At 69.5% G+C, this 57,671-nt stretch carries 43 protein-coding genes (2 of these 43 only partly in view); 23 read left to right on the top strand and 20 right to left on the bottom strand.

Translation table 11 applies throughout. The features are described 5' to 3' along the window. The 3 genes from POL67_RS36765 to POL67_RS36755 form a co-directional block, all read right to left on the bottom strand. Positions 1-323: the start of an alkaline phosphatase D family protein gene (locus POL67_RS36765; RefSeq protein ID WP_271925305.1), read on the bottom strand. It extends 1,858 nt beyond the left edge of the window; 323 of the gene's 2,181 nt are visible here — the first part of the coding sequence; it begins with the start codon at positions 321-323; its stop codon lies beyond the left edge, outside the window. A gap of 70 nt (positions 324-393) precedes the next feature. Further along, on the bottom strand, positions 394-2,229 hold the full coding sequence (locus POL67_RS36760) for a HAMP domain-containing sensor histidine kinase (protein ID WP_271925304.1): 1,836 nt from the start codon (positions 2,227-2,229) through the stop codon (positions 394-396). After that, positions 2,226-2,939, bottom strand: coding sequence for a response regulator (locus tag POL67_RS36755; protein ID WP_271925303.1), 714 nt, complete (start codon positions 2,937-2,939; stop codon positions 2,226-2,228). The genes POL67_RS36760 and POL67_RS36755 overlap by 4 nt, the downstream gene beginning before the upstream one ends. Positions 2,940-3,107: 168 nt before the next feature. Here POL67_RS36755 and ndk point away from each other — a divergent pair, with 168 nt between their 5' ends. From ndk to dapE, 4 genes are read left to right on the top strand one after another with little or no spacing between them, the layout of a single operon-like run. Then, the gene (gene ndk / locus POL67_RS36750; protein WP_271925302.1) at positions 3,108-3,536 is read left to right on the top strand and encodes a nucleoside-diphosphate kinase; all 429 of its coding nucleotides are present in this window, start codon (positions 3,108-3,110) and stop codon (positions 3,534-3,536) included. Continuing rightward, complete coding sequence (locus POL67_RS36745) at positions 3,533-4,372, top strand: hypothetical protein (RefSeq protein ID WP_271925301.1); 840 nt, start codon at positions 3,533-3,535, stop codon at positions 4,370-4,372. The genes ndk and POL67_RS36745 overlap by 4 nt, the downstream gene beginning before the upstream one ends. Positions 4,373-4,394: 22 nt before the next feature. Next, positions 4,395-5,222, top strand: a complete 828-nt coding sequence (locus tag POL67_RS36740) for a 2,3,4,5-tetrahydropyridine-2,6-dicarboxylate N-succinyltransferase (protein WP_271925300.1) — start codon at positions 4,395-4,397, stop codon at positions 5,220-5,222. Continuing rightward, complete coding sequence (gene dapE / locus POL67_RS36735) at positions 5,219-6,301, top strand: succinyl-diaminopimelate desuccinylase (protein ID WP_271925299.1); 1,083 nt, start codon at positions 5,219-5,221, stop codon at positions 6,299-6,301. The genes POL67_RS36740 and dapE overlap by 4 nt, the downstream gene beginning before the upstream one ends. Before the next feature lie 138 nt (positions 6,302-6,439). Here dapE and POL67_RS36730 read toward each other — a convergent pair whose 3' ends face one another. From POL67_RS36730 to POL67_RS36705, 6 genes are all read right to left on the bottom strand, one after another. Then, entirely contained in the window at positions 6,440-7,018 is a 579-nt protein-coding gene (locus POL67_RS36730; RefSeq protein WP_271925298.1) for an adenine phosphoribosyltransferase, read from the bottom strand. Positions 7,019-7,029: 11 nt separating this feature from the next. Continuing rightward, positions 7,030-7,818 carry a 5'/3'-nucleotidase SurE gene (gene surE / locus POL67_RS36725; protein WP_271925297.1) on the bottom strand — a complete coding sequence of 263 codons (789 nt, stop codon included), beginning with the start codon at positions 7,816-7,818 and terminating at the stop codon, positions 7,030-7,032. A 2-nt stretch (positions 7,819-7,820) separates the two neighbouring features. Next, positions 7,821-9,470, bottom strand: a complete 1,650-nt coding sequence (locus POL67_RS36720; RefSeq protein WP_271925296.1) for an aldehyde dehydrogenase family protein — start codon at positions 9,468-9,470, stop codon at positions 7,821-7,823. 119 nt (positions 9,471-9,589) lie between these two features. After that, entirely contained in the window at positions 9,590-11,488 is a 1,899-nt protein-coding gene (locus POL67_RS36715) for a hypothetical protein (RefSeq protein ID WP_271925295.1), read from the bottom strand. 508 nt (positions 11,489-11,996) lie between these two features. Beyond that, positions 11,997-13,799, bottom strand: a complete 1,803-nt coding sequence (locus POL67_RS36710) for a c-type cytochrome (protein ID WP_271925294.1) — start codon at positions 13,797-13,799, stop codon at positions 11,997-11,999. Positions 13,800-14,027: 228 nt separating this feature from the next. Then, positions 14,028-14,483, bottom strand: a complete 456-nt coding sequence (locus tag POL67_RS36705) for a hypothetical protein (RefSeq protein ID WP_271925293.1) — start codon at positions 14,481-14,483, stop codon at positions 14,028-14,030. An 838-nt stretch (positions 14,484-15,321) separates the two neighbouring features. Here POL67_RS36705 and POL67_RS36700 point away from each other — a divergent pair. The 4 genes from POL67_RS36700 to POL67_RS36685 all read left to right on the top strand — a co-directional run bounded on the left by POL67_RS36700 (position 15,322) and on the right by POL67_RS36685 (position 24,964). Then, on the top strand, positions 15,322-16,974 hold the full coding sequence (locus POL67_RS36700; protein ID WP_271925292.1) for a hypothetical protein: 1,653 nt from the start codon (positions 15,322-15,324) through the stop codon (positions 16,972-16,974). A 123-nt stretch (positions 16,975-17,097) separates the two neighbouring features. After that, positions 17,098-18,750, top strand: coding sequence for a TolC family protein (locus tag POL67_RS36695; RefSeq protein WP_271925291.1), 1,653 nt, complete (start codon positions 17,098-17,100; stop codon positions 18,748-18,750). A gap of 487 nt (positions 18,751-19,237) precedes the next feature. Further along, the gene (locus tag POL67_RS36690) at positions 19,238-21,529 is read left to right on the top strand and encodes a sodium/proton-translocating pyrophosphatase (RefSeq protein ID WP_271925290.1); all 2,292 of its coding nucleotides are present in this window, start codon (positions 19,238-19,240) and stop codon (positions 21,527-21,529) included. A 105-nt stretch (positions 21,530-21,634) separates the two neighbouring features. Beyond that, positions 21,635-24,964 (top strand): DEAD/DEAH box helicase, encoded by a 3,330-nt coding sequence (locus tag POL67_RS36685; RefSeq protein WP_271925289.1) that lies wholly within the window; start codon positions 21,635-21,637, stop codon positions 24,962-24,964. 73 nt (positions 24,965-25,037) lie between these two features. On the opposite strand, the gene POL67_RS36680 is transcribed toward POL67_RS36685, so the two are convergent. The 3 genes from POL67_RS36680 to POL67_RS36670 are packed head-to-tail and all read right to left on the bottom strand — an operon-like array spanning position 25,038 to position 26,906. Beyond that, positions 25,038-25,709, bottom strand: a complete 672-nt coding sequence (locus POL67_RS36680) for an ExbD/TolR family protein (protein ID WP_271925288.1) — start codon at positions 25,707-25,709, stop codon at positions 25,038-25,040. Beyond that, positions 25,706-26,269, bottom strand: a complete 564-nt coding sequence (locus POL67_RS36675) for a biopolymer transporter ExbD (protein WP_136928458.1) — start codon at positions 26,267-26,269, stop codon at positions 25,706-25,708. Before POL67_RS36675 ends, POL67_RS36680 begins: the two co-directional genes overlap by 4 nt. Before the next feature lie 10 nt (positions 26,270-26,279). After that, positions 26,280-26,906 (bottom strand): MotA/TolQ/ExbB proton channel family protein, encoded by a 627-nt coding sequence (locus tag POL67_RS36670; protein WP_271925287.1) that lies wholly within the window; start codon positions 26,904-26,906, stop codon positions 26,280-26,282. Positions 26,907-27,759: 853 nt separating this feature from the next. Between POL67_RS36670 and POL67_RS36665 the strand changes: the two genes are divergently transcribed. From POL67_RS36665 to POL67_RS36650, 4 genes are all read left to right on the top strand, one after another. Further along, complete coding sequence (locus POL67_RS36665; protein ID WP_271925286.1) at positions 27,760-28,380, top strand: MotA/TolQ/ExbB proton channel family protein; 621 nt, start codon at positions 27,760-27,762, stop codon at positions 28,378-28,380. A gap of 193 nt (positions 28,381-28,573) precedes the next feature. Continuing rightward, the gene (locus POL67_RS36660) at positions 28,574-29,131 is read left to right on the top strand and encodes a biopolymer transporter ExbD (protein ID WP_271925285.1); all 558 of its coding nucleotides are present in this window, start codon (positions 28,574-28,576) and stop codon (positions 29,129-29,131) included. 16 nt (positions 29,132-29,147) lie between these two features. After that, positions 29,148-29,735: an ExbD/TolR family protein gene (locus tag POL67_RS36655; RefSeq protein ID WP_271925284.1), complete on the top strand. Its 588-nt coding sequence runs from the start codon at positions 29,148-29,150 to the stop codon at positions 29,733-29,735. A gap of 11 nt (positions 29,736-29,746) precedes the next feature. Continuing rightward, entirely contained in the window at positions 29,747-30,778 is a 1,032-nt protein-coding gene (locus POL67_RS36650; protein ID WP_271925283.1) for a hypothetical protein, read from the top strand. Positions 30,779-30,789: 11 nt separating this feature from the next. On the opposite strand, the gene POL67_RS36645 is transcribed toward POL67_RS36650, so the two are convergent. From POL67_RS36645 to POL67_RS36635, 3 genes are read right to left on the bottom strand one after another with little or no spacing between them, the layout of a single operon-like run. Continuing rightward, complete coding sequence (locus POL67_RS36645) at positions 30,790-32,049, bottom strand: DUF4147 domain-containing protein (protein WP_271925282.1); 1,260 nt, start codon at positions 32,047-32,049, stop codon at positions 30,790-30,792. After that, positions 32,046-32,705 (bottom strand): hypothetical protein, encoded by a 660-nt coding sequence (locus POL67_RS36640; RefSeq protein ID WP_271925281.1) that lies wholly within the window; start codon positions 32,703-32,705, stop codon positions 32,046-32,048. The genes POL67_RS36645 and POL67_RS36640 overlap by 4 nt, the downstream gene beginning before the upstream one ends. Continuing rightward, positions 32,702-34,039 carry an HD domain-containing protein gene (locus tag POL67_RS36635; RefSeq protein ID WP_271925279.1) on the bottom strand — a complete coding sequence of 446 codons (1,338 nt, stop codon included), beginning with the start codon at positions 34,037-34,039 and terminating at the stop codon, positions 32,702-32,704. The genes POL67_RS36640 and POL67_RS36635 overlap by 4 nt, the downstream gene beginning before the upstream one ends. Positions 34,040-34,450: 411 nt before the next feature. Between POL67_RS36635 and POL67_RS36630 the strand changes: the two genes are divergently transcribed. From POL67_RS36630 to POL67_RS36605, 6 genes are all read left to right on the top strand, one after another. Then, positions 34,451-36,574, top strand: coding sequence for a hypothetical protein (locus POL67_RS36630; RefSeq protein ID WP_271925278.1), 2,124 nt, complete (start codon positions 34,451-34,453; stop codon positions 36,572-36,574). A 149-nt stretch (positions 36,575-36,723) separates the two neighbouring features. Then, positions 36,724-38,052 (top strand): cation:proton antiporter, encoded by a 1,329-nt coding sequence (locus POL67_RS36625; RefSeq protein WP_271925277.1) that lies wholly within the window; start codon positions 36,724-36,726, stop codon positions 38,050-38,052. Beyond that, entirely contained in the window at positions 38,049-39,416 is a 1,368-nt protein-coding gene (locus POL67_RS36620) for a cation:proton antiporter (protein ID WP_271925276.1), read from the top strand. Before POL67_RS36625 ends, POL67_RS36620 begins: the two co-directional genes overlap by 4 nt. A gap of 66 nt (positions 39,417-39,482) precedes the next feature. Next, positions 39,483-40,658 carry a TFIIB-type zinc ribbon-containing protein gene (locus POL67_RS36615; RefSeq protein ID WP_271925275.1) on the top strand — a complete coding sequence of 392 codons (1,176 nt, stop codon included), beginning with the start codon at positions 39,483-39,485 and terminating at the stop codon, positions 40,656-40,658. A 71-nt stretch (positions 40,659-40,729) separates the two neighbouring features. After that, a complete protein-coding gene (locus POL67_RS36610; RefSeq protein WP_271925274.1) occupies positions 40,730-42,142 on the top strand; it encodes a M16 family metallopeptidase in 1,413 nt (470 codons plus the stop codon). Next, positions 42,139-43,755: a M16 family metallopeptidase gene (locus POL67_RS36605; protein ID WP_271925273.1), complete on the top strand. Its 1,617-nt coding sequence runs from the start codon at positions 42,139-42,141 to the stop codon at positions 43,753-43,755. The genes POL67_RS36610 and POL67_RS36605 overlap by 4 nt, the downstream gene beginning before the upstream one ends. Before the next feature lie 62 nt (positions 43,756-43,817). On the opposite strand, the gene POL67_RS36600 is transcribed toward POL67_RS36605, so the two are convergent. Together POL67_RS36600 and POL67_RS36595 are read right to left on the bottom strand one after the other, a co-directional pair. Continuing rightward, positions 43,818-44,432: a hypothetical protein gene (locus tag POL67_RS36600; RefSeq protein WP_271925272.1), complete on the bottom strand. Its 615-nt coding sequence runs from the start codon at positions 44,430-44,432 to the stop codon at positions 43,818-43,820. Positions 44,433-44,484: 52 nt separating this feature from the next. After that, complete coding sequence (locus tag POL67_RS36595) at positions 44,485-45,906, bottom strand: DUF6600 domain-containing protein (RefSeq protein WP_271925271.1); 1,422 nt, start codon at positions 45,904-45,906, stop codon at positions 44,485-44,487. Positions 45,907-46,143: 237 nt separating this feature from the next. Here POL67_RS36595 and POL67_RS53870 point away from each other — a divergent pair, with 237 nt between their 5' ends. Then, complete coding sequence (locus POL67_RS53870; protein ID WP_271925270.1) at positions 46,144-47,715, top strand: thrombospondin type 3 repeat-containing protein; 1,572 nt, start codon at positions 46,144-46,146, stop codon at positions 47,713-47,715. Positions 47,716-47,717: 2 nt separating this feature from the next. Further along, entirely contained in the window at positions 47,718-49,424 is a 1,707-nt protein-coding gene (locus POL67_RS36585; RefSeq protein WP_271925269.1) for a tetratricopeptide repeat protein, read from the top strand. A gap of 4 nt (positions 49,425-49,428) precedes the next feature. Here POL67_RS36585 and POL67_RS36580 read toward each other — a convergent pair whose 3' ends face one another. Both POL67_RS36580 and POL67_RS36575 read right to left on the bottom strand, forming a co-directional pair. Next, positions 49,429-52,905, bottom strand: a complete 3,477-nt coding sequence (locus POL67_RS36580) for an Npt1/Npt2 family nucleotide transporter (protein ID WP_271925268.1) — start codon at positions 52,903-52,905, stop codon at positions 49,429-49,431. Between the two features lie 172 nt (positions 52,906-53,077). After that, positions 53,078-53,977, bottom strand: a complete 900-nt coding sequence (locus POL67_RS36575) for a 1,4-dihydroxy-2-naphthoyl-CoA synthase (RefSeq protein ID WP_271925266.1) — start codon at positions 53,975-53,977, stop codon at positions 53,078-53,080. A 249-nt stretch (positions 53,978-54,226) separates the two neighbouring features. On the opposite strand from POL67_RS36575, the gene POL67_RS36570 reads away from it, so the two are divergent. Together POL67_RS36570 and POL67_RS36565 are read left to right on the top strand one after the other, a co-directional pair. Next, positions 54,227-55,369, top strand: coding sequence for a hypothetical protein (locus tag POL67_RS36570; protein WP_271925265.1), 1,143 nt, complete (start codon positions 54,227-54,229; stop codon positions 55,367-55,369). Beyond that, complete coding sequence (locus tag POL67_RS36565; RefSeq protein WP_271930958.1) at positions 55,369-56,178, top strand: MXAN_2562 family outer membrane beta-barrel protein; 810 nt, start codon at positions 55,369-55,371, stop codon at positions 56,176-56,178. The genes POL67_RS36570 and POL67_RS36565 overlap by 1 nt, the downstream gene beginning before the upstream one ends. Positions 56,179-56,184: 6 nt before the next feature. Here POL67_RS36565 and POL67_RS36560 read toward each other — a convergent pair whose 3' ends face one another. After that, the gene (locus tag POL67_RS36560) at positions 56,185-57,003 is read right to left on the bottom strand and encodes a hypothetical protein (protein WP_271925264.1); all 819 of its coding nucleotides are present in this window, start codon (positions 57,001-57,003) and stop codon (positions 56,185-56,187) included. Between the two features lie 75 nt (positions 57,004-57,078). On the opposite strand from POL67_RS36560, the gene POL67_RS53865 reads away from it, so the two are divergent. Then, a protein-coding gene (locus POL67_RS53865) for a pentapeptide repeat-containing protein (protein ID WP_271925263.1) crosses the window boundary here: on the top strand, positions 57,079-57,671 show its 5' portion. It continues 1,846 nt past the right edge of the window; only the first 593 of its 2,439 coding nucleotides appear in the window; the start codon lies at positions 57,079-57,081; its stop codon lies off the right edge, out of view.

Genomic DNA, 57,671 nt, shown 5'->3' with positions numbered 1-57,671 from the left:
CGCGCCTTGACGCAGTTGTCGTAGGCGGCGAGGGCCTGGAGCTTGATGGGCTCGGAGACGGGCTTCGTGAATGCGGAGTCGAGCGCGACCTCGAGCTCGATGTCGAGGTCCCAGCCCGCCTTTTCGCTGTCGACGACGCGCGTCCAGACGACGACGCTCTTCGGGCGTGGATCCCCCGAGGCGACGGATTGCGGGAAATATCCCGTCCCGTCCACGAGCTCGCGATTGCCCGCAGTGCTCGAGGTATCGTCGCCGCATCCAGGAACAAAAGCGGCGCCGAGGGTGACGACGGTTGCGCGAAGGAAGCTTCTACGGCTCAGCATGACGGAAATGTGCCAGAGCCGGGGGCCGCAGCAAAAGCCCGAACGGATTCTTTTTGTCTCGCGGTGAAAGCTACATCCGGTCGCGCGACGCCCGTTCACCCGTGGGCGGAAGTCGCACCGTGAACGTCGAGCCTTTTCCGAGCTCGCTCTCCACGTCGATCGTGCCGTTCATGAGCTCCACGAGGTGCTTGACGATACTGAGGCCGAGGCCCGTGCCTCCGAGGTCACGCGAGCGGCCCGCGTCGACGCGATAGAAGCGCTCGAAAATGCGGCCGAGGTGCGCCGGCGGGATGCCAGGGCCGTCGTCCTTCACGCTGAGCTCCACGCCGCCGCCGGCCTTCGGGCGCGCCGTGACGACGACATGCGCGCCCTCGCCGGCGTATTTCGTGGCGTTGTCGCACAGGTTCATGAGGACCTGCTCCATGGCGCGGCGATCGATGCGCGCCGGCAGCGGGCTCTCGGGGCGCTCGACGCGGACCTCGACCTTGCGGCGCCGCGCGGCCTCGTCGAGCAGACGCGCGACATGCGTGACGGCGGGAATCACGTCCTGCTCGACGAGCTTCAAGCGGTAGTTCTTGCTCTCGATCTTCGAGAGATCGAGCAGGTCGTCGACGAGCTGGCGCAGGCGTTTGGCGTGACGATCGATGACGTCGACGAACTCGGCGGCCTCTTCGGGCTCGGCGAGCGCGCCGGCGAGGAGCGTCTCGGCCGCGGTGCTGATGGCCGTGACCGGCGTGCGGAGCTCGTGCGAGACGTTCGCCACGAAGTCGGTGCGGATCGTCTCCAGGCGCCGGAGGTCCGTGACGTCGTGGAAGACGGCGATGAGGCCGCGATCGTTGGTGGTCTGACGATCACGATCCTTGCGCGTCGGGAGCTTGGAGACCCGCACGAGGAGCTTGCGCGGGAGCAGGCCCGAGAGCTCGACCTCACGCACGACGGCCTCGCTCCCCGCAGCGGCGCGATCGAGCGCTTCTTGGAGCGAGGCGTTGCGGATGACCTCGATCACGCTCTTGCCGATCGTGCCTTCCCCGACGAGCGTCATGCCGCGCAGCGCGCGGTTCGCGAGGACGATCCGCGCGTCGCCGTCGGTGACGAGCACGCCCTCGTTCATGCCGTCGAGGATCGAGGCGAGGAGATCCCGCTCGTCGCGGAGCTCTTCGATCGCGGCGAGCAGCTCACTCGACAGGCGGTTCAAGGCACGACCGAGCTGCGCGGTCTCGTCGGTGCCCTGCGCGGGCGCGTGGATCGCGAGGTTGCCGCCGGCCATCGCCAGCGCAGCCTCGGTCAGGCTACGGACGGGGCGCGTGAGCAGGTACGTGCCGAATGCGCTCATCGCCACGGCCGCGGCGATCGCGACGGCGATGCCGACGAGCAAGAAGATGCGCGCGCTCCCGATGGCCGCGTCGACGCCGGTGAGCGGCACGGCGATGCGCACGACGGAGACGCCGTGCTCGGGCTTGGGGTAGCGGCGCGCGGCGTAGATCATGCGCTGGCCGAGGGTGCCGCTGTAGCGGAGCGCGCTGCCGGTGCCGGTCGCGAGCGCGGAAGCGATCTCCTCCCGCGCGGCGTGGTTCTCCGTCCGCAAGACTTCGTCGTGCGTGAGCTCGGAGTCGCCGAGCACGGCGCCGCCCGGGGCGATGAGCGTGATGCGTCCCCCGGCGAGCGTGCCGAGCTCGTCGGACAGCGCGTCGAGCGTGGCGCCCTCGGCGCACGGAGAGTGCTCGCAGCGGCGCCGGACGATGTCCTCGCAGAGGCGGAGCTCGCCGGTGAGCTGCACCATCGTGCGCTCGATCATGAGCGCTTCGAGCGAGCGGGAGCCGAAGCGCTCGATCGCGAGGCCCGCGAGGAGCATGAGCACGACCGACGCGAGGATGAGCTTCGCGCGGATGCCGAGGCGGCCGATCATTCGTCGGCGGGCGGGGAGAGCTCGCCGGGCTCGGCGCGGAAGCGGTATCCGACGCCGCGCACGGTCTCGACGTAGTCACCGGCGAGGCCGAGTTTTTCGCGTACGCGCTTGACGTGCGTGTCGACGTTGCGGGCCGTGACGTCGACGTGCGAGCCCCAGACCTCGTCGAGCAAGACGTCGCGGGTCATGACGCGCCCGCGGCGATCAAAGAGCACGACGAGCAGCTTGAACTCGAGCGCGGTGAAGGCGATCTCCTCGCCGTTCACCCACGCGCGGTGCGCGGCGCGATCGACACGAAGGACGCCGAAATCGATCTTCGCGCCGTCGGGCTGCGGGCCCTCGGCGCGGCGCAAGATCGCACGCGCCCTCAAGATGAGTTCGCGCACGGAAAAGGGTTTGACGACGTAGTCGTCGGCGCCGAGTTCGAAGCCGACCACGCGATCCACCTCTTCCCCCTTGGCCGTGACCATGATGACGGGGATGCTGGCCGTCTCCGGGGACTGCTTGAGGCGCTTGCACACCTCGGTGCCCGGCATGTCGGGGAGCATGAGATCGAGGATCACGAGGTCGAACGGCTCTTCTTTGACCGCGCGGAGCGCAGTCTCGCCGTTCATCGCGGAGACGACGTCGAACCCCGCCTGCTTGAAGTTGTAGGACAGGACGCGCTGAAGGTCGCGCTCGTCCTCGACGATGAGAACGTTCGTCGGCATGCGTGGGCCCCACCTCTAGCAGCCTTGTGTGACAGGCGCGTGGCGTGCGGTCCAGCATGGGGGCGAGCCGAGCCATGGCGGGCGTCTCCCTTCCAATTCGGCAAGAACGACGCGCCGGCGCGAGCTTTTCTTGCGCGCACGCCCTCTTTCTTCTAGTAGGGGCGCGTCATGGCACTGGAGCGCACTCTTTCCATCGTCAAGCCCGATGCGGTCGAGAAGAACCACACGGGTGCGATCATCGCCCGCCTCGAACAGGAGGGCTTCATCGTTCGCGCGATGAAGCGCGTCCACCTCACCCGCGCGGAGGCCGAAGGCTTCTACGCGGAGCACCGTGGACGCGGCTTCTTCGACGAACTTTGCGCGTTCATGTCGCGCAGCCCGATCGTCATCATGGCGCTCGAGCGCGAGGACGCGATCGCGAAGTACCGCGAGGTCATCGGCGCGACGAACCCCGCGAACGCCGCCGAAGGTACGATCCGCAAGCTGTACGCCGCGAGCGTCGGCGAGAACGCGGTGCACGGCTCGGACAAGCCCGAGTCCGCTGCGCGCGAGATCGCCTACTTCTTCGCCGGCTACGAGGTTTCTCCCCGCGCGTGACCGGATCGGCGCGCGCAGAAAGCCCGCTCGCCATCGCCCGCGGCGCGGTCCGTGAGGGCCTCGCCGCGCTCGAAGGCTTCGGCGACCTGCTCGGCTCACGCCGCATCGGGCCACGCGCCCTCGCGGTCGCGTTGAGCGAGATGGTCCCGGCCTGCGAGGCGCTGCGCGCGTCGTTCGTCGCGCTCGAGCTCGCGTTCGTCGCGACGCTCGCCTCCGATCTGGAAGCGCAAGATCAAGCCCGCACCCTCGGCACGCACGCAGGCGCGTGTGTCGCCGCCCTCTCGTCCGCCTTCTCCGATGGCGGATCGCTCTCCGATGCGCGGCGGCGCCTCGCCCTCGAAGCCTCCGTGCGCAAGCACGGGGCCGAGCTTCGGGACACGTTCGCGATCGCGGAGCTCTTCGCCGCGTCCGTCACGCCCGCGCCCACGGAGCTCGATCTCGTCGACGTGCTGGAGCAACGGTTCGGCGCGAATCGCGCGGCCGAGGAGGGGATGATTCGAATCGCCGTGGAGGCGCCGCGGCCCTCGTGGCTCGTGGCGGATCGGCACGTGCTCGGCGGGCTCGTCGAGCTCGCGGCGCCGATCGCCTCGCGCCGCGGGACGGTGACGGCGCGGCTCGGCGTCGCGCGTCCGTCCAGCGGGGGTCTCGTCATTCGCTTGAGCCCGGCGCCGCGGAACGCGCCGGCGACGCGGCTCGTGCTGTCCGTGACGGCGCGGGGCGAGGTGCCGAGCTCGCTTGGGATCGCTCACGTGGCCGCGCGTCGCGCGAAGCTCGGGCTCACGATCGACGCAGCCGCGGGGATCGTCTCGATCGAGAGCGAGCGCGAGGCGACGTGAAATCCGTGCTATCCCGGCCGGGATGAACCTCGCCGACTCCCTCGCGCCGCTCGTCTCGGCCGCCTTCGCCGATCGTTCCCTCCTGAAGGATCCCGCGTACGAGCGCGCCGTCCTGCAGACGATCGACGCGCTCGATGGTGGCGTTCTCCGCGTCGCCGAGCCCGTCTCCGAGGGCCATTGGGTGACGCATGCGTGGGTGAAGCAGGCCATCCTGCTCTACTTCGCCGTGCAGAAGATGTCGGTGATGGAGGCGGGGCCGCTCGAGTTCCACGACAAGATCCCGCTGAAGCGTGGCCTCGACGCCGCGGGCGTGCGTGTCGTGCCGCCGGGCGCGGTGCGGTACGGCGCGTTCCTCGAAGCCGGCGCGATCGTCATGCCGGGCTACGTGAACATCGGCGCGCGCGTGGGCGCAGGGACGATGGTCGACACGTGGGCGACCGTGGGCTCGTGCGCGCAGATCGGCCGCGACGTTCACCTCGCAGGCGGCGTCGGGATCGGCGGCGTGCTCGAACCGCCGGGCGCGCAGCCCGTCATCATCGAGGACGGCGTCTTCGTCGGCTCACGCGTGATCGTGGTTGAAGGCGTGATCGTGGAGCGCGAGGCCGTGCTCGGCGCAGGCGTCGTGCTCACGGCGTCGACCGCGATCCTCGACGTGACCGGCGCGGAGGTCGTCGAGCACCGCGGGCGCGTCCCCGCGCGCAGCGTCGTCATCCCCGGGATGCGGCCGAAGCGTTTCCCAGCGGGCGAGTTCGGCGTGCCGTGCGCGCTCATCATCGGAAAGCGGACCGAATCGACCGATCGCAAGGTCTCGCTCAACGCCGCGCTCCGGGACTTCGCGGTGGCGGTATGAGCGAGGTCGAAGCGCGGCTCGTCGAGACCCTTCTTTGGCTCTGCAACATTCCCTCGCCGACAGGCGAGGAGCGGCGGATCGCCGACGCCGTCCAGGAGCGCGTCTCCCGCGCGCCCCTCGCCGCGCCGCCGCGCCGTCACGGCGAATCGATCGTCGTGCCTGTCACGCGAGGCACAGGCGGCCCGCGCATCGCGCTCGCGGGGCACCTCGACGTCGTGCGCACGTCCCACGATGGTCCACCGCGCGTCGAAGGCGACAAGCTCTACGGTCCCGGCGCCTCGGATATGAAGTCGGGTCTCGCGCTCATGCTCGACCTCTTGGAGCACGGCGCGCGCGAGATCACAGGCACCGATCTCACCTTGATCTTCTACGCCCGTGAGGAGGGGCCGTACGTCGACAACGAGCTCGGCCGCGTGCTCGCAGACGATCCCGAGGCCACGGCCGTGGATCTCGCCGTCTGCATGGAGCCCTCGGACAACAAGCTGAGCCTCGGCGCATCAGGCTCGATCCACGCGCGCGTGACGTTCGAGGGCCGCACCGCGCACAGCGCACGGCCGTGGCAAGGCGAGAACGCGATCCACAAGGCCGGCCCGTTCCTGACGGAGCTGGGCGCACGCGAGCCGCGCACGGTGATCCTCGACGGGCTCACGTACCGCACGGTCACGTCCGCGACCCTGGCGGAGGGCGGTCGTGGTCGGAACGTGGTGCCCGACGCCTTCACGCTCAACCTGAACCACCGCTTCTCCCCCGACACGTCGATCCCCGGAGCCCAACGCGACATCGAAGCGCTCGTCGCAGGCCGCGCAAACATCGAGTGGACCGACCTCTCCCCCTCTGCGCCACCCCACGCGTCCCACCCGCTCGTGCTCGCCCTGAAGGACGCAGGCGTCGCCGGCGTCGAGGCGAAGCAGGCATGGACCGACGTCGCGCGCTTCGCGGCCCTCTCCGTGCCCGCCGTGAACTGGGGACCCGGCGTGAACGCACAAGCGCACCAGCGAAACGAGTGGACGTCGATCCCACTGCTAGCGGAAGGTCGCGCGATCCTCCGCCGGTTCTTCGAGGCGATCGGGCGGCGGTAGGATAGCCACAGCCCCGTTGGAAGAACTGCGCATCGCGCAGTTCTTCCACCCTCGGTCCAGGCCGTGCCTGGTCCGGGTCCAGGGGCGGACAGCCCCTGGTCGGGTCCGGGGTGAAACCCCGGCGCAACGGCCTGCGCCTCAGCCGCCGACGTGCACGAGCGAGTACACGGCTTGCCGCGCGTTCTCGCTGTCGAGCTTCGATCGCCCCGCCAGGAAGTCGAGCTCCACGACGAAGGCGAAGGCTGCGACGACGCCGCCTTGCCTGCGTGTGAGCTCGGCGGCTGCGCTTGCTGTGCCGCCTGTGGCGAGCACGTCGTCGATCACGAGCACGCGTGCGCCTTTCGGGATCGAGTCCACGTGCATCTCGAGCTCGGCCTCGCCGTATTCGAGCGCGTAGGTCAGCCGATCCGTCTTCCAGGGCAACTTGCCTAGCTTCCGCACGGGGACGAAGCCTGCGTTGAGCCGCGTCGCCACGGCGCCGCCGAAGATGAACCCGCGTGACTCGATCCCCACCACCAGGTCGATGCGCTCGCCGATGAACCGCTCCGCGAGCAGATCGATCGTGATGTGCAGGGCCCGCGGATCGGCGAGCAGCGGCGTGATGTCCTTGAACAGGATGCCGGGCTTCGGGAAGTCGGGCACGTCCCGCAGCTTGGATTGCAGGTACGCGAGCGCATGCGCCCCGGGCAGCTTGTCGGGATCGAACGTCGTCGTCATCGCGGACGAGCCTAGCCTTCGCGTTTGCTGAGGGAAACGGCCGCGCACGTTGCCACGCAGAGGTCGCGGTGATCGGACGACGTGAGATCCTGCGTCAGGGGTGTCACGCCGACGGCGCCCTCGTCGAAGGCCTCGGTGTCCGAGCCGTGCACGTGATCGTGACGCACGCCGCCGCCGCCGATCCACAGGTACTCCTGCCCGCGCGGATCCTCCCGGAAGATCACGCTCTCCGTGTAGAGCCGCGCGCCGAGCTTCGTGGCACGAACGGGCCACGCGTTGCCTGGCGGCACGTTCACGTTGAAGAGCGGCGCGCGTGCGGACGGCGTGCGCCGGAAGGCGGCGAGCGCCTCCATCGCGATCCGCGCGCCGAGCGCGGCGGCTGCGGCGCGATCGGCCTTCGCGTCGGCGGACACCGCGACGGCGGGCACCCCGCGCATCGCGGCCTCGCGCGCGGCTGCGACCGTGCCCGAGTAGAACACGTCCACGCCCAGGTTCAGCCCGTGGTTCATCCCTGACACGACGAGATCAGGCTTGCGCGGCAGCACCCGGCTGTTCGAGTGCATCGCCACGTAGACGCAGTCGGCCGGCGTCCCGTCGATGGCGAACACGTCCTCCGACACGTTCCGGAGCCGTAGGGGCCGGTGCAGGCTGAGCGAGTGGCTCGTGGCGCTCTGGTTCACCTCGGGCGCGCACACGATCACCCGACCGTAGTGGGTGAGCGCTTGATGCAGCGCGCGCAGGTTCTCTGCGGCGTAGCCATCGTCGTTCGAGAGCAGAATCAGCGGGCGAGAGTCCTCCACGGTCATCCTCCGAGCAGGCGCTTCGGCAGCGCAGCGACGAGCTCGAAGACCGCGGCGATCCGGCCGAACAAGCCCGCCCCACCCCGCACGCGCGCCATCGCGAAGGCGATCTTGCGCAGCACGGGCGTGTAGGGGTACCACCAGAGCTCGCGCGCGGCCTTGTTGCGGTCTTCGAGCACGAACTGCGGCCGCGTCAGCTCGCCCAGGGCGTGCGGACTGTTCGTGATGCCGTACCCGCTCTCGCCCGTGCCCGTCCAGGGCGCCGCGGCCACGGCTGCCGTGAAGCCGTGGTTGTTGATCGTCACCACGCCCGTCTTCAGGCGCCGCGCCATCGCGTGCGCCGCGCCCACGCGCCGCGTCCACAAGCTCGTCGTGAGACCAAACGTCGACGCGTTCACCCGCGTGATCGCGTCCTCCACGCCGTCCACGAGCACGATCGGCAGGATCGGCCCGAACGTCTCCTCCCGCAGCAGCGGCGTGTCCTCGTGCTCGAGCTTCACGACGGTCGGCGCGAACGCGAGCGATCCTGCCTCGGGCGCGCCGCCGGCGAGCACCTCGGCCCCGGCGGCTTCGGCCTCCGCGAGGTGACGCCGCACGATGTCGCACTGCCGCGACGTCGTCAGCACCGCCGTATCGCGGCCCGGCTCGAGCTTCTTCGTCAGCTCCACGATGCGCGGCACGATCTTGTCCGCGATCTTCCGATCCACGTACACGCGCTCGATCGACGCGCAGTTCTGCCCGGCGTTCGTGAACGCGCCCCAGACGATGCCGTTCGCCGTCCGCTCGACCAGCGCGTCGGCGAGCACGATGGCCGCGTCCTTGCCGCCGAGCTCCAGCGAGCACGGGATCAGCCGCTCCGCGCAGCGCACGGCCACGCGCCTCCCCGTCGCCACGCTGCCCGTGAACACCACGACGTCCGCCTCGTCGACGACCGCCGCGCCCACGTCCCCGCCGCCTTGCACGAGCGCGAGCAGCCCCTCCGGCAAGAGCCCTTCGAAGAGCGACGCCACGAGCGCGCCTGCCCGCGGCGTGATCTCGCTCGGCTTGAAGAGCACCGCGTTGCCCGCGAGCAGCGCCGGCACGATCGTTCGAAGCGGGATCGCCACGGGGTAGTTCCACGGCGTCACGAGCCCGACGAGCCCGCGCGGCGCCTTGTGGATCCGGCCGATCTTCCCGGGATACGAGAGCGGATCGAACTCGACCGTCGTGCCTTCGAGCAGCTCCTCGATCGCGTCGGTCCAGTACTCGACGAGGTCCGCGTTCGGCAGCACCTCGGCGAGCGCCGCCTCCTCGACGGGCTTGCCGCACTCGCGGTGCACGAGGTCCGCGATCTCCTCGGCGCGCGCGAGGATCCGCTGCTTCACGGGCGCGATCACGCTCGCCCGCTCCCGCGCGGTCTTCGTGGCCCACGCCTGCTGCGCCTCGCGCGCCTTGCGGGCGAGCGCCGGGACCTCGCTCGCCGACGTCGCCGTCACGGCCGGCAGGGCGGATCCATCGAGCGGGCTTTGCGTCGGGAAGGGGCCGCTCGCCCCCGTCGTCGCCTGCGGCGCTCGAGGCGCCTCTGGCGCGCTGGCCTCGCCCGTCTCGTTGGTCTCGTTCGTCTCCGGGGCGTCCTGCGCCTCGGCCGCCTGCCCATCTTGCTGCACGTCCATGCGGCGCGGAGCCTACCATTCCGCCTGCGGCTCCGCGCCACCCGCGTTCGAAACGAAGAAGCCCCGAGGCCTGGGGACCTCGAGGCTTCCTCGCACGTGCGCCGCTCGCGCGGCGGCCCTCAGGGCACGTTGATGGTGACGGTGTTCGCCTTCTGGCAGTTGATCACGGCCGACTGACCCGGCGTGAGCCACTTGGCCTTCGTCGGGTTCGTCTCGCCGAGCTCGGCGAGGCGGACGAACTTCGGACCGCAGTCGACCTCGAGCGCCTCGCCTGTGTTCCCGACCAGCTTGCCGGTCAAGAACACGAGCGCCGCCTTGTTCGAGCTGACGGTCAGGACCCCGCGCGTCGGGGGCAACGTCGCCGGATCCTTCGCCGGCGGCGCTTCCGCCGTCGGCGCAGCGCTCGCGCTCGCCGCAGGCGCGGCCGAAGCGCTGCCCGCAGGCGCGGCCGACGCGCTCCCAGGCGGAGCCGCCACAGCGCTGTCCGTGGGCGCCGGCGCGGTCCCCGCGGTGTCCGTGGGCGTGGGCGGAGGCGCTGCCTTCTCCGTCTCGGTGGGCGTGGGCGGAGGCGTCACGGCGCCGCCCGTCGTTCCGGGCTGCGCCACGCCAGGGATCCAGCCCTTCTGCATCGCGACGAACACGCCCGCGCCGATGAGCAAGAGCGCCGCGGCGACGAGCAGCCACCCGGGCAAACCCTTCTTCGGCTCCTGCGTCGGCTTCGTCTCCTCGGGCTCCTTCGCCACGACGACAGGCTTCTTCTCGACCGGCGGCTTCTTCTCGACCGGCGGCTTCGTCTCGACGACAGGCTTCTTCTCGGCCTCGGGCTTCTTCGGCGGGAGCGGCGGCTTCGCGACCGGCTTCTTCTCCGACTCCGGCTTCGGCTCGAGCTCCGCAGCGCCAAGCTCGATCGAGGCGGCCTCGGGCTCGGGCTTCTTCGCAGGCTCCGGCTTCTTCTCGGACGCGGGCAGCGTCTCCGGCTCGGCTGCCTCGAGTTCGATCGCGGCGGCCTCGGGCTCGGGCTTCTTCGCAGGCTCCGGCTTCTTCTCGGACGCGGGCTTCGTCTCGATCTCGACAACAGCCTCAGGCTCGGGCTTCGTCTCGACGACCGGCTTCCGCTCGGACACCGGCTTCTTCTCGGGCTCGGGCTTCACGAGGGCACCCAAGAGCGCCGCGCTCGGCTTCGACGTCGAAGCAGGCTCGAAGAGCTTCGTCGGCTCGGCATCGTCGCCGTCGCCATCCTCGACGATCGCCGAGGGCAAGCCCGTGCTCGTGATCTCCGGCTTCTTGTCGGTCCCGATGAGGGCCTCGATCTGCTCAGGCGCAAGCGCGAGCGGCGCCGTGATCGCATCCGCGTCCTGAAGCGGCGGCGGACGGGAATCACCCGCCTCGTCCCCATCGCCGACACCAGGAATCGTCCTCTTGAGCTCATCCACCGGCTTGACCGCCGGCTTCGTCGTGATGGGCGTCGCCGCAGGCGTCGCGAGCTTGGGCATCGCAGCCGCGGGCTTGGTCGCCGCAGGCGTGGCAGGCGGCGTCGCAGCCGGCTTCGCAGCCGTGGTGACGGGCGAGATGGGCTTCGGGCCCGGCACAGCCGCAGGTTTGGCAGCCGTCGGCGCAACGGCCGCCGGCTTCGCGCCCGTCGTGACCGGCGTGATCGGCTTCGGACCCGGCACAGCAGCCGGCTTGGCAGCCGCAGGCGCAGGTTTGGCCGGGACCGCCGGCGGCGTCTTCGGCGTGCCCTCCTTGAGGCCAGGCAGCGGAGCCGCGATGGCAACAGCCTTCGGCGGCGGCGCATTCGCAGGCGCGTCGTCCCAAAGATCCTCGCCGATGTCGGGCTTCTTGGTGGCGATGGGCGTCGCCGCCTCAGCGATCGCAGGGATCGGGGCGCCCACCACGTCGTCCCCCGGCCTCACCGCGAGCAAGCCGAGCCCAGCCCGCTCAGGCCGAGGCAACGCGGCGTTCTTCTGAACCTTGTCAAGGAGCGCTTCCAGCGCCGCGATTCGTTGTTCGACGTTCACGCCTCGGGAGTCTACCCAATCACGCGCCCCATGACGAGGATCCGACGGGACGCGCAAAAAACTTGCGTCCGCGTTGGGGGCGTGGCGCCGGGGTTTCACCCCGGACCCCGTCTGTTCAACGATGGGGCTACGCTCGGCAAGCCGAGCTACGCCCCAAACCCCGGGGTTGTCCACCCCTGGACCCGGACCAGGCACGGCCTGGACCGAGGACGACAGCGCGCGATGCGCGCTGTCGACAGGGAAAGCGTCCCTAGCATGTAGGGCAGCGCCGCTGTCTTGGTTGGCGCAGCGCTGCTGTCTTGGTTGGCGCAGCGCTGCTGTCTTGGCTGGTGCGGCGCTGCGGTCTTGGTGGGCGGGGTTGCTCGTGGTCTTGCCACGGGCCCGTCGGAGAAACCGCGCGTTGCGCGGTTTCTCCGTCCCCGGTCCAGGCCGTGCCTGGTCCGGGGTGCAGGGGGCGGACAGCCCCCTGCTGGGGTTTGGGGCAAAGCCCCAACCTCTCCCTCTCTCTCTACAGCGTCTCGAGGTACGCCACGAGGTCGTCGACCTGGGCGGGGGTCAGATGGGACGTCACGCCGTGCTTGTCGCCGCCGCCGCAGGCGGGGCTGAAGCGGTCGCGCAGGGTGGGGGCGCAGCCGTCGTGCATGAAGGGAGCGCGGTCGGCGAGGCCCATCAGGGTGGGCACCTGGAAGGCCTTGCCCGTGCCTACGTCGGCCCAGTCGTTGTTCGTCAGCTTGGCGCCGCTGTGGCAGCTTGCGCAGGCCACCTTTGCGTCGAAGTAGAGCTCCTTGCCGCGCTCCACGGCCGTCGTGTCGGCGACCTCGGCTTTCGGCAGCACGGGTTGTGCGTCGATCCAGCGACCGACGAGACGCGACTGACGCGGGCCGAGTTGCGTCCCGCCCATTCGGTTCACGAACACCTCGCTCATGATGTGGCCGAGGTCTTCCATGTCGCCGTCCCAGTGCAGCGGCGCCGTGGCCAGGATGCCGCCGCGGATTGACTGCGTGCGACGCGGCCCGATCGGGTTGAAGTTCCAGGTCCGGGCGTCATCCATCGCTTCCGGGTGGCAGGAGGCGCAGGCGAGTGAGCTGAAGCCGTTCGCGCTCCTGTGGAACACGTCGTGGCCCGTGTCCTTGCGGGTCTCGCCGGGCAGATTGATCATCTGCTGCGTGTTCGGCAGGTAGATCGCCGCGGGCTCGCGCAGTTGCACCGCGAGCTCACCGTCGCCCCAGTATTGCGCGGCGATCGGCTGGCCGGGCACCTGCTCGCTGAACGACGGATCGCAGCCCGTCGGCTCGCCGACCGTGATCGAGGCCCGCGACGTTCGCAGGATTGCGTTGTTGCCGGCGGCGACGATCGTCACCTCGTCCTGGTTCGGGGCGATTGCGATGTCGACGGGCAGGGCCGTGCCGGAGAGCGACGCGGCGCCGAGGGGCGGGATCACGATCGGCACCTCCTCGTTGCCGGGCTCCACCTCGGTCACCGTCGTTTGCACGATGCTCCCGTCGCAGCCGCCGCCGCTGCCGTAGCCGCCGGGCTGCTCGATCACCACCGGCGAGGATGACGCGCGCTGGTGCACCATCAGTGCGCCGCCGTTCGGCCGGGACACCATGCGCCATGCCACGGCTGGCTCGAAGCTCGCCTCTCCGCCGGTGAACGGGTCGAAGGTCTTCACCGGGGCCGGCTTTTCTTGCTGGATGATCTTCCCTTCGAGGCCCACGACGAGCACCTCGGCGGAGCGGAAGCGGCTCACGAGCAGCCTGTTGCCGTCCACCACCACGTCGCGCAGGTCGCGGCCGAGCTTCACCACGCGCGTCGCCGCGCCGCCGCTTGCCGGCAGCGTCACGAGTTCGCCCGTGTTGCATGCCACGTGGAGGCGGTCGAAGGAGGCCTCGTAGGCGATGCCGCGCGGCGTCGCGCAGACTTGGCGACGCTCGACCAGCTTGCCGCTGGCCACGTCGATCGTGGCGACGGCGCCGCCGGAGCGCAGCGCCACGTGGGCGCGGCCACTCTTGTCGAAGGCGACGCGCCCGGGCTCGTCGCCTTCTTCGAGGGCGACCTTGGCTTTCAGCGTGCCGGCTTCGAGGTCCACGATCCAGACCATGTCGCGGTCTGGGTCGGCGGCGATGGCGGTGTGACCGTCACCTGCGATGGCGAGGGTGCCACCTGAGATGGCAGGGGGCGAGACGGCGGCGACGGCGATGTCCTGGTTGGGGACGAAGGTATCGTCGATGCCGGAGCATCCGGCGGCGATGCTGGCGCCGGCGAGGGAGACGAGGAGCAGGGCGAGCGGGCGTCGAAGATGGGTTCGCATGAGGCCTCCGCGCTTCGCCTGGCAAATAAGAAGCCAACCTCTGTCGGATTCTCGCCGCTTCCGGGGTTCGCGCCAACTGCGCGGACATGAAACGGAATCCGAATCGGGGTGCGGGGCTCCACTTCGGGGGGAGGCGCGTGTGACCGTGAAAGAGGGTTCGCGCTGGGCGGGAAACGATGTGCCAGCCGGCGCCGCTATGACGCAGATGTCAGAGGGGGGCGCTCTTACCTAGACCAGTTCGAAGACTTGGTCGAAGGAGTCGCCTTCCATGTCGACGAGAATTCGCTGGTCGGTGGCTTCGATGCCTTCGAGGCGCACGGAGAAGAGGAATTTGCTCGCGCTCAGCGTCTCGGCGCCGCGGAAGCGCAGCGTGGCGCCGCCTTCGACGAGGCGGGCCTCACCGGTGACGCGGGCGGCGATGCGGAGGTCGAATCGCTTGAGGGGGATGCGCAGGGCGGGGCCTTCGTTGGAGAAGGTCATCGTCGTGCCTTCGCGCCGGAAGACGGCGTTGCCGCGGGCTTCGAGGTGTTTTTGGACCTCGGGCTTCAATCGATCGCCTGCGACGCTCTGCACGATGGAGAGCAGCGGCACCTCGCCTCCGTCTCGTACGGCGGGGACGAGGGTTTCGAGCAACTTTACGACGGATGCGCGTAGCTCCGGGCGCCGGTGGGACTGGACGGGCATCGATACCTCCGAGGCTTCGGCTACTCGATGTCGCCTCCACCGCGAAAGAGCAAATAGAATCGCGCGGTGCGTCGGAGACGGAAAAGGGCGTGCAAATACGCCGACGAGGGGTCTGCGCGGCCCCGGTGGGCTTTGGCGAAGCGCCAACGAGAGGTCCGGGCGCCCCGGGTCGGCTTTGGGGGCGCGTCAAAGAGAGGTCGGCGCGTCCGAGGGGGGCATTGGCGAATCGCCCCCGAGAGGTCGGCGCGTCCGGGGTGGGCCTTGGCGGTGCGCCCCCGAGAGGTCGGCGCGTCCGGGGTGGGCTTTGGCGGTGCGCCAAGGAGAGGTCCGGAGGTCCCGGGGGCTCTTGGGCGAAGCGCCATAGAGATGTCGGCGTGACCCGAGGGGGCTTTGGCTGTGCGCCAAGGAGGACGCCGGGCGGCCGGAGGGGGCAAGGGCTGCGCGCCAAGGCGAGCGCCGGGCGGGCGGAGGGGTCAAGGACCGCGCGTCCGGTGGGATTCCGCGCATGTTTCGCACGGGGGGCGCGCGCGCCGAGCACAGCCTTGGCGCACGAATGCCGCGAGTGCCGGCAAACCACGCCGCTCCGGTGGGGTCGCTTCCGAAAATAAATGTGGAGGTTGGTAATGCGCGGCCCCGCGGCGTCCAGCCGTTCCCATTAAAAATCTCGACGACGTCCCGGCTGCCTGTCATTGAATTGCTCGTGACCGACACCGATTGACGCGCCGGCCTCATTCGGCCCCGAAAGCGCGCACCGGCATCCTTCGTTTGGCCTTCGTCCTCGCGGCGACCGCGTCGGCCCGGCTCGGCCATTCGCACACCTCCTTTGAAAGGCGCACCCATGCACCGTTATCATTCCAATTCTTGTATTTCTCTGCTCGCCCTCCTCCTCGCCGCCTCCACGGCCTCGTGTGTCGCCTCCGCGGACGACGCCCAGGAAGACGGGATCGAGGCGGCCGAGAGCGATACGGACGCGACGAGCGATACGGACGGCGACGAGGGGAGCGACGAAGATGTCGCGGAGGACACCGTCGCGGAGGCCGCGTCCGAGGAGAACGTCGAGGAAGCCGAGGCCGAGAGCGCGCTGTCGGCGCCGCGCGCCGAGACGGTGCGCCTCGTCGCCGGGCAGGGCGGCTCCGGCGTTCAGCGCGTCAATTTCGCGATTCCCCTGGCCCCCGGGGAGCTCTCCGACGAATCCATGATTCGCGTGGTCCACGAGGGCCGCGACCTCGCCGTCGCGCACCGCGGCCTCGCGCTCCACGCGAACGGCAGCCTCCGGAGCGTGCAGATCCAGGTCGACGTGCGCGTCGCCGGGGAGACGGAGATCCAGGTGATCCTGGGCGAGGCGTCGAAGGCCGGCGCGCTCGCGATGGTGCCCGTGCAGCGGACGCTGGTGGACGCGGACGGGGCCGAGGGGCCGCGCGTGTACGCGCTCCTTTCGCCCGCGCGGCTCGCGAAGAGCGGCGTGATGGGCCTGATCGCCCCGGAATCGGAGACCGCGAACTCGCCGTACGACCATTGGGCGAAGGTCTGCGATTACGAGAAGCACGACGTGGACGCGTTCCTCCCGAAGAAGGGCGACCCCGCCGTCTGGCTCTACGATCGCGGCACCACGTTTTATCGAGGGTATGCGCGGAGGGGCGACGTGGAGACGCTCCGCACGGCCTACCGCGAGACCGCGATGTATCGCGCCGGCATCTCCGGCAGCGGGAAGACCCTGACCATCGGTATCCCCAAGAAGGCGAAGGATCCGAAGTACCATTACACCCAGAACCTCGCGATCCATTACCTCCTGACCGGCGACGACCGCTTCCGCGAGGCCGCCGAGAACGTGGCCGAGCGAATGGCCTCGATCTGGAGCCCCCGGTACAAGGGGAAGGACACGGGCCTCTGGACGGAGCGTCACGCGGGCTTCTTCCTGCTCGACATGACCTACGCGATGATGGTCTCCGACGATCAGGGCGAGCATTTTCGAGAGCTCGCCGACGACGCGGTCGACGCCTACCTCAACGTGCAGGCGACGTATCCACAAGGGTATGGGGATTCGAATGCCCGTTGCTTCGCGCACCACGCCGGCGCGCACGGCGAGGATTACGGGTACTTCGGTTGCAGCCCCTGGATGAGCGCCATCCTCGCCGACGGCCTCGATCTCTACGCCAGCGAGCGGGGCGGCCAGCGCGCAAACCAGGTGCACACCGCGATCGTGAAGCTCGGGCGCGCCATCGCGCGCGACGGGATGGACAGATCGGGCAAGCCCTACTACTTCATGGGCGAAGGCGGCTCGGGCCGGGGCGAGGAAGACCCCGACAACGAGCACTGGGGTGAAGCCGCGTATGTCATGGCCATGGCCTACCACTACTCGCACGACGCCAAGCTGGCGAACGCCGTCGGCGGGCTCGTGGCGAAGCTCCAGCAGCACGGCCGGGCCCCGCACATGCGGAGCTTCAACTGGCAGTGCCGGAGCGCCGTGGCCACGCCAGCCTACATGCGCTGAGACGCGCGTCACGACCCGGGGGTCACGAATCGACGTGACCCCGTCGTGATGCTGCGGCATGTGAAGTCGTGCAAGGGCGCTTGACGGGAGGGGCGAGCGCCCATAAGTGACCGGCGGGTCAACATGACGTCCTCTGTCTCCCGCTTCGCCTCCTCCTCCTCGCCCCGCAGAGCCCTCCGCGCCCTCACGGCATGCGGGCTCGCCCTGCTGTTCGGCGCCCCCGCCGCGGCCCTCGCGCAACCCGCCCCCGCGCCGGTTCGCGCAGAGCCCGCGCCCGCCGCCCCCGCAGCCGCGCCCACGCCGCCTCCCCCCGCGACCGATCGTATCGCCGAGGCCCTCGCGCCCCAGTCCGGAGGCCTGACCCCGGACGAAGCCGCGCGCCTCGCGCTCCGCATCCGTCCGTCGCTGCGCGTCAAGCAGGCAGAGCTGCGCGCCGCCGCCGCGCGTGTCGATCAGGCGCTCCTGAACTACCTGCCCCGCGTGACCGTCGCCGCAGGCTACACGCGGCTGTCGCGGGTCGAGAACGTGCTCGGCGCGCCGTCGACGGCCTACGTGGGCACGAACCTGGATCCGGCGAACCCGCAAGTGATCCCCGTGCAGGAAGGCCCGCTCGTGTCGAGGCCGTGCCCGCCCCCCTTGTCGGGGAACTGCGTGACGGACATCGCAGGCACGGCGATCACCGCAGTGCAGGCGCCGGCCTTTTCGTTCCCGGTCCTCCTGAACTCGTACTCGCTGACGGCCTCGATCTCGGTGCCGATCTCGGACTACGTGCTGCGGATCTCGCAGGGCTACGCGGCCGCCTCGCACGCCGAGAGCGCGAAGAAGCTGGAGGTCGAAGCCGAGGGGCTGACGGTCGCCGCGGACGCGAAGGTGGCGTTCTACAACTGGGTCCGCGCCAAGGGCAGCGCCGTCGTCGCGACCGAGGCCGTCGCGCAAGCCGAGGCGCACCTGAAGGACGCGCAGCTCACCTTCTCGGCAGGTCTCATCTCCAAGGCAGACGTGCTGCGTCTCGAAGCGCAGGTCGCGGCAGCGCAGCAGGTCGAGGCCGACGGGAACGCACTTGCGTCCCTCGCGGAGGAGCAGATCCGCGTGGCCCTCGCGCTCCCAGTCGGCAAGCCGCTCACGATCGGCGTGGACGTGCTGCACGCGTCGGTGGAGCCGAGCACGGTGCAACTCGCAGCGCTGCAAGACGAGGCGCTCGCGCGGCGGCTGGAGATCCGTGCACTCGACGAGACAGAGCACTCGTTGAAGAAGCAGGTCTCGCTCGCCCGCGCCGGCTACTTCCCGCGCATCGACGGCTTCGCCGAGGGGCAGTACCAGAACCCGAACCAGCGCGTCTTCCCGCAGACGGACGAGTTCCGGTTCACATGGAACGCAGGCGTGCGGCTCTCTTGGACCATCAACGATACGCTGACCGCCATCCCCACCGTGACCGAGGCGCAGTCCCGCGTGGAGCAGATCGCAGCGCAGAAGGAGCAGCTCCTCCAAGGTCTCAAGCTCGAAGTGGCCTCCGCCCACGCAGAGCTGAAGCGCGCCGAAGCAAACATCGACGCCGCCGATCGCGGTCTCGCCGCAGCAGAAGAAGGTCTGCGCGTGCAGAACGAGCTGTTCCGCGCAGGACGCGCGACAGGCGTGGCCCTCGTCGACGCCGAGGCCGAGGTGACACGCGCACGCCTGCGCCGCGTCGACGCGCGCGTCGGGATCCTCGTCGCGCGGACACGTCTCGAGCACGCGACGGGTCGCGACGTGGAGAAGGCAACGGCAGCGCCGCGGTGAGCCTCGCGAAGGCGCGGAGCTGGGGCGTTGCCCCAGGCCCCACCAGGGGCTGTCCGCCCCTGGACCCGGACCAGCGCAAGCGCTGGACTCGGGGTCGATGAACTGCGCTCCGCGCAGTTCATCGAACAGCCGCTGGCAAGACTGGCGACGATCCTGCCAATCAAGGCCGAAGCGCTGCTGGTTCAACCGGCAACGTGGTCGTCGCCGGCTTGAAACCCACCTTCATGGTCTTGCCACGGGCCCGTTGGAAGAACTGCGCTTTGCGCAGTTCTTCCACCTTCGGTCCAGGCAGTGCCTGGTCCGGGTCCAGGGGCGGACAGCCCCTGGTCGGGTCCGGGGTGAAACCCCGGCGCGACGCCTCCGGCATCCGAGAGCGCACTTGCCCTGACGGGCGCATCGCGGTAGTGGACCTCCCCGCGGCCCGCCTTCCATGCGGATGGGGTTCGTGTTGACGAACCCACGGGCGGATGGTCGCGATGTCCTTCTCATGACTGAGCTCGCGCTCATCCTTGGCATCAGCCTGCTTGGCATCGGGTTCGCGGGGTACCTCGCGCGCTGGGTGCTTGGTTGTCCTACGGGTGAGGGGGACATGCCGCGTGTTGCGGCTCGTATCCGTGCGGCGGCGGTGTACTTCACGAACCGCTTGCGTGGCACCATCCTTGCGGTCTCGGCTGTGCCTGGGGGCGGCATCTTCCTCGCGTATGGCCTGGCTCGGCAGAAGCCTGAGGTTCAGGCGTTCCCGCCGCTCGAGCTTGGGGCTTGGCTCACGCTCTCCTTCTCGCTTGGCGTTGGGTCGGCGGTCGCGGCTGCGCATGTTGCTGCTTGGACGGCGACGCGTGCGAATGTCCGGGCTGCGAGTGGTGCGCGACGCTCGCTTGACCATGCGCTGCAGATCGCCATCCGTGGTGGCGCGGTCTCGGGGCTGTTTTCTGTCTCGCTCGGGCTCATCGGGCTCGTGGGCCTCTTTGCGGCGGTGTTTGCGCAGAAGGGCGGCTTCTCGGCCGAGCCTGGCAACGCGCTGAGGCTTGCTCCCTCGATTCCGCTCGTCATCGCTGGTTACGCGCTGGGGGGCGCGTTTGCTGCGCTCATTGCCGAGCTTGGCGGCGGTGCGTTCGCGAAGAGCGCCGACATGGGCGCTGATCTTGCGGGTCGGGAGCTCGGCCTGCCCGAGGATGATGCCCGGAATCCTGCCACCATCGCGGACCTCGCTGGTGACTGCGCGGGGGAGGGCGCGGGCAAGGCGGCGTCCGCGTTTGCTTCGACGGCGGCGGAGAACCTTGGCGCGATGCTGCTTGCGGCTGCTGTCTTCCGCCAGAACGAGGGCATCCCGAGCGTGCTCTCGATCATGTTGTTCCCCGTCATCACGCGCGCCTTTGGCGTCCTCGCTGCGATGTTCGGGGTGATGGTCGTGCGCACGGATGACCGCGAGGATCCGATGAATGCGCTCGCCCGCGGCTTGTTCGTGACGGCGCTGCTCGGCGCGGTGGGCACTGCGGGTGCGGCGAAGTGGCTGCTCGGCAAGCACTGGCTGCCGCTCTTTGGCGCGGCGGCCGTGGGCATGGCCGCGGGGATCCTCCTGCTCTTCGTGGCGCAGTACTACACGGAGCACCGCTACCGGCCCGTCCGCGAGATCGCCGAGGCTGCGCGCGTCGGTCCGCCGCTCGCGCTCCTCCGCGGGGCTTCGGTGGGCCTGGAGAGCGCGCTCGCTCCGCTCGTGATCCTCGGTGCGGCGGTGGCGTCGGCGCACGTCCTTGGCGCGCGCACCGGCCTCGATGGCGGCGGCGCGCTCGGCATCGCGGTGGCGACGATGGGGCTGCTCGGCACGAGCGCTTATGCGCTCGCGATGGCTGGCTTCGCTCCGATCATCGACAGCGCGGGCGGGATCGTGGAGATGACCATCGGGCGCGAGCGCCCCGACGTGCGCGGCCGGACGGTGGTCCTCGACGCCGTTGGCAACACGGCGAAGGCGTTCACGCGGGCGCACACGGGCGCCGCGGCGCTGCTCGCGACGTCGATGCTCGTGTCGGTTTGGCTGGACGAGGCCAAGCGCCGGCTACCTGCGGGCAAACCGGCCGCTGCGGCCGCAACTGCGCTGCAGGTGGGTCGGCCGGAGGTGTACCTCGGCGCGGCCGTTGGCATCGTCTTGGTCGTATGGTTCGCGTCGCGGTGCATCGGCGGCGTTTCGCGCGCGGCCAGGCGCATCCTTGAGGAGGCGCGCCGGCAGATCAACGCGCCCTCGTCGCTCGGGACGAGCACGGCTTGGACGCCGCCGCACCCGCGGGCCTCGCGGCCGAGCCAGTCTTCGGCGCCTGCCACGCGGGCTGGGCTCGGGGCGCCCGACCTGGACGCCTGCGTGGAGCTCGGCAGCCGCGCGGCGCTTGGCCACGCGATCACGCCGGCCCTGGTCGCCGCCTCGGTGCCGATCGCGGTGGGACTGGGCTTGCGCTTCGCCGGAACGGAAGATAATCCTCTAGCCGTTGCCGACGCGGTCGCCGCCTTGATCCTGGCCGCGACGATCGCAGGCGTCCTTGGCGCGCTCCTGCTCGGCAATGCGGGGGGCGCTTGGGACAACGCGAAGAAGTACATCGTGACCGGGGCGCACGGCGGGCGGTACCTCGTCGACGAGACCGGCGCGCGGGTCGACAACCCGACGTACCTCGCGGCGGCCTTCGGTGACACGGTCGGCGATCCGCTGAAGGACGCCGCCGGGCCCGCGATTCACGTGCTCGTGAAAATGCTTCCCGTCGTCACGCTCGTCTTTTTGCCGTTCTTCGTCTAGCCCGCGCCAGAAGGCGCGAACCACCCGATCGACGCGCCCGCTCGCCGCGGGACAAACCCCCCCCATTCAAACGTGCCGCCTCCGATCACCGACGCACTCTCCACCTTGAGCGACCGCGGGCTGCGCCGTTTGCTCGGCGCTCGCACGTTCCTCCGCGGCCTCGAATACTTCCGTCGCCGTGTCGTCGAGGACATCGATGTCCTGGAAATGAGCGCGAGCGGCGTCGTCCGCGCGAGCGACTCCGAGCCTTACCCGGTGAAGGTCGAGCTCACCCCGGACGGCATCAAGTCCTACTGCTCGTGCCCGACGTTCTCGAAGGGGGGCCAGCACTGCAAGCACGTCGCCGCGCTGCTCATCACGCTGCGGGATCAAGCCCGCGGCGCGCAGCCCCGTCGCGACCCCGTGCCCGCCCCGATGATGCCGCAGACCGCGCACGCCGGCGGCGATGCGCTCAAGCGCGTGCGAAGGCGCGATCGGCCGCGCGGCACGCAGCCGCCGCTCGGTAGCCCCGGCCCGGGAGCCTCGATGGGGCACATGGGCGCAAGCGAGAGGACCTCGATGGCCGCGATGGGACCGCCCGGCTCGTCCGTGATCACCGCGCCGCAGCACGACGCGACGGCGAAACAAACCGGCATCGGCGCGTGGCTGCCCCCCGAGGGGCTCGGCGGCTCGCGGCGCGTGGAGTTCCGCCTGCACGTCCGCCAGGGCGCGCTCACGGTCACGGTGCTCGACGCCGACGCGCGCGTGCCGATCCTGCCCTCGACGGCCCTCGCCTGGCAGGCGCTCTATCCGACGCCCGATCGCGACGCCCTGCGCCTCCTCGCCCGCTTCGAGAGCGGCAACCCGCGGCACCCCGCGGTCGACGTGCGCGGCGAGGACGTCGCCGAGCTTTTGCCCTTGCTGGAAGGCCAGCGCGTGCTGCTCGAGCCCGCGCTCATGCAGCTCCGCTTCGCCGAGGAGCCGCTGCGGCCGCGCTTCGATCTGGAGACCGTCGGCGGCGACACGATCATCGTGAAGGCGAGCTTCGAGCGCCCGACGGACAGGCGCCGCTTCACGCTGCTGCAAGGCGGCTGGTTCGAGGGCTGGCCCGGCTGGCACGTCGACACGCAGGAGGGCATCGCGCGGCGCCTCGACAAGCGCGTCTCGCCCGCCGCGATGCGCAGGCTCTTGCGCTCGCCCACGATCGGCGAGCCGATGCGCGACCTCGTGCGCCTGATCATGCAGGGCTTGCCGAAGGTCGCGCTGGAGGTCGGCGCGGAGCTTCCGGATCTCGCGCAGATCGCGGACGTCGTGGATTTGCCCCCGACGTTCCGCATGCGCGCGGGCGGCTCGCTCGTCGAGGCGCACGTGCAGCTCTACGCCGCGTATGGCGAGGAGGAAGTGCAGGTCCGCGCCGACGGGATCTCGCCGCCCGTGCTCGTGCAGCCGCCCGAGGAGGGCATGAAGCGCGCGCGTTGCGTGCGGGTCGACATCGCGTTGCAGCAGGAGGCGGCGGCGCGGCTGCTCGGCCTCGGCCTCAAGCCCGACGAGACGGGCCAGGAGTTCGTGGCGAGCGGCGACGCGGCCATCCGCTTCTGGAGCGAGGGCCTCGCAGAGCTGCCCGAGGACTGGGATCTCTTCGTCCCGGAGGACCTCGTCGACACGCAGGTCCGGCACAAGCCGCTCGGCGTCTTCGCCAAGGTCACGAGCGGCATGGACTGGCTCAACGTGCGGCTCTCGTTCGAGAGCGAGGGCATCGCCGTCGATCGCGACGAGCTGCGCCGCTGTCTCACCGAGGGCAAGAAGTACGTGCGCCTCGAAGACGGCTCGTTCGCGCCGCTCGATCCCGACACGATCCGCTCGATGCTCGACCGCGAGATCGAGCTCATGACGGCGGCTGGCCGCAGCGGAAAGCTGCCGCTCGCGCACGCGGGCCGCATCCAGGAGCTGCTCTCGCAGGTGAGCGGTTCGAACGTGGCCCAGGGCGCGCGCGAGCTCTTCCACAAGCTGTCGAGCATCGACGAGATCGAGAGCACGAAGAAGCCGCGGGCGCTCAAGGCGACGTTGCGCCCCTACCAGGAAGCCGGCCTCTCGTGGCTCAAGTTCATCCACGACATCGGCTCCGGCGGCGTGCTCGCGGACGACATGGGCCTCGGCAAGACGGTGCAGACGATCGCGCTGCTCCTCAGCGTCAAGCAGGAGGAGAAGCACGTCAAAGCGCTGATCGTGGCCCCGACGAGCGTCGTGACGAACTGGGAGCGCGAGCTCGTCCGGTTCGCGCCGACGCTCAGGGTGGCGCTCTGGCACGGCGCGGATCGCAAGGACCAGATCGAGGAGGTCCAGGAGGCCGAGGTCATCATCACGAGCTACGCGCTGCTCCGCCGCGATGAGGAGTTCCTCGCGAAGCTCGATCTCACCTACGCGATCCTCGACGAGGCGCAGCACATCAAGAACCCGCTCTCCGCGACCGCGGCCGCCGCGAAGCGCCTCAAGGCGCGCCGCAGGCTCGCGCTCACGGGCACGCCGATCGAGAACCGCCTCTCCGAGATCTGGTCGATCTTCGACTTCGTCTCACCGGGCCTGCTCGGCACGCTCGACAAGTTCGAGGCGCGCCTGGCGCGGCCGATCGAGGCCGGCGACTACAAGACCGCGCAGCGCCTGCGCTCGATCATCCACCCCTTCATCCTGCGCCGTACGAAGCAGGAGGTCGCCAAGGACCTGCCCGAGAAGATCGAGACCGATCAGATCTGCGATCTCACGGGGGATCAGCGGTCGATTTACCTGCAGGTGGCGCGCGAGGTGCGGGCCCAGGTGCTCGGCGAGGTGGAGCGCGTCGGCATCGCGAAGAGCCAGATCCAGATCCTCGCGGGCCTCACGCGGCTGCGTCAGGCGGCCTGCGATCCGCGGCTCCTCGGCCTGCCGCGCGACTTCTCGGACGAGGACTCGGGCAAGCTCGTGGCGCTGCGCGAGCTCATCGCGAACGCGGTCGAGGGCGGCCACAAGGTGCTCGTCTTCAGCCAGTTCGTGATGATGCTGAAGATCATCGAGCGGGCGATGAAGGAGGACGGGGTGCCCTACGAGTACCTCGACGGCTCGACGAAGGATCGTATGGAGCGCGTGGAGCGCTTCCAGAACGATCCGACGGTGCCGGTCTTCCTGATCAGCCTGAAGGCCGGCGGGACGGGCCTGAACCTGACGGCGGCGGACACGGTGATCCACTTCGATCCGTGGTGGAATCCGGCCGTGGAGCAGCAGGCGACGGATCGCGCCCACCGCATCGGGCAAACCCGCGTCGTGACGGCGTACCGGCTCGTCGCGGAGGGGACGATCGAGGAGAAGATCCTGCAGCTCAAGGCGAAGAAGCGCGAGCTCGTGGCCTCGGTCCTCAGCGAGGATCAGGGCGGCGCCAAGAAGCTCACGAAGGCGGACGTGGAGGAGCTCTTCTCCGTCGACTGACGGACGAGGGAAGGGGAGGGACCAGGGAGGGGTCCTGGGAAGGGGCCCGCGCCGCGACTTGCGGCCGCGGGCCTTACTTCTTCCCGCTCAGGATCATCAGGTGGTACTTGCCGAACTCGCTCTGGCCGAGGGTGTAGAGCACCTCGATGAGCAGCCGGTAGGGCGTGGTCTTGTCGGCGACGATGCGCGCCTCGGACGTGGACGGGTCGAGGCCCTTCGCGGCGCGGACGGCCTTGTCGATCTCGCGCGCGTGCTGGAGCGAGTTCGCCAGCGGCACGATGTAGAGGTCGTTCGGGCCGCTGCGCTTGTGCTTGGCGTCGATGCCCGACTGCGCGAGCTGCTCGCGGCTCGGCAAGGTCACGACGGGCGTGGACTCTTCGCCGACCAGGATCTGCGTCTTCGAGACGACGACGAGCACGCCCTCGTCGCTCGGCTCGCCGACCATCACGGACTGCGGCAGGCGGAGGTCGTCGGACTGCGGGATCGCGCCGGCCGACGAGGCGAGGCTCTTCAGCAAGAAGACCAGGATGATGGTCATCAGGTCGAGCATCGCCGTGATGTTGAGGAAGTCGATCTCGGGCTCGCGCGCGTTCTTGCGCTTCGCCTTCCTCAGGGCGGCCTTGTACTTGACGAGGCTGCCCTTCTGCGGCTGCGGAGGCCGCGGGCGCTGGTTCGGGGCCGAGCGGGGCGCGTTCGGGCCGCTGTCTTGCCCAGGCTCCGGATCGAAGGCGTCTTCGGTGCTCATCGCGCCACCCCGAAGTGCACGTCCGAGAAGAGCTCCTCTTCGCCGTCTTTTCGGAGCGCGTCCATCGTGTCGATGATCGTCCCGTATTCGACGCCCGGGTTCGCGGTGATGGTCACCTGGGTCTCCTCCTTGAACTCGGGGGCTGCGTTCTTGAGCCGCTTCGCGCAGCTCGTGACGGCGGCGAAGTCGTGGATGCTGCCCTCGCGCATCGGGATGGTGATGCCGGCGCCGATGCCCTGACAACCCGGGGCGACGTTGCCGCTCGAGGTCTTGAGCGAGATTCCCTGCGTCGTGATGAACGCCGAGAGGTTCAGCGCCTTGGTCGCCACGTCGCTCCGACCCTTGCCGCCGATGGCGGGCGGGGTCGTGTCGATCGAGGCGATGAAGGTGACCGAGACGCTGGCGAGCACGAACATCATCACGTTCGTGATGATGTCGAGGAAGGGCACGATGTTGAGCTCACCCGCCTCCTCGCCCGGCTCCGGCTCTTTCGGCTGAGAAAGCCGCCGGATGCGCGATTTTTGCGAGGCGCTGAGCGGAGCGTCGTGGGTCTCGGCCATGGGCGACGCTCTAGAAGTTCGGCTTGGCGATCGTCAGCAGGTTGAACACGCGCTCGGTGGTCGACTCCAGATCGTGCTGGATGTTCTTCGACCGCGTGTGGAGCAGCACGTGCGCGATCATGCAGAGCACTGCGATACCGAGTCCGAACGCCGTGTTGTACATGGCCTCCGCGATGCCGTTCGAGAGCATCTGCTGCTTGACGGCGGCGGAGAGGCCGGGGGCCGAGATCGAGGCGAAGGTCTTGATGAGACCACTCACGGTGCCGATGAGGCCGATCAGCGTGGCGATGTTCGCGAGGGACCAGAGCAACCCGACGCGCTTCTCGACGGCGGGCTTGAGCTCGGAGAGCTTCTCGCTGAGGGCCGCGTCGATCTCGTCGGCGCCTTTGCTCGCCTGGGTGAGGCCGGCCTTGACGAGCTGCAGGATCGGGTAGTCGCCGGCGTCGCAGAGCTTGATGGCGCGGTCGATGTTGCCTGCGACCACGAGCTTCTTGATCTGGGCGAAGAACTCCTTCGAGTTCACGCGGTAGCGGTCGAGCTGGAAGTACGCACGCTCGATGATGACGGTCACCACGATCGCCGAGACGACGAGGTTCATCACGAGGAACGTGGGGTTCTCCTTGATGGCCCCCCACATCCCGACCTCTCCTCCTTCGGACGCCAACATGAACAGGTGACGCATCCTCGCAGTCCCTTTCTCCCTACCAAGTCACCAGAGCGCCACGATCCGTGGTTATGCCCTACGCGCAAAAGTCGCGTTGGGGCGCGACTATAGCCGCCGCTCGATCTCTCAGGCAAGCGGCAGAGGATCGTGTGAGCGGAGCCCCTGCCGCGTCGTGACGTGGGCTGCTTGGGCTTCGTCCGATGAGGCTGGATCCTTCCAAGTTCGTGGGGAACGTGCGTTGTTTACCGCGTGACTCGCGCGATCTCGACCAAATGTTGCTTGACGAGAGAGGGTCTGAATCGCGAAGATGCCGGTCGCCTGGGCGATGAAGCTTCAACGAGGGCCGATTCGCGCTGGGTCGACGGAGACGACGATCCTTGGATACCGGCCATTTGCCCCGTTCGGATGCGGGCGGGTAGACTGGCCCCGGAACACGCGAGCTCGTGCGCGAACACGGGATCTCGTGCTCCATCCTGGATCGCCGCTGACGAAGACACCCGAGACGGAACGAAGCCAAACACCCTACTTGCGTTGGGGCGTGCGGCTCGGCTAGCGTCCTGGTTCGCTTGGATGCCTTGGCCGAAGTCGTACCCTCCCCAGCGATGCAACGAAGCGGAATTCACGCGGAGAGCAACGAGCGGGGCGCGGGGCGCGAGGCCGCGACGGCCAGCGCGATCGCACGAAGACCGTCGCAGTAACTGCCGCATTCGATCCGGAATGGCTTTCATGTAGAGTGCGACACCTCGGCCCGAGCGGACGCGAGGCAAGCTGGAGGACCTGACAAATGCACGCAGCGTACGAGCACTTCAAAGAAGGTGGATGGGGCATGTGGCCCATCTTGTTCTGGTCGATCCTGACGATCGGCATCATCGTGGAGCGCTCCATCTATCTGTTCGGCGCGTCGATCAACAAGGACGTCTTCCTCGCCACGATGCAGAAGTGCATCCTCGCGGGTGACGTGGCCAAGGCCGTCAAGATGTGCTCCGCCGCCAACGCGCCGCTCGCCCGCATCGTGCAGGCTGGCCTCGTGAAGGTGAACCGTCCCGACGAAGAGGTTCAGGCTGCGATGGACGAGGCCGCGCTCCGCGAGCTTCCGCGCCTCAGCAAGAACACCCCGTACCTCGGCCTCCTCGCGAACCTCGCGATGCTCTCGGGCCTCCTCGGCACCGTGACGGGTCTCATCATGGCATTCGGCTCCGTCTCCGGTGAGTCGATCGATCCGAGCCAGAAGGCGCGCGTTCTCGCGGCAGGCATCTCGGAGGCCATGAACTGCACCGCGTTCGGCCTCGCCGTCGCGATCATCGCCCTCATCGGCTTCGCCATTCTCAACGGCAAGACGCAGCACCTCGAGGACGACATCAACGAGGCGTCGGTCATGGTGCTGAACCTCGTCGTGGCGAACCGCCAGAAGGTGAACGTCGCGGCCGTGGGCCAGGCGGCTGCCTGAAATCCACCTCCGGGGCGGCGCCTGCGCCCGCGCCGCCCCCGCCGTGATCTAGGGAGAAACTTTCGCCCAGATCCGTTGTCGTACAAAGGGCAATGCCCTGCCCACGAGGGCGGGCAACGGTAGCGTGTAGGGGGCGCGTCATGCGTCCCCATCGCAGTACGCTCGCGAGAGCGAGCATCGCAGGAGGCAGCCCATGGGTGGCGTAGACGTAGGCAGCGAGGGCGGCAAAAAGAAAGCGACGAACGCGGAAATCAACATGGTCCCGTTCATCGACCTGTTGATGTGCACGATCGCGTTCCTCTTGATCACGGCTGTGTGGGTCACGAACTCGCGCATGAACGCGGACGCGCAGGTGCCTGGGCCGCCGAACCCCGACAAGGAACTCACGCCGCAGACGCCCGAGAAGGTGCTGAATCTGCACATCGGCGAGAGCGATTTCGCGCTCGTGTGGAAGCAGGGTGCGACCGTCGTGAGCGAGGTGCGTGTCCCCAAGCCGCCGCCGAGTGACAGCGCCGTGATCCGGTATTCGGACCTCGCGAAGAAGATCGAGGCCGAGTGGAATAGCAACGGCAGCCATCGCGATCCGAGCGACAAGAAGCTCGATCAGGCGATCATGCACACCGACAACCGCACTCCCTTCAAGGAGGTCGTCGCGGTGCTCGACGCGCTTTACACGACGAAGCGCAAGGTGAAGCTCCCCGAGGGGGACAAGGACCTGCCGGTCTTCAACATGACGTTCTCCGTCCGCTGAGCAAGGGAGACCTGAGATGGGTGGCCACGCCAAACCTCCGTCCAAACATCACAACCCCCACGCCCACGTCATCCACCAGCCTGGTCGGCGGTTGATGCACCACATCCCGCTGAAGTTCGTGTGGAACAAGGTGGCGGGGCACGGCAGGCGGAGCGGCAACGCCGCGCTGAACCTGGTCAGCTTCATCGACTTCTTGATCACCACCGTCATCTTCCTCCTGATGTCCTTCTCGGCGTCCGGTGAGATCACGGTCGACAAGAACGTCAAACTGCCGAAGGCCGAGAACGTCGAGGACATCATCGACGCGCCGATGGTCGCCGTGAACGGCAACCAGATCCTCGTCGACGGCACGCTCGCCGGCTCGACGCGCGCGATCGAGGAGCTCGGCCGTATGCAGAAGATCGACGAGCTCTTCAACCTCCTGAAGAACAAGCGCGAGCTCTGGAAGCAGGTGCAGCCGAACAAGCCGTTCCCCGGCGTCTGCATCCTCCAGGTCGACTCGAACGTGCCCGCGATCGTCGTGAAGAGCGTCTTCCAGACCGCTGCGTTCGCCGGTTACCCGAACGTCAGCTTCATGGTCGCCAAGCTCCCCAAGAGCGGCTGAAAGCTACCCCCATGCCGCCCAGCGCGGATGAACGACCCCGCGGCCTGCCCTCGCTGATCCAGTCCAAGCAGGACCGCGGGGCGGGCCGTATGCGGTGGCCCGCCCCCAAAGTTTGGGCCTGGATCGGCCTCGTGATGGCCGTCACGGTCATCTTCCAGTGGAAGTGGGCCCAAGGCCGCCTCGAGAGCGAACGAAGCGGCGTCCTCGCCAAACAACGCGCCGTCGTCACCGAGCTCGGTCCCCGCTGGTTTCCCTTGCGTGACCGGATCGAGCGCTGGACGGTCGACCTCGCGAAGGAGCCGTCCTCGGACGTCGTCGAGACGGAGATCCTCAAGGCCTGGACCTTCCGCGACAAACCCGGCATCTATCTCCGCCTCGACGCCGACCAAGCCACGAGCGCCGAGGCCATCCGCAAAGCCTCGAACGATTCGTTGCGTGACGGGTTCACCGCCTGCCTGTTCACGGCAGACAACAAGAACCAGCTCTCCGGCAAGGAGTGCAAGCTCACCCGCGATTGCGCATTCGGCGAGATCTGCAACGAGCTCGATCGCTGCGCGCCGCCCGCGCAACCGTACAACCTGCGCGTCGCGTACCGAGCGATGCGTATCCTCTCCGAGGACTGGGTACGGGAGGCGCAGGACACGACAGGCGAGCTGCGGCTGCGTGCGCTCACGAGCTTCTTCGAGGATGCTGTGCGCGACGACATCCCGATCGCGGTCGATCTGCTCACCCGAGCGCAGTACTTCGCCGTCGTCCTCGACGAGACGCCGCCGAACTTTCAGGTCCCCGCGGGCATGTCGAAGTCCGAAGCCCTGCGCGCCGTGCCCCACGCGTCGCGCGTTGGCATCTGGCGGCTCTCGGACAACAAGCTCGTGCTTCGCATCCGCCGCTCGCCCGAGGTGGAGCTCAAGATGTCCGGCGCGCAGCTCGACGAACGCGTCGTGAACGCCCAGCAGCGCCAGGCCTTGAGCTGCGCGCTCGCGAATGCCGTCCGCGACGCGATGGGCGATACCCAGGCGGGTGTCGTCGCGCCCGCGCCGTAAAACGCGGTCTCTCAGCTCTCCGAGAAAAAACGCGCCAGGATGTGCAGATCCGTGAGGTTCTGCCCTGTCGGGCCCGTGTCGATCGCCGTGCCGAGGGCGTGGTGGATCGCGGCATCATCGTAGCCAGCGAGCGCCGCGTCGATTCGCGCTGCATCGAAGTCGTTCGCGGCGCCAGGGCTCACGACGGCGCCTGCGGCGGAGGAGCTTCCGTCGGTGCCGTCGGAGGCGCCGCAGAGGAGCGCGACACCCGGAGGAAGTCTTTTCATGGCGGCAAGCGCGACCCAGCCAGCGCGTCCGCCGCGTCCGCGTTCGGGCGGTAAGGCGAGCGTTGGCTCGCACGCGATGACGATCGCGCTGCCTGGGTCAAGCGCCGCAGCCTGCGCGAGGCGTTTTTCCACCACGGCGCGCGCGTCACCGCCTTCGGGGGGCTCGATCCGGACGGAAAAACCACGCGCGGAGAGGTTCGCGGCGGCAGCGCGGGCGAAGTCCTCGGGGCCGGCGAGCAGGCGGGCCGCGGTGCGCGTGGGGAACGGGGTTTCCGTGTCGTCGAGGTGGGGCGCGACGCGCGCGGCAAGCTCGGCGGGGGCATACCGGGCGAGCGCGACGCGGGCCTCGGCGGCGGTCGTGGGATCGGGGACCGTGGGGCCGGAGCCGATGTCGTGCAGCGCGCCGCCGACGACGTCGGAGAGCGCGAGCGTCTCCACGAATGCAGGCGCGGCCGCGGCGGCGAGCCGTCCGCCTTTGATGCGCGAGAGGTGGCGGCGCACGAGGTTCACGTCGTGGATCGGCGCGCCACCTTCGAGGAGCGCGCGGACGACGTGGCGTTCGTCGTCGAGGTCGAGCCCGGGCGGAGGCAACACGAGGAGCGCAGAGCTGCCGCCCGAGATCAACGCGAGGACGCGATCCGCGGGGCCGAGGCCACGTACGTGCGCGAGCGCCGCGTGGGCCGCTGCGACGCTGCGTTCGTCGGGGACAGGGTGTGCAGCGCGGAGGACGACGGCTGCGCTCTGGAGATCGAGCCCGCGAAAGGCGAGCGGCGCGCCGTCGACGGTCACGACGAGCGTGGCCTCGATGCAATCGCCCCAGCGGGAGAGAGCGCCCCGGGCCATCGCCGCCGCCGCTTTGCCCGCGGCGAAGAGCCGGACGCGCGCGCCTTCAGGGGGCCGCGAGGGCAGGGCCTCCGCCACGAGGCGGGCCGGGTCGAGCGCGGCGAGGCTCTCTCGAAAGACCTCGGCGAGGACGTGCCGGAGGGCCGCCTCGGCGGTGATCATCGTTCGAGCCGATCGGCCACGTCCACGAGGTGAACGGGCACGATGTGGCGCCACGTGAGCGTGACCGAGAGGAGCGCGCCCTGATCGATCAGGTGGAAGGGCGCCGCGCCGGTGAACGCTCCCGGCCGGACGCGGAGCGCGCCGCGCACGCCGAGCACCGGCCCCGTGGCGTTCGCGAAAAACGGGAAGCCGAGGCCGATGGAGAACTCGAATCCCGGCTCGGCGCTGAACGTGCCTCCGCGCGGGGCTTCCCAGAAGGCGCCGAGGCCGAGCGCGAACGAGTCGAGGCCGAGGTCGAAGCGCGCGGGCCCATGCTCCAGGTTCGTCGCGAAGCGGCCGAGGAAGAGTGGCTCGATCACCACGCCGGTCGCGATCGATCGCGTGACGGCCGGGCCGTCCGTCCCGAGGGCGTCGGTGTAGTGCGCGTACAAGCCCGCGGATGACAGGTACAGGAGGGACGCGTGGGCGGCGAGCGCGGGGCCTCCGCGCGCGAATGCGGCTCCGGCGCCGACGCGCACGTCGAGGTCGCCGTCGAGGCGCCCGTAGACGCCGTCGGGCCCGTCGTCGTCGGCCTGCGCCGTCGCGGCCGAGCTTCCGAGCACGAGCAGCACGGCGAGGCCCACGCCGCGCGCCGCCGAGACGCGCGCGCGGCTCAACGGACGAACGCCTCCCGCATCGCGTCGCGCAGCTCCGGGGCGAAGATCAGCCGGCAGCGGGTGAGCGTCTCGTTGCGCAGACGATCGAGCAAGAACGAAACCTCCGAAGGGGGACGGGGCTTGCCGCTCGGGAAGACCACGTGCAGCGAGTCGTCTTCGGCATACGGCGTGTCCGTCGCGACGTCGAGACCCACGTACAGGTCCGGATCGAGCCCCCGCTCCGAGGCGACCGTGCGCGCGGCGGCGAGCGCCTTCTCGCGGGCCCCGTCGTCGAGCGCGCCGAACGCGCTTCCGGTGAAGCTCTCGCCGTCCCCGTGCGCCTCGGGCGAGAGCTCGATCGTCTTGAAGAGCGAGCGCGCGCGGAGCCGCCGGCAGAGATCACTCAGCGTGGGGTCTTTTGCTTCCTCCCATGCGTGGATGGCGCCGAGCAGGACCTGGTCGTCGAGCTCGAGGTACTGATCGAGCGAGGGTACGTCCCCCGCGGCGACGGCGGCGATCGCGGGTGGCAGGACGGGCAGGCGCGTGCCATCCACGACGAGCGCGAGGGCGCGGCGCAGGATGGCGCCGATCATCCACTCGGCCGCGCGTGTGGCTTTGTGAAAGTAGACCTGCTGGAACATGAAGTACCGCGCGAGCAGGAACGACTCGATCGCGACGATGCCCTTCTGTCCGTCGATCGCGAGCGACGGCGCGTTGTGACCGGGGGGGCCGCTCGGCTCGCTGAAGCGGAGGCTTCGGAGCAGCCACGGCAGGTCGTAGTCGCCGTAGCGCACGCCGGTCGCGTGCGCGTCGCGCAGGAGGTAGTCGCAGCGGTCGACGTCGAAGGTGCCGCTCACCGCGCGGGCGAGGTAGGGCAGCTCGTGCTTGCCCGCGACGAGATCGGCTACGCGGCGCGGCAGGCTCGGATCGTCCTCGGCGAGGATCTGGTGCAGCTCGCATGCCGGGTCGAGCAGGATCCTCGCGGTCCACGTCTCGTGCTCCACGGCGCCCGGCATCGCCGCCTCGAACAGGTGCGAGAGCGGCCCGTGTCCGACGTCGTGCAGCAGCGCCGCCGCGATGGCGTCGCGCGCGCGCTCGCTCGTCACGCGTTGCCAGAACGGCAGATCTCGATCGATCTGCCTGAGCCGCGCGAGCAGGAGCTTCATCACGTGCGCGGCGCCGATCGCGTGCGAGAAGCGCGTGTGCTCGGCGCCTGGGTACGCGAGCGAGGTGAGCCCGAGCTGGCGTATCCGCCGCAGCCGTTGCATCTCTCTGGCGCCGAGGAGGCGCGTCACGATCGAGTCTTCTTCGCTTTCGAACGCGACGAGCCCATGCACCGGGTCACGCAGGATCACTCATGCCCTCCAGGGATCCATCGTAGTCCCGCATCGTCCATCCGGCATCTCCTCGTGCGTATCGGGAGTTCCCTGACGCTGTCGATCACGCTCGAAAAATTCCCGGTAAAACCCCTGTCGAATTCCAGTCGTGGTAGCAGCGGAGCCCATGCAGGTCTTCCACGCGTGCGACCCGAGGCGTTCGAGATGCGCACGAAAGTGGCGCGAAGACCGCAGAAATTGCGCCGATTGGGGGATGTCGGTGCACCCTTCGTCGTGTAGTGTCGTTCGTTGGACGTGAAGCGAGTCGACGCGTCCGACAACCCCTCCTTCCATGTCGGTGATGTCATGACCTCCATCGGCGGACGACACGGCGAAGCCGCTCTGGAACCTGCGCACGGTGCCTCGAAGGGCCAACGCGCTTCGCGCGCAGTGGAACCCGAGCCCGCGTCCGATGAGACCGGAGGCGGATCGCCCCGCCGGCTCGATCACATCCTCCGCGCCCTTCCGGACTCCGAGCTCGCGGCGCTCATCCGCCGCCTCGGCATACGCATCGATGCGCAGAAGCGCATCGACGCTCCGTCGCAGGTCGCCCGCGCGCTCGTCGGCATCCCCGACGTGCGGGATCCGTCGCGCTTGCAGGCGTCGAGCCGCGAGCTGCTCCACCGCATCGCCGAGGCCGGCGGCGCGCTCGTCGTGCCGACGTTGCCCGCGGGGCTCGAGCCGCTCGTCGCGCGCGGCGTCGTGTACGCGCGCAAGATCGACGAAGGCATCGAGCTCGTCCTTCCAACCGCGTTCCTCGTGCAGCTCAAGTCCTGGGAGAGCGAGGACCCGCGCGCTCTCCGCGCGCTCCTCTCGCAGGCGTCGTTCGAAACCGTCAGCGCCGTGGCCGCGCACTACCTCGGCCGCCCGGCCACGCCGCCGATCGCGCTCTCGCTCGAAGCCGCGTGGGAGACGCTCTGCGATACGTCGCGCCTCGCGTCCGAGGTCGAGCGGCTCGCTCCGGTCGAGCGTCGCTTGCTCGAAGCCATCGAGGCCGTCGGCGGCGAGGTCGACACGCAGGAGCTGCTCGATCTCGAACGTGAGCCCATGCGCCTGCGCGGCGCCACCGGCATCACGGCCAGCCGGCGAGGCGCGGGCTTCGCGCTCGAACGTCGGGCCTTCCTGATCCCGATCCACCCGAACCGCCACGTCATCCCGACCGAGATCTCGACCATCGTCGGCGCCGAGCGCCGCAAGGCCCGCGAGGCCCGCCGCGCGCAGATCCGATCGTTCGTCCTCGAAGAAGATCACGCGCCGCGCCGCGCCCGCTTCGCCCCCGATCCGGGCATGCTCGCGCTCGGCCTTGCGTACGCGGTGCGCGAGCCTGGCAGCGACGTTCGTCCCGGCGTGGGCACGCCTCGTTCGCTCCTCGTTCGTCTCGCCCAGCGCTTCGGCCGCGACGTGGAGATGGTCGCGCTCTCGGCCGCGGTTTCGCGCGCCATCGGTTTGTGGGAGCCGTCGGCGGCCTCGGCGGCCACGCCTCCGGGATCGCTCGCCGTGCACGAGCTCGGCCGCGTCCTCTTCGACACGTGGCGCCGCGGCGGCGCATGGGACGAAGCGCGTCCCGAGCGCGAGGTGTTACGTGCCGCCTCCGAGGGCCGCGAGTCGAGCCCGATCGGCGCCCTCCGCGAGATGGTCATCGACGCGCTGCAAGAGCTCGGCGAGGGCCGCTGGGTGCCGTGGGCCTCGCTCCGCGGCTACCTCGCCGCGGACGATCGCATCGGCGGCGTCGAGCGCCTCCTGCGCCGCTGGGGCGATCGCACCTCGAACGAGGCCCCGGAGGTCCTCGAAATCACGCGCCGCATCGCGCTCGAATCCTTGCCTGCGCTCGGCATCCTCGACCTCGGCGGCGACGACCTCGACGACGGCCCTGCCTTGCGCCTCACGCCGCGCGGCCGCGCCATGCTCGCGGGCACCGCGCCGAGCCTCGATCCGGCCCCGAGCCATTTCGTCGAGACGCAGATCCTCCAGATCGCCCCTTCGGCGCGCGTCGCGCACGTGCTCGCGCTCGTTCCATTCGCCGAGATCACGCGCATCGGCGACAAGGTCGATCTCCTCCTCGCGCCCTCGTCGATCGCGCGGGCCCTCTCCGCCGGGCTTGAAAGCGACGCGCTGCGCGCGCGGATCGAGGCCGTCGCGAAGCTCCCCGACGGCATCTCGCAGATGCTCATCCAGGCGAGCGTGGTGATCGGCCGCGCGAGCTTCGTCCCCGCCGCGGGCTTCCTGTGGGTGGAAGACGCGGAGATCCGCGAGCTCTTGCGCACGCGGCGCCCCGCCTCCGAGCTCTTCATCGATCCGTCCCCGCCGTCTGGTTTGCTCCTCGCGCCTGACGTTGATCTCGAGCGCCTCGTTCGTCGCTGTCGCGCGCTCGGCGTCGAGGTCGAGTGCGACGGGAACCTCCTGCGCGCCCGCTCCGTCACGCCCATGCCTTCGAGCCAGGAGGCGCCGCCGCGCGCGCCTTCGACGAGCCGCGGGCGATCACGGACGCCGGCTCCGCGCACGACCCGATCCTGACGAAAAAGCCCATGATCCCGCGCTTCGGCGTGGGCGCGGAAATGCGTGCGCGGCCGTGAGGCTCGGCCCTCCGACGTGCGGAACGCATGCGTGTTTGGGCGCGCTTTCCGCAGGCCAAGCCGCCGATCTTGGCTGATACTCCCCAAGTGATGCCCCCCGATCGGCTCCGCATCGTCGTCGGCCTCGCGGCCGCGCTCGGGCTGGCCGTGCTGCTCGCGCAGCCGAAGGTGAAGGCGCTCGAGCAGCGCTTTGGCGTCACCGTCCTCATCTCCGCGGGCGTGCCGTTCCTCGCGATGGGCGCGATCTTCTCGCTCGACAGCGTGGGGATTCTGACGCCCCAGGTCCTTCTCGACCTCAAGCCCGCGTTCGAGTTTGGCCTCGGCTGGGTCGGGTTCGTCGTGGGCTTGCACTTCGACGTGCGCAAGCTCGACGCGCTGCCTACGTCGCTCGGCCCCGTCATCGTCCTCGAGTCCGTCGTCCCCATGCTCACGACCGCGGGCCTCTGCGCCATGGCGCTGCTCGGCATGGGTGTGCCGTGGGAGCGGAACGCCTTCGCGCGGGATGCGCTCGTGCTCGCGGCCTGCGCGGCGCCAAGCGCGCCGATCAGCATGGAGTTCTGGGAGCGCCGCGTCGGTCGCAAGGCCGCGCGCATGATCGACGAGGTCACGAGCCTCGACGAGGTCACGGGCCTCGCGCTCCTCGGCGTCGTCGCGATCCTCTTCCGCCCCGAGAACGACACGACGCGCTGGGTCTTGCCGTCGTCGGCGTGGTTGCTCCTGACGCTCGGCCTCGGCGGCGTGCTCGGCATCCTCACGTACGTCCTCCTGCGCGGCGCGCACAACGCGGCCGAGGAGCTCACGCTCTTGCTCGGCGCGGTGGCGCTCTCGGCGGGCGTCGCTGGTTACCTCGCGCTGAGCGTCCCCGTCGTCTGCGCGATCGCGGGCGCCCTGCTCGCGAACCTCCCGATCCGTGATCTCGAAGGTTTGAAGAAGACGCTGCTCGACGTCGAGCGCCCGATCTACCTGATCTTCCTCCTCGTCGTCGGCGCGACGTGGCGGCCGCTCGAATGGCAGGGCTGGCTCCTCGCGACGGCGTTCGTCCTCGCGCGCGTCGCGGGCAAGCGCCTCGGCGCGATCTGGTCGAAGCGCGTGGGACCGAAGGAGCTGCCGAGCGCGCGCATGCTCGCGCTCGCGCTCGCGCCGCAGAGCCCGAGCTCCATCGTCCTCATGGTCAGCGCGGCGACCCTGTACCACGGCTACGGGCCCGAGCGTGTTCGCTGGGCCATCAACGCCGTCCTCATCGGCGGCGTGCTCACCGAGGTCGTGGTGCGGATCCTCGAGTGGCGGCGCCGGCGCACCGGCGTGGATCTCACCCCGATCCCGCCCACGCGTGTGCAGCCGCCGGAGCCGCCGAAGCCGCAGGCCGACGCGGCCCCCGTCCTCTCGACGACGCCGACGACCCCGGAGGGAAGCGCGTGATCCGCGCGGCGATCGTCCTCGCGCTCGTCGCCGGCATCTCCTTTGCCGCGCGCTCCTTCTTGCCCGCGGATGCCACGATCACGGGCTCGGGCGCGGCGCTCGCGTTCGGCTTCCTGCTGATCGCGGCGATGCAGACGGGGCACATCTTCCACGGCCTCCGGCTGCCGCACCTCACGGGCTTCATCCTCTGTGGCGCGCTCTTCGGCCCCGAGGTGCTTCGCCTCATCACGCCGTCGATGCTCGGCGACCTCACGCTCGTGAAGAAGGTCGCGGTCGGGCTCATCGCGCTGAACGCCGGATGCGAGCTCAACTTCGCGCGCCTCCGCCCGAAGATCCGCAGCATCGGCCTTGTCTCGATTTTCGGCCTCCTCACCGAGTTCGTCCTGCTCTTCGGGTTCTTCGCGTTCGTCCTCGGGCGCATCGAGTTCACCGCGGAGATGACCTCGGCGCAGCGCCTCACGGTCGCGCTCATCTGTTCCACCGTGCTCTCCGCGCTCTCGCCCGCCGTCGTCATGGGCATCCTCAAGGAGACACGCGCGATCGGCCCGCTCAGCGAGATGTGCCTCTCGATCGTGGTGCTCGCGGATCTCGCGGTCGTCGTGGCCTTCTCCTTCACCGAGTCCGTGGCGCGCGCTGTGTTTCCCCCCGAGGCCACGGCGAGCGGCGCTGGCTCCTCGATCTTCGGCGCCCTCGCGGTGCACATCTTCGGTTCGATCGCGACTGGCATCGCCGTAGGGCTCGTCTCGGCGCTCTACATCCGCCGCGTTGGTCAGCGCATCGGGCTCTTCGTCTTCGCGGTCCTCTTCGTCGTCGCCGAGATCGGCGGCGCGCTGCACCTCGACCCGCTGCTCGTCGGCCTCTCGGCCGGCCTCTTCCTCGAGAACATCAGCCCCGTCAGCGGCCACGAGGTCATCCACGAGACCGAGGTCGCGGCGATGCCCACGTTCGCCGTCTTCTTTGCGGTCGTGGGCGCCGAGGTCCACCTGCACGCCTTCTTCACGGTCGCGCCTTACGCAGCCGTGGCAGCGCTTACCCGCGCGGCGGGCATCTTCGCCGGCGCGCGCTTCGGCGCTCGCGTGGCCAAGGTCGATCCCGAGGTCGCGGCCCGCATTCCCTTCGGCATGTTCCCGCAGGCCGGCGTCGCGATCGGCCTCGCGAACCTCGTCGCGAACTCGTTCAAGCCTTGGGGCCAGGCCGCGTCGACGCTCATCCTCGGCACGATCGTCATCAACGAGATGATCGGCCCCGTCCTCTTCCGCATGGCCCTCGCGCGCGCTGGCGAGATCGGCAAGAAGCGCGAAGGAAGCCTCCTCGATCTGCCCTCGCACGCCCCCACGCCCGAGGCCGACGTCGAAGCCACGTGACACGTTGCTCGCGCGCGTGGTCTTTGCGGCAAGCTTCCTTGTAACATCGGAGCTGGAGGACAAGAGGTGACGAGCGCATTCGATCCGGGCCCTTCGGGCGACACGTTCCCGTGCGGCCAGTGCGGCGCGAAGCTCGGCTACGACGCGGGCACGCAGGCCATGAAGTGCCCCTATTGCGGCTTCCAGCAGGCCGTCCCCCACGGGGCTGGGGGCCACGTCCGCGAGATCCCGATCGAAGAGGGCATGCGCCTCGCCGCGCGTGGATACGGTACGCCGGTCGCGCAGGTGAGCTGCCGCGAGTGTGGCGCGACCGTCAACGTCCCCCCGGGCGAGCAGACCGCGACGTGCACCTTCTGTCGATCGCATCAGGTCCTCGCGCAACAGTCCGCGGGCACGGCGATCCGCCCCGAGTCCGTCGTGCCTTTCAAGGTCGACAAGAACAGCGCGAACCATCGCTTCGAAGAGTGGCTCGGCTCGCTCTGGTTCCGCCCGAATGACCTGAAGAAGATGGCCAAGGTCGAGGGCTTCGCGGGCGTGTACGTCCCGTACTGGACGTTCGACGCGCGCGTGGACTCGTCGTGGACCGCCGAGGCCGGCTACCATTATTACGAGACCGAAACGTATACGGACGAGCAGGGCAACCGGCAGACGCGGCAGGTGCAGAAGACCCGCTGGGAGCCTGCGCGCGGCCGTCGCACCGACACCTTCGACGACGTGATCGTGTGCGCCTCGAAGGGGCTGCCCGAGAACCTCGGGGACAGCTTCCGTACCTTCAACACCGGCGAGCTCACGCCGTATCGCCCCGAGTTCCTCGCGGGCTGGCGCGCCGAGGCCTACGCGATCGATCTCATGCCCGCGTGGGACACGGGGCAAACGATCATGGGCTCGACCCAGTGGAGCCGCTGCCGGAGCGACGTCCCGGGGGACGAACAGCGCAACCTGCACGTCGACAACCACTTCTCGCACGTGACCTTCAAGCACGTGCTCTTGCCCGTGTGGATCGCGGCCTATCGGTACCAGGACAAGCCCTTTCAGTTCCTCGTGAACGGACAGACCGGCGAGGTGATCGGCAAGGCGCCGTATTCGTTCTGGAAGATCTTCTTCTTCGTCCTCTTCCTGGTCGCCGTCGTCGCGGGCATCGCCGTCGTCATGAATGGCCGGACGTCGAAGAGCTCCTCGTCGTCGGACGCGCGCACGCCCGCGAGCTTGCCCGCGAAGGCCCCTTCGCGAAGCGGTCGCTAGGTTCTTCTCTCCGCACCCAAGGCCGCGCTCGCCGCTTGCAATCGCGGGCCAAAGGGGCACGCTCTCCGGCCATGCGATCGATCCGTCCTCCCCTTCGAAGGCGCCGCGTGCGAGCCGCGGCGCTCCTCGCCTCCGCGCTCGCGTTCGCCGCGCCGCTCGCCCTGCCTGCGTTTGTCGCGACCGCTCACGCCGAGCAGAAGGCCGAGATCAAGGTCCCGTTCGAGAAGTACAAGCTGTCGAACGGCCTCACCGTGATCCTGCACGAGGATCACGCGCTGCCGCTCGTCGTGGTGAACACGATGGTAAAGGTGGGCTCGCGCTTCGAGGAGCCGAAGCGCACGGGCTTCGCACACCTCTTCGAGCACCTCATGTTCATGGGCACGCGCCGCGCGCCGCCCAAGATGTTCGACACGTGGATGGAGTCGGAAGGCGGCTGGAACAACGCGTGGACGAGCGAGGACCGCACGGACTACTTCGACGTCGGACCCGCGCACACGCTGAAGCTCCTGCTCTGGCTCGAAGCCGATCGTTTCTCCTCGCTCGCCGACGAGATGACGAAGGAGAAGCTCGACGTGCAGCGCGAGGTCGTGCGCAACGAGCGGCGGCAGCGCACGGAGAACGAGCCTTACGGCAAGGTCGAGCTGCGGCTCCCCGAGCTGCTCTTCCCCGCGGATCATCCCTACCACCACCCGGTGATCGGCTCGCACGAGGACCTGCAGGCCGCGACGGTGGACGACGTGAAGGGCTTCTTCAAGCGCTGGTACGTCCCGAACAACGCCTCGCTCGTGGTCGCGGGGGATTTCTCGACGGCCGAGATCAAGCCGGTCATCGAGAAGTGGTTCGGCTCGATCCCGTCGTCGCCCTTGCCCGCGGCGCCGCAGGCGAAGCCCGTCAAGCTCGACAAGGTCGTGCGCGAGACGCTCACGGACAAGGTGGAGCTCGGCAAGGTCGTGATGGCCTGGCACAGCCCCGCGCGGTACGCGCCGGGCGACGCAGAGCTCGACCTGCTCAGCGTGATCCTCACGGACGGCAAGGCGAGCCGGCTTTACAAGGCGCTCGTCTACGACAACCCCGTCGCGCAGGAGGTGTCGGCGTACCAGGCGTCCGGGGATCTCGGCTCGTACTTCGTGGTCGAGGCCATCGCGCGCCCGGGCGTGACGCTCGACCAGCTCGAAGCCGCGATCGACAAGGAGCTCACGAAGATCACGAGCGAGGCCGCGAGCCAGGCGGAGATCGTGCGGGCGAAAAACCAGTACGAGACGGGCTTCGTCTCGCGCCTGCAGTCGGTCACCGCGCGCGCCTCGATGCTGAACCAGTACGAGACGTACGTCGGGGATCCGGGCTTCGCCGAGAAAGACCTCGCCCGCTACCGCGGCGTCACGCAGGAGTCGCTCCAGCGGACCGCGAAGAGCACCCTCGACCTGAACGGCCGCGTGATCATCCGCGTGGAGCCCGAGAAGAAGCCTGCCGGAGGTGCCCCGTGAGGTTTGCCAAGAAGTCGGCCTTCCTTTCGCTCGTCGCGCTCACGGCCCTCGCCGCGTGCGGCGCCGAGCCCCAGGTCCAGCCGGTCGATCCGACGAAGAAGGAAACGACCCCGCCCGTCGCCGAGGCGAAGCCTGCGCCGCCTCCGGTGGACCTGCTCGGCCCCAAGCCGGAGCTTCCGCCAAGCCGTCCGTTCACACCTCCTGCTGTCGAGACGTTCACGACCAAGAACGGCCTCTCGGTGTGGCTGGTCGAGAAGCACGGCTTGCCGCTCGTGTCGGCGGTGCTCGTCATGCGCGGCGGGTCCTCGGCCGATCCGGCGAACCTGCCCGGCCTGATGCACATCACGACCGACATGCTCGACGAAGGCGCCGGCAAGCGCAGCGCCGTCGAGGTGTCGAGCGGCATCAACGACCTCGGCGCGACGCTCGCGCTCGGCACGAGCGCCGATGCGAGCGTCCTCTCGCTCACCGTGCTGAAGAACAACTTCAACGCGGCGTTCGGCATCTTCTCGGATGTGGTCGCGCGGCCGCACTTCGACGCGAAGGAGTGGAAGCGTGTCTCGGAGCTCTGGCAGAACAACCTGAAGAAGCGGTCCGACGAGCCGATGAGCGTCTCGCGTGTGATCAACGCAGCGGTGCTCTTCGGCCCGGAGACGCCCTACGGCCACCCCGCCGACGGCTTGCTCGAAGCGGCGGCGAAGGTCGATCTGCCGACGGTGAAGCGCTTCTACAAGGAGAGCTTCCGCCCCGATCGCGCGGTGCTCGTCGTGGCCGGCGACATCTCCCGCAAGGAGGTGACGGACATCGTCGACGCACAGCTCGGCACCTGGAAAGCGCCGCCCGCCAAGGCTGCGCCGAAGCAGGCGGAGTTCCCGGGGCCGCGCGCGGCCTCGGCGCGCCCGAAGCTCGTGCTCGTCGATCGGCCCGGCGCGCCGCAGTCCGTCATCGCGGTCGTGCGGGACGGCGTGGCCGCGAGTGACCCGTTGCTCCCGCGGCTCGAGCTCATCAACACGGCGCTCGGCGGCTCGTTCACGTCGCGCCTCAACATGAACCTGCGCGAGGAGCATCACTGGGCGTACGGCGCAGGTTCGACGTTCCAGGAGAGCCGCAACAAGGGCGGGTTCTGGGCCATCGCCTCGGTCGAGACGCCCGCGACCGGGGTCGCGCTGAAGGAGATGCTGAGCGAGCTTTCGAAGATGGCGGCTTCGGGGCCGACGGCGGAGGAGCTGGAGAAGGCGAAGGCGCAGGATCGCGCCGACCTCATGCAGACCTACGAGACCGTGAGCGGCACGGCGCGCAGGCTCGCGACGCTGGCGCGGCTCGGGCTTCCGCCCGGTCACGACAGCGAGGCGACCCGCGCACGGCAGAGCGCGACGCTCGCGGAGGTCACGGCGCTCGCGAAGACGCACGTGGATCCGACGTCGGCGACGGTGATCGTGGTGGGCCCACGCGAGGCGGTCGGGCCGCAGCTCGCGACGCTCGGCCTCGGCGAGCCCGAGTCATGGGATCCGGAGGGCAAGCCGGCGAATGCCGCCGCGAAGCCCGAGGCGAAGCCTGCGGACAAACCGGCGGCGAAGCCTGCGGACAAACCTGGCGCGAAGAAGGGCAAGTAGAAGGCGCGAGGGGGGGAAACCCAAAGGCCCGGTCGACGGAGTGTCGGCCGGGCCTTTTTCGTTCACGGCACGGTCGGGACGAAGTCGACCGGGCTCGTCGGGGCGCCGTTGTGCAGGACGCCGTTGCCGTACCAGTACACGAAGCGCGGCTGCGGGACGTTGTCGATGAGGACCTCGAGGCGGAGGATCGCACCGGGCGTCGTGCTGATCTCGATGGCGTCGATGTCCACGCCTGTATCGACGTGCATGTCGACCGTCCCCAGGGCCTCGCGGACGTTCACGTGGTCGGCGCCTTCGAAATCATCCGTCACGACAGCGTCGATCGTCGAGCTCGTGTCGACCGACATGAAGACATCGATCGGGCAAACGACGCCGGAGAAGTTCGTGTCGCAGGTCGTCCAGACCCGGTACACGCCGCTCGCGTAGTACTCGACGAACACCCCCACGCCATCGCCCGGGATCGCGTCGAGCTGGACATCGGTCTCGATGCTCATCTCCATCGGCTGCTCCGGGGGCAAACCGTTCCCGTTGTCGACGATCACCGTATCGTCATCGTCGTCGTCGACGATGATGCATCCCGTCGTGGTGCTCCCCAGGCCGACACAGGCGACGAGCCCGAGAACCGCCGGCCACACCGTCAGTGAACCAAGCTTCACGTTGCGTAGAAAAGAAGGCATCGGACGTGCTCCTGTTCGGGGGTTTCGCAAGAGGCGAGCCAAGATCCGCGAGCTACCGCCCTCGCCGAGGCGACGGCGAGGACGAGCGGGACGGCGAGGACGACGAACGGGACGGCGAGACCGAAGGCCGCGAGGGCGAGATCGAAGGCCGCGAGGGCGAGATCGAAGGCCGCGAGGGCGAGACCGACGGGCGCGAGGTCGACGTCGAAGGCCGCGAGGTCGACGTCGAAGGCCGCGACGGCGAGGCCGACGGACGCGATTCCGTCGAGGGACGCGACTCGGTCGCAGGCCGCGAGGGCTTCGGCGAGGAGACGGCTGGCCTCGAAGGCGAAACCGCGGGGCGCGACGGCGAGGCGCTCGGCGTGGACACCTCGCCGCGGCCGCCGCGCGGGCTGACCTCGCCGCGCGGGCTGCGATCGACGTGCACGCCACGACCCTCGGCATGCGCGCCCGGGGCCCTGGAAACGGATGGCGAAGCGACGAGCCCGCGCGACGGCGCCGGCATCGTCTTCGCTTGCGCCGTCGTGCTGCGACGCGAATAAGCGGCCGCGCGCGCGTCGGGCGCCGAACGTTTTTCCGGGGCGGCTCCGGAGGGGATCTTCGCCTCGGCGAGCGTGGGCGAAGCCGGGCGATACGACGAACGCGCGTGCGCGCCGCCTCCGCCGCCCGCCGAGGGTTGGGCCGGACGATACGGCCGCGAATGCGCGCCAATGCGGCGGACGATGTCGCGATCCCGCACGACGTACGTGTGCACGTGGCGATGGAAGACGTAACTCGACGGGCAGAACACGAACGCGGACGACGGCGTCACCCACACGTTCACCGCGGAGCCGCTGAACCAGTACCAGGACGGCGCCATCGGAGCCCAGCCGACGTAGCCATAATCCGTCATGCGCCACGTGACCCACGCGGGGGCATACACGCGGCCCGGGATCCAGCCCCAGCCGCGGCCGCCGATCCAGGTCCAGCGACCGTAATGGAACGGGATGTGGCCCCAGTCGTAATCGCTGACCCACATCCAGTTGCTGTCGACGTCGAGCTCCCAGTGGCCCGCCGTCTGATAAGGCGCGAAGTCAGCGCCGACGACGGTGGCGCTCGGCACCCAGATCGTGCCGTACGTCGCATCGTCCACCCACGTGCCGTAGGCCGCGAGCGGCTCGCGGAAATCGTTCAGCGCGGCGGGATCCGTGTCGACGTATTCGTCGCCTGACACCGTCACGCTGACCTGCGCGTCCACGGCTTGCGTGGGCTGGAAGCCGTCGGTGTTCGGGGCTGCGGTCTCCTCGGGCGCGTCGCTCGTCCAGCCCTGCGGCAGGCCCGCGGGTGTATCCGCTTGGACGGCCAGAGGTGTGAACGAAAGTGCTGCCGCGAGGAGCGACAGCGCGATGGAAGTGAAGCGACGCCCTGGCAAGGCGGGCCGGGGCGCGGGTCGATCGGTGCGGGGCGACGTCTCGGCAAAGCGCATGGCGTTCATGATGATGGGACCTCGTCGAAGCAGTTGCCAGAGCGGAAGCGCTCGTCGCTACGGTCTTGCAAGCGTCGTTCCGCTTCCTGATCCTTGGACGGGCCAGGGCCCGGATCGTTTTCGCGCCGCGTGATCCAGGCGCGAGGGGCGCTCCCGGGGTCGGGGCGCGAACCGGATTGCGCGGGATCTTCGCTTGGATGCAGGTCCCAGTTCCAACGGGCCCGGCAGTGCATGTAAGGTGGCCCCGTGCGTGCACGGCAAGGATGGGCAGGGCTCTTCGCGTTTGCGATGGGCTTTTCCCTCGCGGGCTCCTCTTCGGCCCAGGAAAACAAGGCCCGTCTCGACGAGGGCATCCGCATCGACCAGCTCCAGCCGGCCTCGCCGGAGAGCCCCTTCCTTCGTGCGCTCGGGCCTCACGAGAAGGGCGCGAACACCATCGAGTTCGCGTTCGGCCTGTCGCTCGACTACGGCATGGGGCTGCTCAAGGCCGTCACGATCGACGGGCAAGGCGTGGAGACCGTCGCAGCGACGCCGGTCCAGAACGCGCTGCTCGCGCACGTCGGCGGCTCGATCACGCCGCTGCCCTGGCTCACGGCGGATCTCGCGCTCCCCGTCGGGCTCTTCATCAACGGCGACCTCCAGCAGCCGTTCGACCGGTACGGCGTGATCGTCCGTCAGCCCGAGACGTTCGGCGTCGGTGATCTGCGCGCGGGTCTGCATTTCCGTCCCATCGATACGAAAGCGTTCACGTTCGTCGCGGGCGCGAGGTTCTGGGCGCCGGTCGGATCAACGGCGTCGTTCCTCTCGGACAAGAGGCTTCGCGCCGAGGTCGATCTCGGCGTCGCGAGCGAGAAGGGCTCGTTCCGGTGGGGGTGCACGGCCTTCGTCTCGCCCTTGTTCTTCATCGACGTGGCCGGCTCCGACGGCGAGCGGATCGCGCTTGCTTGCGCCGCGCAGCTCCGGGCTGCGTCGTTCCTGTGGGTCGGGCTCGAGCCGAGCTTCGCGATGTTCAACCAGACGCACGCGTCCGTGGACGCGGGCAAGGATCCACCGAGCTCGATCGATCTGCAGATCGAGCCGCTTGCGTCGGTGCGCATGGCGTTCGGCGGGATGCAGATCGGCGTGAGCGGCGGGCCAGGGTTTGGCGGTGCTGCGGGCGCGCCGGGCTTCCGCGGGGTCCTGAGCTTCGCGTACGTCGGCGGTGGACGGCCGGCGCCGGTTCCGCCCAAGCCACCGTCGGATCGCGACCTCGACAAGATCCCCGACGCCGAAGACGCCTGCCCCGATGCGGCTGGGCCCGACAACGCGGATCCGAAGGAGCGTGGTTGCCCGTCGCGCGACAAGGACGGCGACGGCATCCGCGACGAAGAGGACGCTTGCCCGCAGAGCCCGGGCGTCAAGCACGCGAGCGCGGAGGCGAACGGTTGTCCGGACGTCGACAACGATCAGCTCCCAGAGCCCGTGGACAAGTGCCCGACCGAGCCGGGCCCCGCGCCCGAGGGCTGCCCCAAGTACGCGCGGCTCAAGGGTGAGTCGTTCGAGATCAAACCGCCGATCAAGTTCAGCACGGGCGATCAGCTCACGCCCGAGGGGCAGGCGGCGCTCGAGGAGATCGCGGCGACGATGCGCGCGAACCCGAAGATCGAGCAGGTCAGCGTCTCGCTCGGCACGAAGGGCGTGAGCGCGGATCTGAGCGATCGGCGGGCGCAGGCGATCATCTTCGTCCTGCGGTCGGGCAGCCTCGACTCGAACCGCTACGAGCTCGTCCTGCGCGACGATCTGCGTGCGGGCACGGTCCAGGCGCGCATCATCAAGTAACCATGGCCCGAGCGAAGGCAGTGTTGTCCCGCGGCGCGCTCGCGCTCGTCGCGGCGGCTGCTTTCTTCGGGCACGCGCGGGCGCTCAGCGCGGACTTCGTCTTCGATGATCGCGGGGCGATCCTGGAGAACCCGATCGTGCAGGGCGACCTCGATCTCGGGGCGCTCTTCAGCACCGACTTCTGGGGGCGTCCGCCCGGCGAGGGGCCGGGGACGTGGCGGCCGCTCGTGGTGCTGTCGTTCTGGCTGAACAAGCACGTCACGGGCGGGTTTCACGAGACGAACCTCGTGCTGCACGCGGCGACGTCGGTGGTGCTCGCGCTGGCGCTCGCGCGGCACACGGGACGGACCACGTTCGCCGTCGTCGCGGCGATGGTGTTCGGCGTGCTCGGGATCCACACGGAGGCCGTGGTGGGTCTCGTGGGGCGCGCGGACGTGATGGCCGCTGGGTTTTGCTGGCTCGCGTGGTTCGTCGCGGGGCGCGCGGACGAGGCGGAAGCGCCTCGTAGCGAGGTCGGGGCGGCGTTCGCGTTCGCGGGGGCGCTCGCGTCCAAGGAGTCGGCGATCGTCTTTCCGCTATTTCTTTTTCTCGCCGATCGGATCCTCTCGCCGAAAGGACGCGCGCCGCGGATCCTTTCGGCACGGTACGGCTCCCTCGTCGCCGCGGCGGGCGTCGTGATCGCGCTGCGAAGCCTGGCCTTCGCGTCGCCGCTCGCCGCGGTCGCGCGTGAGCTCCAGGCAAACCCGCTGCTCGCCGAGGGATGGGGGCCGCGGATCTGGACCTCGCTGCGGCTGTTTGGCATGGCGCTCGGCAAGATCGTCCTGCCCGTGGGTTTGTCAGCGGACTACTCGTACGCCGCGATTCTCCCGGAGCACAGCCCGTTCGTCCTGCCCGTTCTCGCCTCCGCGCTCGCGCTCGTGGGCCTCGTCGCCCTGGCGATCCGCCTGCGCCGGCGAGAGCCCTTGCTCGCGCTCGCGGCCGTGATGGTGCTCGTTCCGTGGATCGTCGTGAGCCAGTTGCCGTTCGTGCTCCCGACGATTTTTGCCGAGCGGCTGCTGTACGTGCCGGCCGCGGGTTTTGCGCTCGTGATCGCGCGGATCGGCGAGTGGATGCTGGAGCGAACGCCCGGCGCGCTCGTGGGACCCACGGCATCCGCAGGGAAGGGAAAGAAACGTGCGGCGCAGAAGCCGCCGAAGGTGGATCCGGCGCACGTGCGATCGTTCGTGCTCGTGCTCGCGCCCGTGATGCTCGGCAACATGGCCCTCGCGTGGAGCCGCGCTGCGGATTGGAAGAACGATCGGACGCTGTTCGAGGCGGCGATCGAGGTCGTGCCGAGATCGGCGCGGGCGCATCACAACTACGGCTCGGCGCTTCTCAACGAGGGCAAGTCCGCAGCGTCGATCCGGCACTTCGAGCGTGCCGCCGAGATCCTGCCGGCGTGGTCCGAGCCGCACGCGCAGCTCGGGGTGGCGCAGCTCGACGTGGGTCGCGTGCGCGAGGCCGAAGAGCATTTCCGCAAGGCCGTCGAGCTCGATCCCGACTCGACGAAGGCCGTCTTCAACCTCGCGGTCTTCCTGGCGCGCCAGGGCCAGCTCGAAGCGGCGCGGGCGACCCTCGCGCCCTTCGTCGAGCGTCACCCGAACCGAACCCGCGAGGCCGCGTTGCTGCGTCAAATCGAGGCGGATCTGCGATCCCCGCAGCGCCCCTGACGCCTCACTCGTCGTCGTCCCAGCTCCGGCGCGTCGCGCCTGCGTCGCCCTCGGGCGGCGGCTTCTCGCCCGTCGGGCTCGAGGACCTGCGCAGCCGCGCGAGCTCGGCCTCCGCCATCGAGAGCCGGCGATCAGCCTCGCGCAGACGCACGCTCACCACGCGCAAGACGCCCATCGCGATCTCGGCCGTGTCGTGCACCGCGGCGCTGAAATCCTCCCCCGACACGCGCAGGAGCTCGACGGGTTCGAGGCTCACCGCGGTTGCCGCGCGGGGCTCGCGATCGATGATCGAGGTCTCGCCGAAGACCTCGTTCGCCCCGAGCCGCACGACCTCCTTGCCCTCGACGCGCAAGCTGACCGAGCCCGAGATGATGAAGTAGAGCGCGGCGCCCGAGTCCCCTTGCCGGAAGATCACCTCGCCGCGCGGCAGGCCGAGGACCTCCGAGGTCCGCGCGAGCCCGACGAGCTCCTCGCCCGAGATCTTCGAGAGGATCGGGACACGCTGCAAAAAGAGCACTTTTTCGATCGTCGTGTACATGCCGTCTCCCGCCTCGATCGCGCTTCGCCCCGTCCGCGCCCAGTACGCAGCCCACCGCGCGACGGCCCGATCCGGATCCTTCACGAGGGCCTGGAGTTTTTCCTCCGCGCCAGCGGCCCGCGTCTCGACCACCGCGATCGCCGCGGCCTCGCGCACGAGCGGATCGGGCGCGTCGAGCGCGAGGCTCACGTCCTTCGCACACGCCTCGATCCGGTGCACCGCGACCGCTTCGAGCACGAGCGCGGCGCGGTAAGGGTCGTTCGACTGGAGCTCGGACCGCACGAAGGTCACGACGTCGTCCGTGCTCGGATGCGCACTTCCGCGAGGCAGCCCGTCGGCGAGCTCGAGGTAACGCTCGAACAGCGCGACGAGCCGCGCGCCGCGCCGGCGATCGAGCAGCGATTCGAGCACCTCGAAGGCGTTCGCCCGGAGCGAACGATCCTTGCCGAAGACGTGCGTCCGCACGCCGGCCACGACGTCGCGCGGGTAGACGAGCTCGCAGAGGCGCAGGATCCGGATGAGGCCCTTGCGCAAGCGGCGTTCCACGTGTGCGTCGAGGAGCGGGCGCGCGAGGCGCGGGCGCACGAGGAGGTAGGCGTCCCGCTCGCGCTCGTGGGCATGCGCTTCTCGCTCGATGCGCTCGCGGATCGGCTCGAGCGGCGCAGGCGGGGCACCGAGCGCGAGGCGCAGCCTTGAGGCCGACGCGAGCACCTTCTGCCGCACCCGATCGTCCGGCTCGTCCACCCGATCGAGCAGCGCGGCGAGCGCGGCGCTCGTGCCGATCCGCGACAGAAGGCGGGGGATCGCGAGCCGCACGATTGCGTCCGCGTTCGGATCCGAGAGCGTCGTCACGAGCCGCGGGATCGCGCGATCGCCGAGCGCCACGATCGCGTTCGACGCGGCCTTCCCGAGCGTGTGATCGGCGAGCGCGCCTTCGAGGAGCGGCAGGAGCTTCGGCGCGGCCACCGTCGCGGAGGCCGAGAGCGCGGCCTTCCGCACGGCGGGATCGGTGTCGGCGAGCAGCCGCGCGACCGCCCTTTCGAGCTGCGGTTGTCCGACCAAACCGAGCACGCGCGCCGCCGTCACGCGCTCGGCGGGGTCCTCGCTGTCGAGCAGATCCCGCAGCCTCGGCGCGCCTTCCAGCATGCCGCCGAGCCCGCCGTGCCGGAGCAGCGCCGCGATCGACGCGGCCCGCACGGCGTCGTCGCCGCCTCGCGTCGCGAGCGCACAGAGCTCTTCATGTGCGTCCTCGCCGAGCGCGTTGGCGAGCAGCTCCACCGCGATGCCGCGGACCTCGGGATCGGGATCTTCGAGCCGCTCGCGGGCCAGCGCCGCGGCCTCGGGGTGCCCCACGGCGCGTGACGTCCGGAGCGCTGCGGCCCGCACGCGCGCCGAGACGTGCCGCGTGAGCGTCGGCAGCGCCTCGCGGACACGCGCCGGATCGAGCTGCCGCAGCCGATCGAGGGCGAAGAGCACCTGCGGCGCGTCGAGGCTCGACAGCGCGCCGGCGAGCGCGGCCACGGCCCTGCCGCCGCGCTGGGGCATCTCCGGCGTGAGCTTGCCGCGGAGGAGCGTCCCCTGCATCGCCTCCACGTAGCCGCGCCGCACGACGAGCAGGAGCGGCAGGATCGTGAGGCCCAGCGGGAGCGTCACGTACCCGAGCTTCGCCGCGGCCGTGATGAGCGAAGCTCCTGGTTGCGCCTCGCTCGCCGAGGGGCTGAACGCGAGCAAGAGCGCCGCGCCGACGCCGCAGCCGAGGGGCTTCATGATCGCGGACGCGAGTGTCCGCACGCGATCCCTGAGCGCCGCGGGGAACGGGAAGAACAGGATCTGCAGCGTCACGTCGAAGATCGAGAACTGCAGCGCGTTGTCACTCGCCTTGAGCACCGCCGCGAGCGGCATCGAGGGGAAGGCGAGGAGCAGCACGGTGCTCGCGACGAACGCGACGGGCATCGTCGCTGCGCCACCGAGCACGCCCGCGCGATCGAGCATCCGGGGCGTGACGACGAGCTGGACGAAGAGCCCGATCATCCCGATCGCGCCGTAAAACGTGCCCATGAACCGCGCGAGCGAGTCGCGGTCCGGGTACGACGTGCGGGCGATCGCCTTGAACTGGTAATCGCCGACCGTGAGGATCGCGTAGACGACCAGGATCGTCACGGCGAGGGCGCCGACGTAGCGCGAGTTGAGCAGCGGCGTTTGGTCTTGCTGCTGCGCGCTCGATCGCTCGTCGGCGCGGCTCCGGGAGGCCGTGCCGTGCCGGCGCGCGGTGATGCGGCAAAGGAGCGCCACGCCGAGCAGCGCCGCGACGAGCACGAAGATGAGGTTCTCCGCGCCGATGATCGGCGCGATCGCGCCGGCCCCGAGGCCCGAGACGACCGTGCCTGCGATGTGCCCGGCGCCGATCAGCCCGAAGATGCGCCGGGCGCTGCGCGCGTCGTAGAGGTCCTGCGCGATGCTCCAGGCGAGCATGCCGGTCAGGTTCGCGATGACGTCGGCCCAGATCGCGAAGATCAGGTACGCGGCGCCGATGTCCTTGCCGATGAGCAGACGAAGCAGGACGTAACTTGCGGCCGCACCGATCGCGAACACCGCGCCGAAGCGCGCGCGCGGCAGCTTCCGGAGCCCGCGCTCGTAGCCGAAGGCCACGACGGCCGAGACCACGCCGTACGCCATCCACATCGGCGCGATCCACGTGACTGGAAAGCGCGTCAGGAAGAGCGCATCCCGCGCGGTGCGGCCGACGACGAGCAGCAGCGCGGACAGGAAGAGCAACGTGGACAGGAGCGCGACGCGCTCGATCTCGGCGCGGTTGAGGGCGATGCCGAGGAGCGACGACGCGGCTGCGTGGCGCGCCTTGTCCCGGTTCGTCGCGACGGTCCCCGGGCTCGGGCCGTCGTTCGGCAGGGACGTCGATGCGGTCGGGGCGGGGGGTTCGGCCACGTGGCGGAAAGGGTAGTATACCGTAGCGAGACGGTCGCCTTGGTGGTCGATGGTGGGCGCCCGGCTCCGAATGTCGGGGGGCGCCCGAGCTCGGCCGCTCGTGTCGTGGACGGCCAGGGCCTCGGCCGCGGCGGCCGCGGATACGTTTTTCAGGACGAACGAACGTGCGGCTTCAATAATGCCAGGGGAAGCGCTTGTAATCGGGTTTGCGCTTTTCCAGGAACGCGTCGCGGCCTTCCGCGGCCTCGTCGGTGCCGTAGGCGAGCCGCGTCGCCTCGCCGGCGAAGAGCTGCTGCCCCACGAGGCCCTCGTCGGGGAGGTTGAAGCCGTATTTCAGCATTCGCATCGCGGTCGGGCTCTTGCCGTTGATGAGCGCGCCCCATTCGAGCGCCACCTTCTCCAGGTCTTCGTGCGGCACGACGGCGTTCACCATCCCCATCGCCGCGGCCTGCTCCGCGGTGTAATCGAGGCCGAGGAAGAAGATCTCGCGCGCCTTCTTCTGGCCGATCTGCCGCGCCAGGAGCGCCGATCCGTAGCCGCTGTCGAAGCTCGCCACGTCGGGATCCGTCTGCTTGAACCGCGCATGCTCCCGGCTCGCGAGCGTCATGTCGCAGACGACGTGCAGGCTGTGCCCGCCGCCGACCGCCCAGCCCGGCACGACCGCGATCACGACCTTCGGCATGAAACGAATGAGCCGCTGCACCTCCAGGATGTGCAGACGCCCGAGGCGCGCCGCGTCGACCTCGCCGGCCTCGTTGCCCTCGTATTTGTACCCGTCCTTGCCGCGAATTCGTTGATCGCCGCCCGAACAGAAGGCCCAGCCGCCGTCCTTCGGCGAGGGGCCGTTGCCCGTGATGAGCACGCAGCCCACGTCCGCCGTGGTCCGCGCGTCCTCGAGCGCCGTGTAGAGCTCGTCCACCGTCTTCGGCCGAAACGCGTTGCGCACCTCGGGCCGATGGAACGCGATACGCACGGTGCCCTGGTCCACGGCGCGGTGGTAGGTGATGTCCGTGAACGAAAAACCCGGCACCTCGCGCCAGCGCGCAGGATCGAAGATCGCTGAGACGGTCATGGAATCGAGCCTCCTCGCGGCCGCGACCCTACACGTCCCCCGCAGCATCCGCCACAGGCGCCCGCGCGCGTTGCCAACTTGTCACGCGCGCCCCATCCGTCCGGCCAACTCGTCACGCGCGGGGGGCTCCGTCCGGATGGAATCGGCGTCGCGCCGCAGGATTTGCCCCGTGGCACGAGCTGTGCTCAAACACGCAGGATGGATACAGGTTCGTCGGGTCTTCGGGGGGCTTCGTTCGGGAGGCGGCGCGTGTTTCGAGGGGCGTGCGCGGCGTTATGGGTCGCGGCGGGGTGGCTGACGAGCGGCGCGGCGGAGGCGCAGACGGTGGCGCTCCAGTCGCAGCAGCCGGCCATCCGGAGCCCCGCGTCGCTGCGCCCCACGACCCAGTGGGACATCAACCGAGAGGAGTGTTTGAACCCCGACGAGACCTTCACCTTCAACCTCACGTTCACGGGATTCACGAGCTCGTATTCGTTCGAGGTATGGGGGACGACGACCGCGGGGATCGATTGCACCGATCCGATGCAACGGACGGGCCCCACAGCGCAATGCTTCAAGCTCAATCCCTCGAAGATCCCGCAGGCGAACCCCGTAAACAACACGGGGCAGGTCGTGCTGACGGCGGCGGACCTGGTGGGCGTCGATCCGGATCCCGACATCAAGGCCTGCGCAGAGAAAAACGTCACGGGGGCGGAGAAGGCGATCACGGTGTTTTTCATGCTCTTCGGCAGCGGATCCGTGGTCAGCAACGTGAAATGGACGAGCTCGAAGCTCGACCTCTGGGGGCCCGGCATGCCCACGGAGGTGTCCGTGAAGCAGGGCGACGCGAGCTTCGAAGTCGTGTACAAACGCCCCTTGGACACCGATTACGCGGGCATTGCCGTGTACTGCGCCAAAGGAAACGTTCTCCTCCCCGGCGGTGAGACCGGCAGCGGCGGCACGGGCGGGAGCGGCGGCGCGGGCGGGAGCGGCGGCGCGGGCGGGAGTGGCGGCGCTGGCGGGGGCGGCGGCGCGACGTGCACGAGCCCGTTCGTGGCGGGACAACGCCCCGATCCCACGTGGGAGCCTTGCAGCGAGTCGAACACCGTCAAGGATCTGGAGAACGGCGTCGAATATGCGATCGCCGTGGCGGCGACGGATACACGCGGCAATGTCGGACCGCTGTCGGAGGTGCAATGCGTGGCGCCCGTCCCGGTCGACGATTTCTTCGAGGTCTACCGTGATCTCGGCGGCACGGGCGGCGGTTTGTGCTCCGTCTCGGCGTTGCCTGCGTCCCGGACCGCGGGGCTCTTCGGCGGTGCGCTCGCCGCGTCCGCGGTCGCGCTCGGACTGCGACGGCGCAGGCGAACGGAAAAACGCGGGCGCAGCGCGGGGAACGAGGGGGCGTCGTGATGCGGACGAGGATGCTCGTATCGGCGCTCGCCGGGATCGTGGCGCTCTTCGCGGCCGAGGGCGCGGAGGCGCAAACGAAGCGGATTCGCGATTCGAACTGGCGGCAAAGTGAGCGCGGCAGCGTGCAGCAGGGCAGCCCCCAGCGGTTCGCGCTCGAATTCCGTTTTGGCCTGTATTATCCGGCCGTCGACGAGGAGTTCGGCGGCACCGGCCCGTACAGCAAGTTCTTCGGCGACAAGGGCCGGTTCCATTTCGGCGGCGAGTTCGACTGGCAAGCGCTGCGCATTCCCTACGTCGGATCGTTCGGCCCCGGGGTCGGAATCGGATACACCTCGGCGACGGGCAAGGCGTTCCGCGAGGGGACGTACGACGCGCCCGATGGCGCGTATTATTACGACGAGCGGCGCGTCGGCGAGACGTCGCTCACCATCCTCCCGATGCACGTCTCGGCCGTGCTTCGGCTCGACGAGCTCTTTCGCCGCACGGGTATCCCGCTCATTCCTTTTGGCAAGATCGGCTTCGGCACGGGGCTCTGGTGGGTCGACGTCGGCGAGGAGACGGCCCAGGTTGGGCCCGACGACGACCCGATCAAGGGCGTCGGGTTGAGCTACGGCGTGCACTGGGCGGTCGGCGGCATGCTCGCGCTCGATTGGCTCGGCCGCCGCTCCATGGCCGCGCTCGATCAGGAGTCGGGGATCAACCACGTGCACCTCTTCGGCGAGTGGACGAACCACAACCTCGGCCTCGGCGCGAATCAGATGAAGGTCGGCACGTCGACCTGGACCGTGGGTATCACGTTCGAGATGTGAACCGCCTCAGGGGGTTTCGAGGGCCCCGGGCGTATAGGTGAACGGCTTTCCGTTCGCGGGATCGACGAGCCCCTCGGTGTACGCCTTGATCTTGGCGTCGCCGAGGAGCTCGGACCAATGGCGGAAACGCGCCCGGGCGCGGCCGATCTCGGGCGTCTCGAGGGACCAGGCCCTCGCCCGGAGCAAGGCGTCGGCGTAATGGCGGACGAGGGGGCCCTCGGCCGCCTGGAGCCAGGTTTCCCGCGCGGATTGGAACATCTCCTCGCGCCTGCGGCGGAGCTCCTCCGACATGGATAGGAGGTTCGGATTCCCGCTCGTCGCGGCCTTGGTGAGCAAATCTTCCTCCTTGTCGCTGTAAAGCTTCACGCGCGGCGGCTCGGCGCCCGCGAGGCGCTGGCGCACGACGTCGTGGAGGGAGGCTTGCTGGATGCGCGCGCGGATTGAAAGGACACGCGGCTCGGCGCGCGTGGCGAGCGGTTCGAATTCGCCGCTGAGCGTGTGGGCGAGGGCGAAGTCGTCGTCGTACGCCTTTTTGACCTCCATGACGTTGCCGGCATAAGGCTCGATGGCCCGATCGATATCGAGCCGTCGCGGGATCCTCTTCACGATTGCGGCATACACGCAGGCGGCGTCGTCCTCGGCCTTGTTGGGCGGGCACGCGGCGTCCGGAGACGTGGCCTCGGGGCCGGGATCGGGGGCGGCGGAGGCGCTCGGGAGGACCTCCGGCGCCGCGCGTACCTGCGGCGCGCTTGGCGCGGGGGGCGCGGGCGAGCCGCAGGCCGTGACGGCGGTCATGATCGCGGCGAGGAGGACGGAGCGTCGCACGATGGGTCGAGTATACAGCTTGACGCCGCGCGCGTGCTGGGGGAACGGATTTTCGTGGGCAGCGATCTCTACGACGTGAGCATTCGATCGTACCGGGAGTGGACGCGCGACGAGGCCGAGCGGCGCGCCCTCGCGTTCGGGCCGAACATCGAGACGGTGGCGCGCTTCTTCGACGAGGACGAGCCTTTCGTCGAGGCGCGATTTCACGTGAAGAGCATCCACCCGGATGCGCCCGTCGCCTGGGATCACGGCTTCGCGGTCCGGCTCTTCGACGAGGCCGTGCTGGAATGCGAGTCGCCCGAAGGCGAGAGTTTCGGCTACGAGTGCACGCCCCTCGCCCGGGAGATCAAGACCCTCTGGAAGATGAACCTCGAGTTCGACAGGAAGAAAAAGCTCCCCGTCCTCGTCGTGGAGGTGCAGGCGAAGGTGGGCGGCAGCGGGTACAGGCGCAATCCGATGGGGGATACGGCGGAGTTCGTCGCGTTCTTGCCGAAGCGATATGCGCCGAACATCTCGAAGCTCGGGTTTTTCGCGTCGCGCGCGTGGAGTGGGCCGACCTGGCGGGAATGTGAAGACGATACGAGGACGAAACGCCCGCGGTTCGCGCAGGTGTTCCCGGTTCGCCGCTCGTTTGTCCTCGGAACGTCGGTGGAGTCCGCGATCGGCCT

Source organism: Polyangium mundeleinium, from assembly GCF_028369105.1.
Classification (GTDB): Bacteria; Myxococcota_A; Polyangia; order Polyangiales; family Polyangiaceae; genus Polyangium; species Polyangium mundeleinium.
Note: the sequence above shows the minus strand (reverse complement) of the source record. Positions and strands in the feature narration are given on the sequence as shown.

Coding starts and splice junctions, on each gene's coding strand:
- POL67_RS36760 (WP_271925304.1), bottom strand. CDS start 2,229: ATGATCGGCCGCCTCGGCATCCGCGCGAAGCTCATCCTCGCGTCGGTC.
- POL67_RS36755 (WP_271925303.1), bottom strand. CDS start 2,939: ATGCCGACGAACGTTCTCATCGTCGAGGACGAGCGCGACCTTCAGCGC.
- ndk (WP_271925302.1), top strand. CDS start 3,108: ATGGCACTGGAGCGCACTCTTTCCATCGTCAAGCCCGATGCGGTCGAG.
- POL67_RS36740 (WP_271925300.1), top strand. CDS start 4,395: ATGAACCTCGCCGACTCCCTCGCGCCGCTCGTCTCGGCCGCCTTCGCC.
- dapE (WP_271925299.1), top strand. CDS start 5,219: ATGAGCGAGGTCGAAGCGCGGCTCGTCGAGACCCTTCTTTGGCTCTGC.
- POL67_RS36730 (WP_271925298.1), bottom strand. CDS start 7,018: ATGACGACGACGTTCGATCCCGACAAGCTGCCCGGGGCGCATGCGCTC.
- POL67_RS36720 (WP_271925296.1), bottom strand. CDS start 9,470: ATGGACGTGCAGCAAGATGGGCAGGCGGCCGAGGCGCAGGACGCCCCG.
- POL67_RS36710 (WP_271925294.1), bottom strand. CDS start 13,799: ATGCGAACCCATCTTCGACGCCCGCTCGCCCTGCTCCTCGTCTCCCTC.
- POL67_RS36705 (WP_271925293.1), bottom strand. CDS start 14,483: ATGCCCGTCCAGTCCCACCGGCGCCCGGAGCTACGCGCATCCGTCGTA.
- POL67_RS36700 (WP_271925292.1), top strand. CDS start 15,322: ATGCACCGTTATCATTCCAATTCTTGTATTTCTCTGCTCGCCCTCCTC.
- POL67_RS36695 (WP_271925291.1), top strand. CDS start 17,098: ATGACGTCCTCTGTCTCCCGCTTCGCCTCCTCCTCCTCGCCCCGCAGA.
- POL67_RS36690 (WP_271925290.1), top strand. CDS start 19,238: ATGACTGAGCTCGCGCTCATCCTTGGCATCAGCCTGCTTGGCATCGGG.
- POL67_RS36680 (WP_271925288.1), bottom strand. CDS start 25,709: ATGAGCACCGAAGACGCCTTCGATCCGGAGCCTGGGCAAGACAGCGGC.
- POL67_RS36675 (WP_136928458.1), bottom strand. CDS start 26,269: ATGGCCGAGACCCACGACGCTCCGCTCAGCGCCTCGCAAAAATCGCGC.
- POL67_RS36670 (WP_271925287.1), bottom strand. CDS start 26,906: ATGTGGGGGGCCATCAAGGAGAACCCCACGTTCCTCGTGATGAACCTC.
- POL67_RS36665 (WP_271925286.1), top strand. CDS start 27,760: ATGTGGCCCATCTTGTTCTGGTCGATCCTGACGATCGGCATCATCGTG.
- POL67_RS36660 (WP_271925285.1), top strand. CDS start 28,574: ATGGGTGGCGTAGACGTAGGCAGCGAGGGCGGCAAAAAGAAAGCGACG.
- POL67_RS36655 (WP_271925284.1), top strand. CDS start 29,148: ATGGGTGGCCACGCCAAACCTCCGTCCAAACATCACAACCCCCACGCC.
- POL67_RS36650 (WP_271925283.1), top strand. CDS start 29,747: ATGCCGCCCAGCGCGGATGAACGACCCCGCGGCCTGCCCTCGCTGATC.
- POL67_RS36645 (WP_271925282.1), bottom strand. CDS start 32,049: ATGATCACCGCCGAGGCGGCCCTCCGGCACGTCCTCGCCGAGGTCTTT.
- POL67_RS36625 (WP_271925277.1), top strand. CDS start 36,724: ATGCCCCCCGATCGGCTCCGCATCGTCGTCGGCCTCGCGGCCGCGCTC.
- POL67_RS36610 (WP_271925274.1), top strand. CDS start 40,730: ATGCGATCGATCCGTCCTCCCCTTCGAAGGCGCCGCGTGCGAGCCGCG.
- POL67_RS36600 (WP_271925272.1), bottom strand. CDS start 44,432: ATGCCTTCTTTTCTACGCAACGTGAAGCTTGGTTCACTGACGGTGTGG.
- POL67_RS36595 (WP_271925271.1), bottom strand. CDS start 45,906: ATGAACGCCATGCGCTTTGCCGAGACGTCGCCCCGCACCGATCGACCC.
- POL67_RS36585 (WP_271925269.1), top strand. CDS start 47,718: ATGGCCCGAGCGAAGGCAGTGTTGTCCCGCGGCGCGCTCGCGCTCGTC.
- POL67_RS36575 (WP_271925266.1), bottom strand. CDS start 53,977: ATGACCGTCTCAGCGATCTTCGATCCTGCGCGCTGGCGCGAGGTGCCG.
- POL67_RS36565 (WP_271930958.1), top strand. CDS start 55,369: ATGCGGACGAGGATGCTCGTATCGGCGCTCGCCGGGATCGTGGCGCTC.